We start from the raw sequence: 50,159 nt of genomic DNA on the forward strand, positions 1-50,159 counted from the left end.
GCGCATGGCTTCGGCCCATTGAGCTGCACCCGCGTGGGCGCCAGTACTAGCGTCTCGCGAGCCTGGCCGCAGGCTCCAGGCGCGGTCGTCCGGATCTCGCAAGGTGCCTCCGGGGCTGGTATTCCCCGGCTCGCCCGCCGCGGTGATTGCGGCCCTCGTGACGGCACCGGGGTTGGACAATGCGATCGACTGCCCACGTCGATCCGGACGCGCAAAAAAAATGCCCCGACACGATCCGTGCCGGGGCAGATTTTGGGAACGCCTCTGCTGCTTGGTGGAGGGGGTAGGATTCGAACCTACGAAGGCTAAGCCAGCAGATTTACAGTCTGCCCTCGTTGACCGCTTGAGTACCCCTCCGCATCCGTCGCGGCGGACGGCTTGTCCGCGTCCGCCAGCGCGAGGCCGCGTATTGTCGTTTCGCCGTCATCTTCCGTCAAGGCTGATGCCGCCGCCTGGTGCCCATCATCGGGGCTGCGGACAGCGGATCGTCCGGCCAGGGGTGCTTGGGGTAGCGTCCGCGCATCTCCCGCGCGACCTCGCGATAGCCGTCCCGCCAGAATGACGCGAGGTCCTGCGTGACCTGCAGCGGCCGGCCGGCCGGCGACAGCAGATGGATGCGAACGGGCACGCGACCGCCATCGACGCACGGCGTCTCGGAGAGCCCGAACACCGCCTGCAGTTTCACCGCCAGGATCGGGGGCTCGCCGTCGCAGCCGTACTGCAGACGCACGCGATGCCCGCTCGGCACCGGAACGGCCTCGGGTGCCAGCGCGTCCAGCTCCCGAAGCTGAGGATGGGACAGTGCCGACCGCAGGACGGTCTCGAGATCGATCGCGGCCAGATGCGAGAAGCGCGACATTCCGGCGAGCCAGGGCATCAGCCAGTGCGCGAGATTGGCCTGGAGGGCGGCATCGTCGACCGCCGGCCAGCCGTCGTCCGGATGCCAGGCGCGCACACTCGCCATGCGGCTCTGCAGACCGCGCGCGCTTTCGGTCCAGGGCAGCGCCCCGATGCCGCGAGCGGCGATCGCCTCCGCGAGCAGTGCGGCACAGCGCTCGGGCGGCACCGACGGCAGCGGCTCGGCGTCGAGCACGATGCGGCCCAGCATCCGCCGGCGCTCGGCGACTACCGCCTCCTGGCGCGGATCCCAGTCGACGTGCTCCGTCTCCCGGATGGCGCCGCATCGCCCCGCTGCGACATCGGCTCCGTCGAGCGGCGCGACCAGCCTCGCACGCCGCGGCTGGCGCGGCTCCCATTCGGGAGCGACCAGCCATTCGGCGTGCGCCGGATCGGCCGACTCGACAACGAGCTCACCGCCGTCGGCGCAGAGGTAGCGGCCGTCGTCTCCGGAGCGACGACGGGCCACGCGCTCCGGGAAGGCCCAGCTTGCGACCAGGCCGAGGTGTGCCGAGCGGTCCGGAGCCGGCTTCGGCGGGGCATCGACGCCCAGAGCGCGCGCCAGATCCGCGACCAGGCGCCGTGCGGCGCCATCCCGTGGCTGCGCGGTCACCGCGGCGGCGCGCTGGGCGAGCGTGCGACCGGTTGCCGCGGTGTCCTCGAGGCACGCGGCAACCCATATGGCATCTGACAGATATCCGGCCGCGCGCGCACGCTGCAGCATGGCGGCAAGACGCGGCGCCAGCGGCAGGCGCGCCATCTCGCGTCCGGCCGCCGTGATCGCACCCGCGTCATCGAGCGCCCCGAGCGAGCGCAGCAGCTGCTCGGCACGCTCCAGGGCGACCGGCGCGGGCGGATCGAGCAGGGACAGCGTGCGCGAGGCACCGCGTCCCCAGCACTCGGCGCGCAGCACGAAGGCCGCGAGATCGGCGCGGAGGATCTCCGGCTGATCCTGCGCCGGGAGACGGGAATGCGCGTCCGCCGACCACAGCCGCCAGCAGCTGCCCGGGCCCAGGCGCCCGGCCCGTCCGGCGCGCTGGTCCGCCGCCGCCCGCGAGATGCGTTCGGTGACGAGGCGGTCGGCACCGGCGCGGGCATCGAAGCGCGTCAGGCGGTGCCAGCCGGAATCGATGACGATGCCCACCCCCTCGACGGTGAGGCTGGTCTGCGCGATGGGCGTGGCCAGAATGATCTTGCGGTCCGGTGCCGGCGCCAGCGCCGCGTCCTGCTCGGCGGGCTGGAGGCTTCCGTGCAGCAGGTGCACGCGCGCCGCGGCGCCCTGCTCCAGGCGAGCCGCGACGGCGCGCATCTCGCGCATGCCGGGCAGGAACACGAGGGCGTCGCCGTCAGCTTCGCCCATGGCGTCGCGCACGGCATCCGCAACGCCGGCGGCGAACGCCGCGACGTCGTCCGTGGGTCGCGCGGCCAGCGGGCGGTGATGCACGCCGACCGGGTACTGGCGTCCCTCCGCGCGCACGATCTCCGCGTCTCCCAGCAGCGCAGCCACCGGCGCCGCATCGATGGTCGCCGACATCACCAGGACGCGCAGGTCGGGCCGCAGCGTCTCGCGCACCTCCATCAGCAGACCGAGCGCCAGATCCGCATCGAGGCTCCGCTCGTGGAACTCGTCGAGGATCACGGTGTGGGTACCGGGCAGCTCCGGATCGGCTTCCAGCATGCGCAGAAGCACGCCTTCGGTCACGACCAGCACCCGGGTCTCTTTGCTGCTGCGCCGGTCCCAGCGCACGCGATAGCCGACGCGCGCACCGACCTCGTCGCCGATCAGTGCAGCCATCCGCCGCGCCGCTGCGCGCGCGGCCACCTGGCGCGGGGTGACCACGATGATGCGCTGGCCGGCCGCGATCCTCTCGGCCAGCAGGAGCGGCACGAGGGTGGTCTTGCCGCTGCCGGGCGGCGCCGTCAGCACCGCACTGCCGCGCGCGAGTGCGAGCAGGAGCGCATCGCCGACGGCGGCGACCGGCAGATCGGTGTCCGGCGCACGGATGCTCATCGAGCGCGCGCCCGGTCGCGCTTGCGCATAATCGCGCCTGAGATCACCGCTGCGGAGGGTTCGGGAATGCTGCTCGCTGCCATCATCCTGTTGTCTGCGAACCTGGTACTGCTGGTGTGGCTGGCGATTCGCGGTCAGCGCACGGCACGGATCCTGTCGCGACTGCGCCGGGACGCCGAGGCGCTCAAGCCGCTGCACGCCGACCTCAATCCGGAGCTGCGCCAGCAGCTCGGCGAAGCCCGCAGCCGCGTGATCGGGATCGAGATCCTCAATCCCATCGAGGTCGCCGCGAAGGAGTCCTGGATCGCCGGCCGCTTCGGCGCGCTCGCCCCCGGCCTCATTCAGCGCGAAGTCTACCGTCAGACGCGCGAAATCCTGGAAGTGCAGCTGCGCGAGTACGGCATCGAGCCGCGCGTCCGCCTGCTGGGGAGCCGCTGATGCCGGCCTGGGTCGTGCTCGCGGCCACCGCGGCGTGCATGCTGCTCACGGCAGCGTTGCTGCTCCGGCACGTGCGGCTGGGAACGTCGGTCCGCGAGTCCGGCAACGATATCGGCGCCGCCGCGGCGCGCTACGGGGAAGCGCAGCGCATGCTCCGCCAGCGCCACCGCATCCAGGATGCGCAGCGCCTGGCGGAGGGCGCCGTGGAAGGCACCACGCGCACCGTCGAGGACATCCACCGCGGCATTGCCAGCATTCCCTTCGAGGTGCTCGACGGCATCCCCGCCACCCGCGACACCGCGCGCATCGTGCGCGAGATTCACGATCTCACCTCCACCACCGTGTACACCAGTATCCGCGCCGTCAATCGCCTTGTCGGCAGCGGCATGCGCCAGGGGCTGCGCCTCGACGCCGAGGCGCCAAAGAAGGACCGCGATTCCCATGACCAGTAACGCCCTCGACGATCTCGTCCGGCTTCTCGATCTCGAGAACCTCGAAGTCAACATCTTCCGCGGCGAATCCCGCGACCTCGGCGGCCGCAGCGTCTACGGCGGCCAGGTGGTCGGACAGGCGCTGGTGGCGGCCGCGCGCACCACCAGCGACGCCATGCCCCACTCGCTGCACGCCTACTTCCTCCGCCCCGGCGAGATGACGCAGTCGATCGTCTACGACGTCGACCGCGTGCGCGACGGTCGCACCTTCGCGGCGCGCCGCGTGCAGGCCATCCAGAACGGCAAGCCGATCCTGTCGATGATCGCGAGCTTCCAGCGCCCCGAGCCGGGGCTCTCGCATCAGCAGACCATGCCCGACGTACCGGCACCGGAGACGCTCGACGACCAGGACGCGCTGCGCGACCGCTGGCTGGCGCTGCACCCGGACGCGCCCGAACGCGCCCGCCGCGCGCTGCTGCGCCAGACCGCCATCGAGTTCCGTCCGGTATCGCCGACCGACCCCTTCACTCCGGAACCGCACGCGCCCGCGCAGCACATCTGGTTCCGCGCCAGCGGCACACTGCCCGACGACGCCATGCTGCACCGCTGCGTGCTGGCCTACGCGTCCGACTTCAGCCTGCTGTCGACCGCGCTGCTGCCGCACGCGCGCAGCTATCTGTCGCAGGACATGGTGGTCGCTTCCATCGATCACGCCGTCTGGTTCCATCGCGACTTCCGGGCCGACGACTGGCTGCTCTACAGCATGGACGCGCCGACCGCGCAGGGGAGCCGCGGCCTGTCGCGCGGCCAGATCTGGACGCGCTCCGGGGAGCTGGTGGCGAGCGTCGCCCAGGAGAGCCTGATGCGCGACATCAGTGACACCTGAGCGCTGCCGACCGCCGAACGGGCACGCGATACCGCCCATCCGCACAGGCCCCACAACGGTCGCGCGAACGCGCAGCATCACCTTCACCGGTCTAACTCTCCCTCCTCCCTGACCGGTGTGTGCTGCGACCGGCGCGCGTCCTGTTCCCGCAGGCCGCGCGCCGATTTTTTTGCTTGGCGGTATGCTGCCGGCGCCCCTCGCCAGGAGACCCGCCGTGCCCATCCCCTCGCTCACCCGCTTCGGCTACTTCGCAGGCGCCTTCATGGTGCTGCTGGTGGTCGGCGTCATGGTCCTGGCGCCGGATACGGCCACACGCTTCGCACTCCAGCTCGAACGCCGCATGGCCGGCCTGGAGATGCATACCACGCATATCGAGGGATTCGAGATCCCCTACCTCGCCGGCGGTGAAGGCCCCACCCTGCTGCTGCTGCACGGCTTCTCCGCCAACAAGGACAACTTCACCCGCGTAGCCAAGCATCTGACGCCGCACTTCCGCGTGGTGGTACCGGATCTGCCCGGATTCGGCGACGCGAGCGCACCGGATGACGCCGGCTACGGACTGCCCGCGCAGCGCCGGCGCATCGAGGCCATCATCGATGCCATCGGCCTGTCCGGCCCGCTCCACGTGGGCGGCAGTTCCATGGGCGGTTACCTGGCGATGGCGCTGGCCCTGGAGAACCCCGATCGCGTCGCATCGCTGTGGCTGCTCGCGCCGTTCGGTCTGGAAGGCGCCGAACAGTCCGAGCTGCGCACGCACTACGTCGAGACCGGCGAGATCGGCCTGCTCGCGGAGACGCCCGCAGAGTTCGACGCGGTGATGGAGCTCGTCTTCCACGAACGCCCCTACCTGCCCTGGTTCGTGCGCGACACGCTCGCGAAGCGCGCTGCCGCGCGGTACGAGCGCTACCGGGCCATCTTCCTGGACGTGCAGGAGGCCGAGCCGCTCAACGCACGCGTGGCCGATATCGACGTGCCCACGCTGCTGGTCTGGGGCGAGGAGGACCGTGCGCTGCACCCGTCCGGTGCTCGGGTCTACGTCGAGGCCAACCCCGACGCCACCGACCTGCAGATGATGCCGGCGATGGGACACCTTCCGATGATGGAAGCGCCCGAAGCGACGGCAGAGCGGCTGCTCGCGTTCCACGCCAGGCACTTCGGCGACTGATCAACCCTGGCCGGGCCGGCCGGCGGTGCGGCGCCGTTTCAGGGCTGCGGACGAGCCGCAGCCCATCCGGTCAACCGGTTGAAGTCGACACCTGCTGGGTCAGCTGCCGGGCCAGCAGACGCACCCGGTGCCGCTGCTGACGGAGCGACTGCGCGAGATTGCGCTCCATCGCGGTCACGCGATGCGAGATCTCGGTATGCGCCCAGCGGTCGGCGAGGTCGCGACGCGCATTCTCGATGCGCTGCTGCTGAACGCGTGCCCATTCCCCGAGTGTATCCGCGAAGGCCGCACGCTCGTGCTCCAGCATGTGCAGGAGATGCGCGACGCGGCCCGCGTGCGACGGCTCGCCGCTCAAGCCCTCGGCGGCGCGCTCGAGCTGGGTTTCGAGCAGCGCGCGCTGGATCTTGAACTCGGGCACGCGCTTGAGATCGGAAGCCAGCCCCACGCGCGCCGCACCCGCGATCAGCCACTTGGTGGGATCGAACTGCCACCAGCGGATGCCGTTGCGGTAGTCCCACTGAAACAGGTGATGGAAGTTGTGGTAGCCCTCGCCGAAGGTGAGCAGCGCGATCACCCCGTTGTCGCGCGCGGTGTTGCTGCGCGTGAACGGACGGCGGCCCCAGGTGTGGGCCAGCGAGTTGATGAAGAAGGTGATCTGGTGCACCAGCACCAGGCGCAGCGCGCCGACGATGAGCAGACCGCCGGCGATGTCGCCGTGCAGCGCGCCGACCAGGCCCGGGATCAGCAGGTTCATGCCGACCGCGATGGCCAGGTAGTGGCGGTGCTGGAAGGCGACCAGCGGATCCTCCTGCAGATCGCGCGCCACGCTCATGTCGATGTCGCCGCTCGGATAGTCGCGCAGCATCCAGCCCATGTGGGCATACCAGAAGCCGCGCTTGATCGAGTACGGATCGGACTCGGTGTCATCGACGTGCCGATGATGCACGCGGTGCATCGACGCCCAGACCAGGATGCTGTTCTGCAGCGCCATGCCCCCGAACAGCATCAGCAGCCAGCGCATGGGACCGCGCGCCCGGTAGCTGCGATGCGCCCAGTAGCGGTGATAGCCGGCCGTGATCGAGATTCCCGTCACCCAGAACAGCGCAACGGCCCAGAGATAGAGCCAGGGCGACGGCCCGGTGGCGATGATGTACGCCGGCGCCGCGACCAGCCCCAGCGGCAGGGTCAGCGCGAACATGATGACGGCGGGCCAGTTCAGGGGCGCCTTGGGCGCGCGCTCGGCAGTAGACGGCATGCGGAATGACACGGTTGGTTGGCCGGAATGCCCGCATGATACGGCACGGTTGGTTCCGCCGCGAGGGGATGCGACCGGCGGCGCGCCGTAACCGCCGATCGCGTCCCGGACCGACCGCCGGAGTCGGTCGCTAGACATGTGTTGACTTATTGACACTTCGTCAACAAACTGGCGGCATGCGACCCAGTGAGCAGCGCCGAGCCGAAGAGAAGCAGCGACGTCGGGAAGAGATCCTCGACGCCGCCGAGCACGTGTTCCAGGAACGCGGTTTCGACGCAGCGACCATGGACGACGTCGCGGCGCAGGCGCGCGTCTCCCGGGCGCTGGTCTACGTCTACTATCGCGACAAGCGCGCACTGCACCTGGCCATCTGCATCCGGGCACTGCGCCGCCTGCGCGCGCTGTTCGAGGAAGCCGCCGCGACCGAGCAGCGCGGACGCGATCAACTGGTCGCCATCGGCCGCATCTACATGCGCTTCGCCGAGACCCACCCCTGCTACTTCAACGCGCTGTCGCGCTATGAAGCGACCGAGGCCGAGGTCCAGACCGAGACCGACGAGACCTTCGCCGCCACCATGAGTGCCGGCCGCGACGTGCATCTGGTCACCGTCCGCGCCATCGAGCAGGGCATGCGCGACGGCAGCCTCCGATCCGACATCACGAACCCCATGCTGATGGCGATGACGATGTGGGGCTTCACCCACGGCGTGCTGCAGATCGCCCAGCACAAGGCCTTTCTTTTCGAGCAGGAGGGCATTCCGGTGGAAACCTTCGTCGACAACGCCGCGGCGCTCGCAGCCCGCGCGCTGGAGCCGTGACCGTGTCCGGCACGCGCGCTGCCCGCCGTCGCTCCCCCTCTCTGATTGCCTGCGCCCTGATCGCGCTGGCACCGTACGCCGCCGCCCAACCGGCGGACGACCAGCGGCTCGACGCCTATGTGCGCGAGGCGCTGCGCAGCAATCCGGTCATGGATGCCGGCATGCAGGCGCTGCTCGCGAGCGACCTCGAGGCCCGCGCGACCCGCGCCCGGCGTCTGCCCGCGCTCGGCCTCGAGGCACGCTACACGCGCGCCACAGGCGGCCGCACCATCGACTTCCCGGCCGGCCAGCTCTTCAACCCGATCCACGAAACCCTCAACCGGTTGCTGGAGGAGCGCGGCGAGCCGGCGATGTTCCCTACCGACCTCCGCGACATCGAGGAACCCCTGCTGCGCCCGCGCGAGCAGGAGACCAAGCTGACCCTGCGCGCCCCGCTCTATGCGCCGGAGATCGGCGCCGCCATCGCCGCCCGTGCCGCCGCCACCGATGCCGCCCGCGCCGGCCTGGAAGTGACCGCCCGCACGCTGGTGCGCGAAGTGAAGCGCGCCTACTTCGGCGCCGCGCGCGCCGACGCCGCCGAGGGCATCCTCGAGGCCAGCCGCGACCTGCTCGCCGAGGATCTGCGCATCGCGAAGGTCATGGAACGCGAGGGCACCGCCACCCATGACCGCGTGCTGCGCGCCCGTGCCGAGATGCTGGCCGTCGAGCAGCGCCTCGACGCCGCGCGCGCCGGTACCCGGCAGGCGCGGCGACAGCTCGCCCGGCTGCTGGGCCGCGACGACGCCGCCGGACTGGTCCTGCCCGAGGCCGAGCCCGACGGCACCCCTGCTCCCGCGCCCGCCGACCCGGGCCCCGACGCGGAGGCGGACACCGTCTCGTCGCGTCCCGAGCTCGCCCGCCTGGACGCCGCCATCGCCGGTGCGGAAGCGCAGGTCGATGCCGGTCAGGCGCGCCGGCTGCCCGAGCTGTCGCTGGCCGCCGACTACGGCATCCAGGGCGCGGACTACGCCGTGGACAGCAGCGACGACAGCTTCGGGACCGTCTCGCTGGTGCTGCGCTGGAACCTGTTCGACTTCGGCGCGCGCCGCGTCAGCCGGGACGCCGCCGCCGCCGAAGCGGCGCGACTGCGCGCACAGCGCGACGATCTGGAACGCGAGCTCCGGCTGGCGCTGCAGGCGGCCAACGAGGATCTGGACGTCGCCGCACGCGCGGTGCGTACTGCGCGCGCCCGCGTCGAGGCTGCCGAGGCCGCCTTCGCCATAGCCGAGCGCAAGCGCGCCGAGGCCAGCCTCTCGCAGGTCGCCTTCATCGACGCCCAGCGCGCTCTCACCGAGGCGCGCCTCAACGCCGTCATCACCCGCTTCGACCTGCGCGACCGGATCGCCGAGGTCGAATTCGTCGCCGCTGCCTACCCGCTGCCGGCCCTGCCGCTTTCCGCCAAGGAGTCTTCCGATGAGGATGCCCCGGACCTTTCCCGCTGACCGCTCCCGGGCGCTCGCCGTCGTCGTGCTCGGCGCCGCGCTGGCGGCGTGCGGCACCGCCGAGCAGGACACGCGCGAGGCAGCGCCGCGCGCGGTGCGGGTGGCGGCGCCCGAAGCCGCGCCCGCCAGTCCGGATATCGCGGTAGTGGGTCGCCTCGAGCTGCGCGACGAGCAGCAGCTCGCCTTCCGCGTCGGCGGCATCGTCGATGCGGTCAACGCCGACGCCGGCGACCGCATCGAGAAGGGCCAGGTCCTCGCCCGCCTCGACACCACCGAGGTCGATGCCGGCGTCGAGCAGGCGCGCGCCAGCGCGGACAAGGCGCGGCGCGACCTCGAGCGCGGCGAGCGCCTGCACGCCGACAACGTCATCACCCAGCAGCAGCTCGACGACCTCGAGACCGCCTTCGACGTCGCCCGTGCCCGGCTCGAGACCGCGCGCTTCAATCAGCGCCACGCCATCATCCGCGCACCGGCCGACGGCGTCGTGCTGCGCCGCATGGTCGAGCCCAACGAGACCGTCGCCGGCGGCCAGCCGGTGCTGGCGGTGGGCGATGCCGGCAGCGGCTTCGTGCTGGCCGCGGCGGTGCCGGACCGCGACGCGCTGCGGCTGGCGCTGGCCGACCCGGCGCGCATCACCGTCGACGCCATGCCGGACGCGCCCATCCGCGGCGCGGTCAGCCGCATCGGCCGCCAGGCCGATCCGCGCACCGGCACCTTCGAGGTCGACGTGGCCCTCGAGGAAGCCCCGGAGCGCCTCGCCAGCGGCCTGCTGGCGCGCGCCCGCATCACCACCGCCGACAGCGGCGAGACCGCGCGCACCGGCATTCCGCTGGAGGCGCTGGTCGAGGGCGACTCCGAGGCCGCGCTCATCTTCCTGCTTGCCGACGACAACGCCCGCGTGCAGGCCCGCGAAGTGACCGTGCGCTGGTTCGACGACGAGCGGGCGGTGCTGGGCGAGCCCCTGTCCGAGCAGGCCCGCGTGGTGACCACCGGCGCCGGCTTCCTGCGCGACGGCGAAGCCGTGCGGATCATCGAGTAGGACCGCACCGCCATGCGCCTCACTGAATTCGCGGTCCGCAATCCGGCCTTCATGCTGGTGGCCTTCGGGCTGCTCACCGCCATCGGCCTGACCAGCTGGCAGCAGATTCCGCGCACCGAGGACCCGGTCTTCGACATATCGGCCTACCGCGTCATCGCGGTGTATACGGGCGCCGACGCCCTGGAGGTCGAGCGCCAGCTGGTCGAACCCATCGAGGATGCGATCAACACCCTCGATGACGTCAAGGTGATCGCCGGCTCGGCGGACGATTCGCTGGGGGCGGTGCGCGTCGAGTTCGTCGTGGGCATCGACACCGATCGCACCTTCGATGCCATCAACCGCGAGATCGACCTGCTGCGCCCCGACTTCCCCGACGGCGTGCAGAGCGTCGAGGTGGAGCGCATCAATCCCGGCCTGGTCAACATCGTGCAGCTCGGCCTGGTATCGGAACAGGCCTCCTGGCAGCTGCTGGAGGATACCGCGGAGGACCTCAAGGACCGCATCGAGACCGTGGACGCGGTCAAGGAGGTCGAGATCCAGGGCCTGCCCGCCCGCGAACTGCGCGTCGAACTCGACCTCGGCCGGCTGGGCGAGACCGGTATCGCGGCAATGCAGGTCTACCAGGCCGTCGCCGGCCGCACCGGCAACGTGCCCGGCGGCTCGGTCGATGTCGGTCAGCGCCGCTTCAATCTGCGCAGCACCGGCGACATCGAGCGCCTCGATCAGCTTCGCGACACGGTGGTGGTGGCCGACGGCGCGCGCGTGGTGCGGGTGGGCGATGTCGCGCGCGTGTCGTGGGACTACGGCCCCGAGCGGCACACCGCCCGCCTCGACGGCAAGCGCGCGGTCTGGGTGGTGGCCAACCAGCGCGAGAAGCGCAACGCGATCGACACGCGCGCGGCCATCTGGGAGGTACTGGACGCCTTCGAGAGCGAGCTGCCGCGCAACATCGAGCTGGTGCGCGCCTTCGACCAGTCGCGCAACGTCGCGGCCCGCCTGGGCCGGCTGATGACCGACTTCCTGATCGCGCTGATCGCGGTGTCCTTCACCCTGCTGCCGCTGGGCATGCGCTCGGCGGGGCTGGTGATGGTGTCGATCCCGCTGTCGCTGGCAATGGGCCTGTCGGCGCTGCACTTCACCGGATTCACGCTCAACCAGCTGTCCATCGCCGGCTTCGTGGTGGCGCTCGGGCTGCTGGTGGACGACTCCATCGTGGTGACCGAGAACATCGCCCGCTATCTCCGCCTGGGCCACGACCGCACCGAGGCCGCGCTGCTCGCGACGCGCCAGATCACGCTCGCCATCCTGGGCGCCACCGGCACGCTGCTGTTCGCCTTCGTGCCGCTGCTGGCGCTGCCCGGGGAGGCCGGCAACTTCATCCGCGGCCTGCCGCTGGCGGTGGTGTTCACCGTGGCCGCGTCGCTGCTGGTGGCGCTGACGATCATCCCCTTTCTGGCGAGTCGCGTGCTGCCGCGCACCGCCGAGGGCGAGGGCAACGCGGTACTGCGCACGGTGATGCGCTTCATCCACGGCGTCTACCGCCCCATGCTCAAGCTGGCGCTGCGCTTTCGCTGGACGACGATGGTGCTGAGCCTGCTGGCGGTGGTCGCCACCGTGGCAACCGTGCCCGGCATCGTCGGACTGGCCATGTTCCCCAAGGCCGACACGCCACAGGCGCTGGTACAGGTCACCCTGCCCGACGGCGCCAACCGCGACGCGACCGACCGCGTGCTGCGCGAGGTCGAGGCCATCCTGCTGGAGCAGGCGGAAGTCGACCACGTCATGGCCAACCTGGGCCGCGGCAATCCGCAGATCTACTACAACATCTTCCAGCGCGAGTACGCCCCCAACTTCGCCGAGATCTTCCTGCAGATCGAGCAGTTCGACGGCGCGCTCACGCCGCGCTTCTACGAACGCATGCGGACCCGCTTCGACGACATCGCCGGCGCCGACATCGTGCTGCGCGAGTTCGAGAACGGCCCGCCCACGGAGGCCCCGATCGCGCTGCGCGTGCTCGGGCGCGACCTCGACGAGCTGCGCCGGCTGGCCGCGCAGATCGAGGACGTCATGCGCGACACGCCCGGCGTGCGCGATATCGTCAACGGTCAGCGCCGGCAGCGCATCGACCTCAAGCTGGACGTCGACGAGCAGCGCATCGGCCAGCTCGGTGTGGATCCGCTGGCGCTCGACACCACCGTGCGCATCGCGCTGTCGGGGCTGCCCGCAGGCGAAGTGTTCAACGACCGCGGGGACGACTATCCGGTGGTGGTGCGCGCGCCGCTCGCCGGCAGCGCGGCGCGGCTCGACGCGCTGGACGGGCTGCACGTCGCCGCCGACAACGGCGCCCAGGTGCCGCTCGGCCAGCTCGCGGACGTCCGTCTGGCGGCGGCGCCGGCGCGCATCGAACGCGAGCAGCGCAGCCGCGCCGCGATGGTCACGGCGTTCACCGAGCCCGGATACAACACCGAAGCCCTGACCTGGGACATCGTCGAGCGCGTGCGCGCGCTCGACTGGCCGCCCGGCTACGAACTGGACATCGCGGGCGAGGTCGAGAGCCGCGAGGAGGCCTTCGGCGGGCTCGGTACCGCCATCATCATCGCGGTCTTCGGCGTGCTGGCGGTGCTGGTGCTCGAATTCGGCAGCTTCCGCAGCATGCTCATCGTCGCCGGCGTGGTGCCGCTCGGCGTGATGGGCGGCCTGCTGGCGCTGCTGCTGACCAACAACCCGGTCGGCTTCACGTCGATGATCGGCTTCATTGCGCTCATCGGCATCGAGATCAAGAACTCGATCCTCCTGGTCGATTTCACCAATCTCCTGCGACGCCAGGGCAAGCCGCTGATGGAGGCCGTCATCGAGGCCGGCGAGATCCGCTTCCTGCCCATCCTGCTGACCACCGCCACCGCGGTGGCCGGGCTGCTCGCACTGGCGCTGGCCGACTCGGCGCTGTACTCGCCACTGGCCTGGGTGATCATCGGCGGGCTGGTGAGCTCGACGCTGATCGGTCGCCTGGTGACACCGGTGATGTACACGCTGCTGCCGCCGGCCATCACGCCGCACACGGGCGACGACGACCTGCCGACCCATGCCTGATCCCGACGCCTGCCCGCTGTGCGGGCGGGCATCCCCGGCGCCCCATCACGCCGCCGCAGGCACCCGCTTCCATCGCTGCGCGGGGTGTGCCCTGATATTCCGCGATCCGGCGCAGTGGCCCGATCGCGACGCCGAAGCCGCGCACTATCGCCTGCACCGGAACGACCCGCACGACCCGGGCTACCGGCGCTTCCTGCAGCCGCTCTTCGATGCCCTCGCGCCGCGCCTGCCGGCGGGCGCGGAAGGACTCGACTTCGGCTGCGGGCCGGGCCCGGCCCTGGCGGCGATGTTGCGCGAAGCCGGGCATCGCGTGCAGGTCTACGATCCGCTGTTCGCCGATGCACCGGACACCCTGAGACGCCGCTACGACTTCGTCACCGCGAGCGAGGTCATCGAGCATCTGCATCGCCCGGCCGAGACGCTGGCGATGCTCGGCGATCTGCTCGGCGCTGGCGGGATTCTGGGCGTCATGACCGGCGCACCACCGGCCGACCCGGAAGCCTTCGCGCGCTGGCACTACCTGCGCGACCCCACCCATGTCGCCTTCTACGGACCCGACACGCTGCGATGGATCGCGCAGCGCCACGGATGGACGCTGTCGCTGCCGGCGCGCCACGTCGCGCTGTTCACGGTGCCGGCGCCTGCGCTAGCCTGAGGTCCGGCCCGCTTCCGGGATCACGCATGCTCGGCGCCATCGCCGGCGACATCATCGGCTCGGTGTACGAGAACGTGCCGGCCGCGCGCGCGGACTTCCCCCTGTTCGGACCGCGGAGCACCCCGACCGACGACAGCGTCCTGAGCGTGGCGGTGGCGGAGGCGGCGCTCAGCGGTGGCGACTACCGCGACGCGCTGCGCCGCTGGGCGCGGCGCTACCCCGACGCGGGCTACGGGGCCGGCTTCGCGCGCTGGGTGCAGGCCGACGACCCGCCGGACGGCGACAGCTTCGGCAACGGCGCGGCCATGCGCGTGTCGCCGATCGGCTGGCTGTTCGACGACGAGGACGCCGTGCTCGACGCCGCCCGCGCCAGCGCCCGGCCCAGCCACGGCCACCCGGACGCGCTGAACGCCGCGCAGGCAGTGGCGCTGGCGGTGTTCCTGGCGCGGCGCGCCATTGCGCGCGACGATCTGCGACTGCGCCTGGGGCTGTCCTTCGGCTACGACCTCGACCGCGACTACGAGGCAGTGCGCGCCGCGCACCGCCCCGACACCAGCGCGCGCGGCTCCGTGCCCGAGGCCCTGATCGCCTTCCTGACATCGTGCGACTTCGAGGATGCCGTGCGCCGTGCCGTGCGCCTGGGCGGCGACGCCGACACCCAGGCCTGCATCGCGGGTGCCATCGCCGAGGCCTACTACGGCGGCGTGCCGACACCGATCGCGACCGCCGCCCGTGAACGCCTGCCCGACGACATGGCGGCGGTTCTCGATCGCTTCTCCGCCCACCGACGCCCGACGCCATGAATGCACACACCCTGCACGACCACGCCCGCCACTTCGGCTGGAACCGCGACAACGCGCCGGCGCTGACGGTCGCGCCCGGTGACCGCATCGCGGTGCCCTGCGCCGACGCCTCGGGCGGACAGATCACGCGCGATTCCGACGTCACCGCGATATCGGCGCTCAAGCCGGAACGCGCCAATCCGCTGTCGGGGCCGATCCACGTCGACGGTGCCGAGCCCGGCGACGCACTGGCGGTCCGCATCGAATCGCTGGCGCCGAGCGGCTGGGGCTGGACCGCGAACATCCCCGGCTTCGGACTGCTCGCCGACGACTTCCCGGATCCGCACCTGATCATCTCGCGCCACGACGAGACCCGGGTGGACTTCCTCGGCGGCATCCGTCTGCCGGTGCGCCCCTTCATCGGCACCATCGGCGTGGCCCCGGCCGAGGCCGGCACGCATCCGGTGATTCCGCCGTACCGCACCGGCGGCAACATGGACTGCAGGGATCTGGTGGCAGGCGCGACGCTGTGGCTGCCGGTGGCAGTGCCCGGCGCACTGCTGTCGCTGGGCGATACCCACGTCGCGCAGGGCGACGGCGAGGTCTGCGGCACCGCCATCGAGGCGGCCATGGATGTCGCGCTGCGCATCGAGCTCCACAAGGGGGCTGCGCCGGCGAGCCCGATGCTCGAGGTCCCGCCCGGCCCGCTGCGAAGCGAGCACGACGCCGGCTTCGTCGTCACCACCGGCATCGGCCCCGATCTCATGGAGGCCGCGCGCGAGGCGGTGCGCCGGCTCATCGAGCAGATCACGCGGCGCTGCCGCCTCGACCCGGCGGACGCCTACTGCCTGGCCAGCGTGGCGGCCGATCTGCGCATCAGCGAGATCGTGGACGCGCCCAACTGGATGGTGTCCGCCTACCTGCCGAAGGCGATCATCGACTGAAGCGGAAGCGCGTCATCGCGCTGCAACGTCGGCGTAAGACGCGCACAACTGCCATGTAACAGCGTGCCTTTAGCGTGGCTCGGACCCACAAGAGCAACGTTCCGAGAGGCACCGTCATGAAGCGACTTCGCTCCGCGGCATCGCGCGACACGCGCGAGCAGAACGATTCCCCCTCCCTGCGCAGCATGCTGCAGGCGCGGCTTTCGCGTCGCGACGCGCTGCGCGGCAGCTTCGGCGTCACCGCCGGCAGCGCACTGGTCGGCGCCGGACTGGCCGGCTGCAGTGACGACAACGGCGGTTCCTCGGGCGGCGGCAACCAGCCTCCCGAGCTGCGGTTCCAGTCGGTGCAGGGTGTAGCCGGCTCCGGCATCGACACCATCGCTCTGCCCGAGGGCTATACCTACGATGCGCTGATTCCGTGGGGCACCCCCATCCTCGGCGACTTCCCGGCATTCCGGCCCGACGGATCGAACACCGCTGCCGAGCAGGCGCAGCAGAGCGGTGAGTGGCATGACGGCATGCACTTCTTCCCGATCGACGGCTCGGATACCAACGGGCTGCTGTGCGTCAATCACGAGAGCCTGAGCTTCGACTTCTTCCACGGCTATCGCGTCGAGGATGGGAGCGCCGTCACCAACCGCGAGACCGACGGCAACGGCCTGCCCACCAATGCCGACCAGGTCCGCAAGGAGATCAACGGTCACGGCGTATCGGTGGTCGAGCTGCAGCGCATGGCCGGCGAATGGCGGGTCTCGGACAACGGCCGCAACCGTCGCATCACCGCCGCCACGCCGATGCGCTTCTCCGGCCCGGCCGCCGGCTCAGCGCTGCTGCAGACCGCCTACAGCCCCGACGGCACGCAGGGCCGCGGCACCATCAATAACTGCGGCCGCGGCTTCACGCCCTGGGGCACCTACCTGACCTGCGAGGAGAACTTCCGCGGTTACGTCACCACGCAGGAGGATCCGGTGCCCCAGGAGAAGAGCCGCTACCTGATCAATGCCGGCGGCTTCGGCTACCTCTGGCACGGCGTCGCGGGAGACGCCAGCGAGGATAACGGCGAGTTCGCGCGCTGGGATACGACACCGACCGGCGGCAGCGCCGCCGACGATTACCGCAACGAGGCCAACCACTTCGGCTGGATCGTGGAGATCGATCCCTTCGATCCCGCCAGCACCCCGGTCAAGCGCACCGCCCTCGGCCGCGTCGCCCACGAGGGCTGCGAGCCGGGGCGCATCACGCCCGGACAGCCCATCGCCTTCTACACCGGCGACGACGACGAGAACGAGTATCTCTACAAGTTCGTCACCGCCGATGCCTGGGATCCCGACAGCCCCGATCCGGACATGCTCGACAATGGCACGCTCTATGTCGCCAGGCTCGACGCGAGCGGCAGCGGCGAGTGGATCGCGCTGGACATCGCGAACAACGACACCCTCGCGCAGAACTTCGACTCGCAGGCCGAGGTACTGGTCTACGCGCGCATTGCCGGCGACCTGATCGGCGCCACCCCCATGGACCGCCCCGAGTGGTCGACCACCGATCCCGACACCGGCGAGATCTATCTCACGCTCACCAACAACGACGAGAAGGACGCTTCGTCGGACTCGCCCAACGCCGCCAACCCGCGCGACCCCAACCTCTGGGGGCACATCCTGCGCGTGCGGGAGGACGGCGACGATCCTGCCGCGACCGGCTTCACCTGGGACATATTCGCCTTCGGCGCGCCGGCAGACGCGGACCCCGACACCGTCAACCGCTCGGGTCTCACCGCCGACAATCAGTTCGCCGGCCCGGACGGCCTGTTCTTCGACCCGCGCGGCGTTCTGTGGATCCAGACCGACAACGGCGGCAACGCCGTGGCCGACGCCACCAACGATCAGCTGCTGGCCGTGGTGCCGGGTGGACTGCGCGGCGACCGCACCCTGACAGCCGACAATCAGTCGGCGCTGCGCCGCATGCTCGTAGGCCCCGGAGACTGCGAGGTCACCGGCATCGTGCTGTCACCCGACGCACGCACCCTGTTCGTCAATATCCAGCATCCCGGCGACGCATTCCCGCCCACCAACGGCTTTCCGGCGGGCGGCGCATCCGGACCGGACAACCTGCCGCGTTCGACCACCGTCGCCATCCGGCGCGAGGACGGCGGCGAGATCGCGCTCTAGCGGCCGCGGTACATCGTGGTGAAAGACCTTGGCCCCGCTCCGGCGGGGCCATTTTTCATCCCGCGAACGCAACGCTGGCCGCAATCAGCATCTGCGACGCGAAGTAGAGCGGCAGGCCCCACACTCGGTTCACGAAGCCGGCGGCGACGAAGCGATCGCGCGCCACCGAGACGTCCGAGAGCGCGAATCCGATGGCACCGACCGCGATGAGCCAGTGCGCACCGGCCGCCACCGCACTGCACGCCACCACCACCATCACGCCGATGACACCGAAGTAGGTCAGCACCGGCAGGCGGAAGTCGTTCTGCACGTGCGGCATCAGCCAGCCGGCAACGGCCAGCAGCACCATCGCCATCACAACCGCCGCGATCAGTGCGGCGGTGCCGTCGAGCGGCAGCGCCGAGAATGCGACCACATAGGCGACATGCCCGAGCAGGAAGGCGTTCATGCCGGCAAGGAAGGCCTTCTCGTTGTCGCGCGGCATGAGCAGCACGTCACCGGCCGCACCCAGTACCAGCCCGAGCAGGATCCAGCGTCCGTAGGTGCTGTCGAGCGCGCCCCAGTGAAGCGCGGCGCCCACGAAGACGGCGGCCGCGAGCGGCTTGCCGATCCATTCCAGCCAGCGCCGCCCGGTGAGATCCGCCACCAGCACCAGCGCGACGCCTGCGGCACAGACCAGCGAGAACAACATTGTCGACATGACGGCGGCCCCGGTCGCCCTGAACGTGCGTCGCATCCTAGAGGCCCGCGCGCACAGGCGCCACCGGCGATGCCCCCGCGCCGGCCCTCGCCTTTACGCGCGGGCCGCTGGAGCCGATAATGCTATGCATTCTCAACCACGATGCCTCCCGAATGGACAAGAAGCCGCCCCGCAACGACGCCGAACCCCGCTTCCGCCTGCATCCGGTCTACCGGCTGGGCATGCTGCTCGCCGCCGGCGGCACGGTCACCGGCGCGCTCGCCACCGATGCGCCGGATCCGGCGCACGCCGGGCATGGCCCCGCCGGCGCGATCCAGCTCGCGCAGATCGGTGCCACCGAGGGTGAAGGGGAAGGCGAGGCCGGGGGCGAAGGTACCGTCATGAACAGCGCTGCGGCCTATCTCGCACAGCTGGCGCTCATCCGCGGCCATCTCGACGTCGGCGTCGACCTCTACCGCGAGGGCCACACCGAAGCCGCGGTGACGCACATGAAGCACCCCGGTCACGAGCTCTACGCAGGCCTCGTGCCGGCCTTCGAGGCTCGCGGCGTCGACGGCTTCGCCGATGCGCTGGAAACCCTCGCGACCACGGTCGAGGAAGGCGGCGAGCGCGAGGCGGTCGAGGCTGCCTACACGGCGGTGCGGGAAGGCATCACTGCGGCCGAGGCCGGCGTCCCGGCCGAGGAGCGCAACGACGCCATCATGCAGTTCCGGGTGATCGTTCGCCTGATGCGCACCGCCGCGGCCGAGTACGCCATCGCGGTGGTCGACGGCCGGATGGAGAACGCCCACGAATACCAGGATGCGCTCGGCTTCGTGCGCGTCGCCCGCCGGATGGTGGACCGCCTCGCCGACGACAGCGAACAGACCGCCCGCGGCGGCGTCAACGACGCCATCGCGGTGGCCCGCACCCAGCTCGACGAGATCCGCGATCTGTGGGTCGGGCTGGTCCCGCCCGATACGCTCGACCGCGAACCGGCCCGCCTCTACGGCGCCACCGCCCGCGTCGAGCTCGCCGCCACGGCCATCGACTAGTCGCCGGCACCATGCTCGCCGTCGCCGGGGTGCTCGACGCGCCCACGGTTTCCGCCATCCGGGAACAGCTCGATGGCGATGCCGTGATCGTCGATGGCGGCGACACCGCGCACGGCATGGCGCGGCGCGCTAAGCGCAACGAGCAGCTGGCGCCGTCGCGCACGGCGACCGGCATCGCGAAGCTCGTCGAGGAACGGTTGCGCACCCATCCGGTGATTGCCGCCTATGCGCGGCCGAGCGCCTTCGCGCGCATCCAGGTCAACCGCTACGCCGAGGGCATGCAGTACGGCTGGCACGTCGACGATGCCCACATTGGCGGCATGCGCACCGATCTGTCGTTCACCTGTTTCCTGTCCGGACCCGACGACTACGACGGCGGCGAGCTGGTGGTGGCGGAGAGCGCCGGCGAGCGCCGCATCAAGCTGCCGGCGGGCGACTGCTTCGTCTACCCCGCCGATACCGTGCACCGCGTCGACACCGTGACGCGCGGCGAGCGCTGGGCCGTCGTGGGCTGGATCCGCAGCCAGGTGCGCGATGGCGCGCAGCGGGAGCTGCTGTACGAATGCGACCAGCTGGTCGCGGCGATGCATGCGCCCGACAGCGACCGCGACGCGCTGATGCTGGCGCTGGTGCGCATCCGTGGCCGTCTCCAGCGCATGTGGTCCGAAGACTGATCGCGGACACGACCGCGACCGTTCACCGCGACTGAAGCCGGACGCGAAAAACGCTGGCTTGTCCGCGCGCAGCGCGCCCGCATCTAATGACGCAGGCCCACGCGGGAGATTCGCCATGCCCCAGATCGCGCGCCGCATCCTGCGGCACATCCCCGGTCAACCGACCTCCGACGGTGCCGGCGTGCAGCTTCGCCGGAGCATCGGCGGCAGTCCCGCCCTGCGTCTCGACCCCTTCCTGATGCTCGACGAATTCAGCTCGAGCAATCCCGACGACTACGTGGCCGGCTTTCCGCCGCACCCGCACCGCGGTTTCGAGACCGTCACCTACATGCTGGACGGCCGCATGCAGCACCGCGACCACCTCGGCAACACCGGCGATCTCGGGCCCGGCGGCGTGCAGTGGATGACCGCCGGGCGCGGCGTCATCCACTCCGAGATGCCGCAGCAGCGCGAAGGCCGCATGCGCGGCTTCCAGCTCTGGATCAACCTGCCGGCGGCCGAGAAGATGCAGCCTGCCTCCTATCGCGACATCGCACCCGATGCGGTTCCGGAGACCGCGCTGGACGGTGGCGTGCGCGTGCGCGGCATTGCGGGCGCGGTGACGATCGGCGACAGAGCGTTGCGCGGCGCCGTCAACGCCGAGCACGAGCGCAGCACCGACCCGCTCTACCTCGACCTGATCCTCGACCCCGGCGCCGCCGCGGAGTTGCCGATCGCCAGCGGGCACAACGCCTTCGTGTATCTCTACGAAGGCGGCGCGGAGATCGACGGCGATGCCGTGCCGCTGCAGGGGGCGACCGTGCTGACCGACGGCGACGTGCTGACCGTGAAGGCGGGCGACGACGGTGCGCGGCTGCTGGCGATCGCGGGGAAGCCGATCGGCGAGGCCGTTGTGCAGTATGGGCCATTCGTGATGAACACCCGCGAAGAGATCGAGCAGGCCCTCGATGACTTCCGGCGCGATGCGCTCACCGCGTGAACGCGACGATGCGCCGCCCTCACGATACCACCGCCGGCAAGCCTGGCCGCAGTCACTAAGCTCGGTCTTCCGGACCTCGCCAAGTGACCCTGCCGGGGCCTTCCCTGGCCCCGGCGCACGCTGTCCCCACACGCAGGCGCTTCCGGTAGACGGGGGGCACGGGCCCCGCTCATTCCCTGCCCTCTAGAGAGGACGCGGATCCGATCAGGGCGCAGCGCCAGCCAGACGCGTGAAGACCCGCCTGGCGTTGCCGGCCAGGAAGGCCGCGCGCTGTTCGTCATCGAGCCCGAGCTGATCGAGGCCGGCGAGACAGCGCGCGGGCGACAGCATCGGCCAGTTCGAGCCGAACATCGCACGCCCCGCCCCCGGTCCCTTCATCCACTGCACGAAGGCCGGCGGCAGACGCGCCAGCGCGTAGGCGGAGGTGTCGACGTGGAAGTTGGGGAACTTGATGCTCATGGTCATAAGCTCGTCCAGCCACGGGAAGCCGACGTGACCGCCGACTACCGTGAGCTCGGGGAAATCGAGCATGACGTCCTCGAGATACGGGATCAGGCGCCCGGTCTCGGAGCGGCGCAGCGGCCCGGTGTGCCCGATCTGCGTGCAGAACGGCACTCCGGCGTCGATGCAGGCCGCGTAGACCGGGTAGTAGCGGCGATCGTTGGGCGGCAGGTCCCAGAGCCACGGCACCATGCGGACGCCGACGAAGCGTTCGTCCTGCAGGCAGTCCCGCAATTCGCGGACCGCACGCATGGGATCGGTCAGATCCGCGGAGGCAAGTCCCCGGAAGCGCGCCGGGGCCGCGTCCATCTGGGCCCGAACCTCGTCATTGCTGATCAGCGCGCCTGCCGGCCCGTACCAGGCGGACAGTAGCGCCATCGATACGCCGGCCGCGTCCATTTCGGCGACCGTCTCCGCCGGGGTCTGCGCCAGCGAAGCCTCCGACTGCCCCGTCCAGCGCAGAAGCGGCGCCAGCCAGGGCTGCTGCGCCATGCGCGGCGTGGTGATCTGGGCCCACACATCGATCGCTTCCATGACGCGCCTCCATATGCTTCACTAGTGAAGTTATTGTGGCTCCGGTCGTGAAGCAATGTCCAGCGCATCCCCGAACAGCGCCGATCCCGCCGACCTGCGGATCTACCACCGTGTGCAGCTGGCAGCGCATCGCCTGCAGAAATCCGCCGACCGGGCGCTGATCGGGGCGGCCGGCATCACCGCCGCCCAGGCCGCAGTGCTCACGCTCGTGGAGGCCGCGCCCGGAGCGACGCAGCGCGCCCTCGCCCGGCGCCTGGGATTCAACGAGTCGGCGATCACCGCCGCGGTCGGGCGTCTGGAGACATCGGGCGCACTGACGCGACAGCGCGCCCCCGATGATGGCCGGGCCCGGGTGCTGACACTGACCGCGTCCGGGCGCGACGCGCTGGAACGCGCGCGGGCCGCCTTCGGGGACATCAATGCGCGCATCGGTGAATCGCTCGATGACGCGGCGCTCCACCAGCTCGCCGACGCGCTCGACCGGCTGACCGCGGCATTCGCGCCGCCGACCGGGGACTGACCCCGGCCCGGGTGCGCGCGACCGGGCTAGCGCTCCCAGCGCTCGCGGATCGCGGAGCGCACTGCCTCGCGCTCCTCCGGGGTCATGTCGTCCCAGTTCTCGCGCGCGGCATCGCGGCGCATGTCCTTGCGTTCGCGCGCCGCCTCGACGACCGCAGCCTTTTCGTCGTCGCTCATGCCCTCCCAGTGCTCGCGCATGGCGTCGTGCCGCTCGGCGCGGCGTTCGGCGGCCTTCTCGCGCACGGAAGCCTTTTCTTCGTCGCTGAGCTGGTCCCAGCGATCGCGGGCCGAATCGACGCGCTCGTCCCGCTTGTCGCGCCAGGCATCCTTGCGCGCCTTCTGCTCCTCGGGGCTGAGCGACTCCCACTTGTCGCGGGCGGCCTCCCGCCGCTCCTCGCGCCGTTCCTTGAACGCTTCGGCGTTGTTCGACTGCGCCAGCAGCACCGGTGCCTGGGCGGTTCCGGCGCTCCCGCCCGCAACCGCCACAACCGGCGCCGCGAAAACGGCGGCTGCAAGGGAAAGGATCATTCTTTTCATCGTGCGTGTCTCCCGGCGGAACCGATCACGAGCGTCCGGCAGCCGACATGAATTCATCCTGAACCGGGAGCGGGTGCGGCCGGTGCGGGCCGCTCGGCGGGCATGCTCTCGATGTGCACGGTCTGGGTCGGGAAGGCGAAGCCGACCCCCGCCGCGCGGAGGGCACGGACGATGCCGAGACTGATCTGCTGGTGCAGATCCATGTAGCGCACGTAGTCCGGGTCCAGCACCCAATAGACCACCTCGAAATCCAGCGACGACGCTCCGAAGTTGCAGAAATGGGCGCGGTCGAAGCGCACGTCCTGCTGCGCGATGATGATCTCGCGCACGCGCTCGGGGATGCGTTCGAGCTCGTCGGCGTCGGTGCTGTAGAGCACGCCGAAGCGGAACAGCACGCGACGCTCCTGCATGCGCTGATAGTTGCGCAGGCGCGACTTGAGCAGGTCGGAGTTGGCGAATACCAGCTGCTCGCCGCCGAGGCTGCGGATGCGGGTGGTCTTGAGGCCGATGTGCTCGATGTTGCCCATGAAGGTGTCGACGATGACGAAATCGCCGAGCACGAAGGGCTTGTCGACGACGATGGACAACGACGCGAAGAGATCGCCCAGGATGTTCTGCACCGCCAGCGCCACCGCGATGCCGCCGACACCGAGCCCGGCCACCAGCGCCGTCACGTTGACGCCGAGGTTGTCCAGCGCCAGCAGCAGCAGCATGGTCCAGAGAATGACCAGGGCCATGAACTTGACCGCGCCCAGCGTGGTGGCGGTGGCGGGGTCGGCCTCGAGCGCGCGCTTCTTCGAGCGGCCGATCCAGAATTCGATCATGGCGCCGCCCCACAGCCCGAGCTGACAGAAGCCGGCGATCACCGCAATGCCCCGCAGCACGGGCGTGGTCGTCTCGGGCAGCGTCAGATAGTGCGAACCGATATAGAGCGAGACCAGCAGCACGAGCCCCTGCTGCGTGCGACCCACGGCCATGACCACCGAATCATCGAACGGCGTCGCGGTGCGCTGGGCGATCGCCGCCAGACGCGCCTTCGAGAGCCACTTGAGGGCACCGACGAAGACATTGATCGCCAGCGCGATCACGAGCGCGGCCAGCCAGTCGCGCAGCGGATTGTCCAGCAGGAGGGAGTCGAGCGAGGCGAACTGTTCCATCGGCGATGCGGTCGGGCGGGTCCGGTGTGGCGCACAGCTTATCCCGACAATGCCCTGCGCTTCCTCACCCGGAGCGGCCCGGGCTCGCGGTAGAGTGCGCGCTGATTCCGCCGCACGGACCGGCCATGGCCGAACCCAGCTTCTACTGGCACGACTACGAAACCTTCGGCAGCAACCCCCGGCGCGACCGCCCGGCACAGTTCGCCGGCATGCGCACCACGCTGGACCTCGAGCCGGAGGGCGAGCCACTGGTGCTCTACTGCCGGCCTCTGGACGATCTGCTGCCGCACCCCGAAGCCTGTCTCATCACCGGCGTCACGCCGCAGGTCGCGGAGGCCGAGGGCGTGCCCGAGCCCGAGTTCATCGCACGCATCGAGCGCGAGCTGGGTGCACCGGGCACCTGCGGAGTCGGCTACAACAGTCTGCGCTTCGACGACGAGGTCACCCGCCACACCCTGTGGCGCAACTTCCGCGATCCCTATGCGCGCGAGTGGCGCCAGGGGTGCTCGCGATGGGACCTCATCGACACCGTGCGCCTGGTGCACGCGCTGCGCCCCGAGGGCATCGAGTGGCCGCGCCGCGACGATGGCGCGACCAGCTTCCGCCTCGAGGATCTGGCCGAGGCCAACGGGCTGGAGAAGCAGCGCGCACACGATGCCCTGTCGGACGTGCACACCACCATCGCCCTCGCCCGCCTGCTCCGCGACCGCAAGCCGAAGCTGTTCGCCTATGTCCTCGACAACCGCGACAAGCGCTCGGCGCGCGCCATGCTCGACCCCGACGCGCCGGCGATGGTGCTGCACGTCTCGCAGCGATTCCCGGCCGCAACCGGCTGCATCAGCCCCATCCTTCCGATCGCGCCGCATCCATTCAACAACAACGCGGTGATCTGCTTCGACCTGCGTCACGACCCGCGCGATCTGCTCGAGCTGCCGCCGGACGAGCTCTTCGATCGGCTCTTCACGCCCGCCGAGGATCTGCCCGACGACGTCGAGCGCCTGCCACTCAAGAACGTCCATCTCAACCGCTGCCCGGTACTGGCGCCGGTGAGCACGCTCAAGGGGGTCGACACCGGTCGTCTGCAACTCGACATGCAGCGCTGCGAGAAGCATGCAGGGCAACTCGTCGCGGCCATCGACGACGTGCGCGAGACCGCGGTCGCGCTGTTCTCCGAACAGGACTTCGCGCCCAGCGCCGACCCCGAGCAGGGACTCTACGACGGTTTCGTCGACAACGGCGACCGGCAGCGCTGCGAGGAGATCCGCCATCTCGACGGCAGCGGCCTGGCTGCGCTGGGTGCGCCATTCGCGGACGAGCGGCTCAATGCGCTGCTGATGCGCTATCGCGCCCGCCACTTCCCCGACTCGCTCGACGATGAGGAACGCGCCGAGTGGCAGCGCTGGCGGGAGGGACGATTGCGCTTCGCGCCCGATGGCGGGCTCTCGCTCGACGACTACGACGCGCTGCTGGCGCAGCTTCGCGGCATGCACTCGACGCCGGAAGCGACAGGCATCCTCGACCAGCTTGCGGAGTGGGGACAGCGCCTGCGCGCCGATATCGACTGAGCCGGCACCGCGCTCGTTCTACGCCTTTTGAAGCATGGCGCTGCCGCGACGCACCGCGCACACTGTCGCCGCGCGCCGATACGCGCGCGCCATCGTTGGCCCGCGAGGAGACGACCATGACCGACGGCGAATACCGCAGACAGCACCGGACTTCCATCGACAACCCCACCGCCTTCTGGGCCGAACAGGCGGAGGCACTGCACTGGGACCGACGCTGGGACAGCATCCTGACCCATGACGACCCGGACGGCGCGCCGCACTGGTTCGCGGGCGGCCGGCTCAACACCTGCCACAACGCGGTCGACCGCCATGTCGAGGCGGGCCGGGGCGACACGCTGGCGCTGATCCACGACAGCCCGGTCACCGACTCGGTGACGCGCTATACCTTCCGCGAGCTGCGCGACGCCACCGCCGCGCTGGCCGGCGCGCTGCGCGCACACGGCGTCGGAACCGGTGACCGGGTGGTCATCTACATGCCGATGGTGGCCGAGGCCGCCATCGCCATGCTGGCCTGCGCGCGCATCGGTGCCGTGCACTCGGTGGTGTTCGGCGGTTTCGCCGCCCCCGAGCTCGCCAAGCGCATCGACGATGCCCGGCCGAAGCTGATCCTGTCGGCCTCCTGCGGCATCGAGGGCAGCCGCGTCATCGCCTACAAGCCGCTGCTCGACGCGGCGCTGGAAGGCGCCAGCCACAAGCCCGAGGCCTGCATCGTCCTGCAGCGCCCGCAATGCGCGGCCGCGCTCACCGCGGGCCGCGACCACGACTGGCGCGAGGCCGTCTCCGCGGCCGAGCCCGCCGAATGCGTGCCGGTGGCCGCGACCGACCCGCTGTACGTGCTCTATACCTCCGGCACCACGGGCAGACCGAAGGGCGTCGTGCGCGACAACGGCGGCCACGCGGTGGCGCTGCACTACTCGATGCGCGCGGTCTACGACATGGGGCCGGGCGAGGTGTTCTGGGCGGCCTCCGACGTCGGCTGGGTGGTGGGCCATTCGTACATCGTCTACGCCCCGCTGCTCGCCGGCTGCACGACGGTGATGTACGAGGGCAAGCCGGTGGGCACGCCGGACGCCGGCGCGTTCTGGCGGGTCGCGGCCGATCACGGCGTCAAGGCCCTGTTCACGGCCCCCACCGCCTTCCGCGCCATCAAGAAGGAAGACCCGAAGGGCGAGCATCTGGCGCGCTACGACCTGTCCGCCTTCGAGGCCCTGTACCTCGCCGGCGAGCGCTGCGACCCGGACACCATCACCTGGGCCGGTGATCTACTGAAGGTGCCGGTGATCGACCACTGGTGGCAGACCGAGACCGGCTGGCCCATCGCCGGCATCTGCCGCGGGCTCGACGCGGGCCTGGACGTGCGCATCGGCTCCGCCGGCCTGCCGGTGCCCGGCTACGACATCGCCGTGGTCGACGACGACGGCCGGCCCCTGGAGCGCGACGCCATCGGCAACATCGTGGTACGCCAGCCGCTGCCTCCCGGCACGCTGCCCACGCTGTGGCGCGACGAGGACGGTTTCCGCGAGCACTACCTGGCGCGCTTCCCGGGCTACTACCTGACCGGCGACGCCGGCAGGATCGACGCCGACGGCTATGTCTGGGTGATGTCGCGCATCGACGACATCATCAACGTCGCCGGCCACCGGCTGTCCACCGGCGCCATGGAGGAAGTGCTCGCGGGCCACCCGGACGTCGCCGAATGCGCGGTCATCGCGGTGGCCGATGCCACCAAGGGCCAGCTGCCGGTGGGCATGGTCGTGCTCAAGGCCGGTGTCGAGCGCGACCATGACACCATCGTCGAGGAGCTGATCGCGCGTGTGCGCAGCGAGATCGGCGCGGTGGCGGCGTTCAAGCGCGCCTTCGTGGTCGCGCGGCTGCCCAAGACACGCTCCGGCAAGGTGCTGCGCAAGACCATGCGCGCCATCGCCAACGGCGAGTCGCCGGCGGTGCCGGCGACCATCGACGACCCCGCCATCCTCGACGAGATCGCCGGCGCCCTGGGCGCCACCGAGACCGGCTGACGCCGGATCAGACGGTCTCGTCGAAGAGCTCGCGCCCGATCAGCATGCGGCGGATCTCGGAGGTGCCGGCGCCGATCTCGTAGAGCTTGGCGTCGCGCCACAGCCGGCCGGTGGCGTACTCGTTGATGTAACCGTTGCCGCCCAGCGCCTGGATGGCCTGCCCGGCGGCCCAGGTGGCCTTCTCGGCCGCGTACAGGATGGCGCCGGCGGCGTCCTTGCGCGTGGTCTCTCCACGATCGCAGGCGCGCGCCACCGCGTACACGTAGCTGCGGCAGACCGAGCTGCCCACGTACATGTCGGCGAGCTTGGCCTGCATGAGCTGGAAGGTGCCGATGGGCTGATCGAACTGGCGCCGCTCGTGGGTGTACGGCACGACGATGTCGAGCGCCGCCTGCATGAGCCCGAGCGGACCGCCGGAGAGCACGACGCGCTCGTAGTCGAGCCCCGACATCAGCACGTTGACCCCCTTGCCGACCGCACCCAGCACGTTCTCCTCGGGCACCTCGCAGTCGTCGAACACCAGCTCGCAGGTGTTCGAGCCGCGCATGCCGAGCTTGTCGAGCTTCTGGGCGGTGGAGAAGCCCTTGAAGCCCTTCTCGATGATGAAGGCGGTGATGCCGCGCGGCCCGGCATCCGGATCGGTCTTGGCGTAGACGATCAGGGTGTCGGCATCGGGACCGTTGGTGATCCACATCTTGCTGCCGTTGAGCACGTAGCGGTCGCCCTTCTTCTCGGCGCGCAGGCGCATCGACACCACATCCGAGCCGGCCCCCGGCTCGCTCATGGCAAGCGCGCCGACGTGCTCGCCGCTGACCAGCTTCGGCAGATACTTCGCCTTCTGCTCGGGGCTGCCGTTCTTGTCGAGCTGATTGACGCACAGATTGGAATGCGCGCCGTAGGACAGGCCGATGCTGCCCGACACACGCGAGATCTCCTCCATGGCGATCACGTGCGCGAGATAGCCCAGATTCATCCCGCCGTACTCGGGGTCGGCGGTCATGCCCAGCACGCCCAGCTCGCCGAGCTTGGGCCACAGCGCATTGGGGAAGGCATTGTCGGCGTCGGCCCGGGCGGCCAGCGGCGCGATCTCGCGCTCCGCGAACGCGGCAACCGCATCGCGCAGCGCTTCGATATCCTCTCCGAGGTCGTGATTGAGATGCTTCATGGTCATCGGGGGTCTCCTCGCGTTGGCCGCGCAAGTCTAGTCAGCCGCGGCATAATTGTGAAGTTACGTTCATTTCATGCGGGAATCTGCCGCGAACATGGCCTACCGCCGCTCCGCGCGCATGCAGGCGCGCCTCGACGACAACCGCCAGCGGATCCGCGACGCGGCCCGACGCATCATTGCCGGCGGCGGCTTCCGGCATGCCCAGATGGCCGCGGTGGCGGAAGCCGCCGGCCTGTCCACCGGCTCGCTGTACCGCTACTTCCCGTCCAAGGCCGAGCTGTTCATCGATGTGCTGGGCGCTGCGGCGGATCACGAGATCCGCATACTGGAATCCATCGGCAGCGCCGGTGGCTCGGTCCAGGATCGCCTGCAGGCCGCGGTGCGCAGCTATGCCGGTCGCGCGCTCGAAGGCCCCCACCTCGCCCACGCCTTCATGGTCGAGCCGGTGGAACCCGAGCTCGACAGCGCGCGGCAGTACCATCGCAAGCGTGTCGCTGCGGCCTATCGCGCCATCCTCGACGAAGGCGTCGCGGGCGGCGTGTTCCCCGAGCAGGACACCGGCCTGGCCGCCGCCTGCCTGGTCGGCGCCATGACCGAGGCGCTGAGCGGCCCCACCGCGGAAGCACCCGCCACGGCCGACGAGCGCCGCCGGCTGGTGGAAAGCATCTGCCGGTTCTGCCTGCGCGCGGTCAGCGCCAACCGCACGCCCGCCGACGACGCTGCCTGAGATGGAGCGCGGCGAACGCTTCTACTACATCCACCGCAAGCTGAAGGCGGGAAGCTGCCTGCCTCTCCGGCATTTCCTCGACACGCTGGAGATCTCGCGCGCCACCTTCAAGCGCGACATCGAGTACCTGCGCGACCGCTACGGCGCACCCATCGTCTACGATCGCGATCGCGGCGGCTACCGGTACGATCGCGAACAACCCGAGGGCAACCGCTTCGAACTGCCCGGACTGTGGTTCTCGCCCGAGGAGCTGCACGGCCTGCTGACCCTCGATGCGCTGCTCGCCGACATGGGCGACGGCCTGTTGGGGGAGCCCTTGTCGCGCATGCGCGACCGTCTCGCGGAGCTGCTCGGCGATCAGGGACCGGCCCTGGAACAGCTGCGACAACGCGTGCGCGTATTCCCCACCGGCGTGCGCCGGCGCCTGTCGACGTGCTTCCCCACGGTGGCCCACGCCGTCATGGCACGCCGCCGTCTGACCATCCGCTACTGGACGCGGTCGCGCGACACCGTCACCGATCGCCAGGTCTCGCCGCAGCGGCTCATCCACTATCGCGGCAACTGGTATCTGGATGCCTGGTGCCACCTGCGGCAGGACCTGCGCAACTTCTCGGTCGACGCCATCGTGCAGGCCGAGCTGGACGACGACGAGGCCGTGGACATCGCCGCCGACGCGCTGGAACGGAGCCTGGGCGCGGCCTACGGCATCTTCTCCGGGGCCCCCGACCGCTGGGCCGTCCTGCGCTTCTCGACCGAACGCTCGCGCTGGATCCGCGACGAGATCTGGCACCCTGACCAGCGCACCGAACTCGGCGCGGACGGCCGCTGCACGCTGCGCGTGCCCTACCACCACGACGAGGAACTGGTGATGGAGATCCTGCGGCACGGACGCGAGGTCGAGGTGCTCGAGCCCGAGGAACTCCGGCGGCACGTGCGTGAATCCATGACCCGTTGAGGACCCGTCGAGCAGCAGGCTCACGCCATGAGCCACCAGCGCGGGATGCTGTGCGCACATCCGCAACGGGCCAACCGCCATGTCCGCACACGCCGCCTCCACCTCGCGCCGCAGCCGTCGCCCCCGCACTACCGCCGGCACCACCGCGCAACCGCGAGCGCATCGCGCACCTTCCAGGCCCGGCAGCGCCGCGTCCACGCGCACCACGACGCGCGCACGAACCGACGCGGATGCCAGGCCGGCGGCATGGCAGATCGCCCTCGGCCTGCTGGCCCTCCTCTGCAGCGGCATTGATCTGGGGTGAGCCCGACCGAAGCGCCAGTGGCGCTTCGCAGCGGGCGAACGCCCGGACAGGGATGTCCGGGCCGGGGCACTTAGCGAGGCAGGAGCCGAGCTTAGTGACCGCGGCGATCTCCGCACGACATCCGCGATCCCCACCGCTCACAGCCATGCGGCCCCCTCCGGCCCGACCGAAGCGCCAGTGGCGCTTCGCAGCGGGCGAACGCCCGGACAAGGATGTCCGGGCCGGGTCACTTGGCGAGGCAGGAGCCGAGCTCAGTGACCGCGGCGATCTCCGCACGACATCCAGGCGATCCGCACCGCTCACAGCCATGCAGAGCCCTCCGGCCCGACCGAAGCGCCAGTGGCGCTTCGCAGCGGGCGAACGCCCGGACAGGGATGCCCGGGCCGGGTCACTTTGGCGAGGCAGGAGCCGAGCCTGGTGACCGCGGCGATCCTGCTCGATGCCCGGCAAGAAGCTCCGATGCCGAGTAGAATCGCGCGCTCCACACAGCCGGACATTCCTGTATCCGCGCTGCGTGCGAGGCTAGTAGAATGTCGCCCCTCGGAGGGGTACCGAAGCGGGTGGAGCAGGACCGAAATGCCAGTGGCATTTCGCAGCCTGGTCCACGGGCCTCGCCGGAGGCGTGGGCCAGGACCATGACGGCGCCTGCCCCACGCAGCGTCACTCGCTAGTAGAATGTCGCCCCTCGGAGGGGTACCGAAGCGGTCATAACGGCACCGACTCGAAATCGGTTGGGGGCTCACGCCCCACGTGGGTTCGAATCCCACCCCCTCCGCCAGTTTTGCGAAAGCGCCAATACCGCGCAGCCTTCGCTGCCCGAAGCGAAGTGCTCCAGATTCGAACCCACGAGAACAATGCCGGGTTCGACCCTCCGCCGAAGGCGGATGGCGCGAGCGCAGCGAGCCCGAAGGGCGGCCCTTTCTTGTGCCCGGCGCCGGGCATCCCGATAGCGTGCGGTCTCCACAACCGTCCGTCGTCCCGTTTCGACGTCCCCCGATTCCGGGAATGCCGCGAGGCCGGCGCTTGCGCTAGGCTGCGGGCATGCTTCGCCGCCCTCGAATCCGCCCGTCCCGTCCGGGCGCCGTCCTGCTGCTGAGACTCGGGATGTGGCTACTGGTAGCGGCGCTGCTGGTCACCGGCAGCTGGCGCTCTCCGGCACTGGAGCAGATCCGCCGCAGCGGCGTGCTGCGCGCGGCGATGGTCAACGACCCGACCAGCTACTACCTCGGTCCCGCGGGCTACACCGGCTTCGACTACGACCTGGTACGCGACTTCGCGGCGCATCTGGGCGTCGAGCTGAAGATCGTTCTGGTGGATTCGCCGGACGCCGCGCACGACGAGGTGCGCTCGGGCAATGCGCACATCGCCGCCATCGCGTCGCCGGTCACGGACAACCGGCTGCGCGATCTACGCTTCTCGCGGCCGCTGCGCTACCGGACCCCGCAGCTGGTCGGGCGCACGGGCAACGCCATCCCGGACGATCTGGGCGCGCTCGAGGACACCATCGTCGTGGCCGAGGGCACCGCCTACGTCGAGTGGCTGCAGGAGCTGGAAGCGCAGTACCCGGACCTGCAGTGGCACGCGCGCGCCGGCACCGAAGTGGAGGCCCTGCTCAGCGAGGTCGCCGACCGCGACCTGGCGCTTACCGTGGCGGGCTCTGACCTGGTGGCGATCACCCAGCGCTACTATCCGCGCCTGGTGGTCAGGCGCGACCTCGGGCCGGCGCGCCCTCTCGCCTGGGCGGTGTCCGCGACGCACGGCGAGGCCCTGAACCGCGCGCTGGCGCACTTCCTGCGGCTGCTCGGCACCGAGGAGATGGCGCGGCTGCGCGACCGCTATTTCGGGCACATCGACCGACTCAACTACGTCGATGCCGTGGCCCTGGCCACGCACTTCGAGACACGCCTGCCCCGCTACCGGGAGCACTTCGAGCGGGCCGGCGAATCGACCGGCGTGGACTGGCGCCTGCTCGCAGCGGTCGGCTATCAGGAGTCGCACTGGGACAACAAGGCGGTGAGCCCGACCGGTGTCCGCGGGATCATGCAGATCACCGAGCAGACCGCCGAGTTCCTGGACATCTCGGACCGCACCGATCCGGACGAAGCCATCGATGGCGCGGCGCGCTACCTGCGCTCCCTGCACGGGCGGCTGCCGGACAGCATTCCCGAGCCGGACCGCAGCTGGTTCATGCTCGCGGCCTACAACATCGGGCTGGGGCACGTGCTGGACGCACGGCGTCTCACCGCATCGATGGGCGACAACCCCGATCGCTGGGTGGATGTGCGGCAGCACCTGCCGCTCCTCACCCAGCCGCGACACTACCGGCAGCTGCGCTACGGGTACGCGCGCGGCCCCGAGGCGGTCCAGTACGTCGGCAATGTGCGCACCTACTTCGACATGCTGGTCTGGCTCACCGGCCGGGACGAGACCCCGGAGCCGGTGTCGCCCCAGCCACGCGAGATGCGGCCACCGCGCAGCCAGGATCCGCTGTCCATCGAGCAGCCGCTGCTCTGATGGGGTCCGCCGCTACCCCGGGATGCGGAGGCGTTCGACGATGCGGCCGTTCTCGATGTGCTCGTGGATGATGTCGTCGATGTCATCCTCGTCGAGGTAGCGGTACCACACCCCTTCCGGATAGACGACCAGCACCGGGCCCTGCTCGCAGCGGTCCAGGCAACCGGCCAGATTGATGCGCACGTCGCCCATGCTGTTGCGGCCCAGCGCCTTGATGCGCTCCTTGGCGTAGGCGCGCACGCGCTCGGCACCGCGCGCCGCGCAGCAGGGCCGGGCCGCGCCCGCCTCCCGCCGGTTGCAGCAGAAGAACAGGTGGTGGCGGTAGTAGGGCGTCGGAATGTCGGCCATCAGTCGCCGAATGCGTAGCTGAGGTTGACGGCGGTGTACGAGTCGGTCCGCTCGGTGTCCTCGGCGACCTCGGTGTTGTGCCGCACCGTGTAGCTGAGCGCGGCGAAGAGATTGCCGATGATGGACAGACGCAGCTCGGACAGACTCTCGATCGCGGTGTTCGAGGCACCGCTCTCGGCCGACAGCGTCTGCTTGAACACGCTGGTCCCGGAGAGCTTCCAGGTGTAGTCGGTGGCGAAGCGGCCGACCGCTTCCGACTCGGACAGATCCTCGGTGCTGGCGCCGTCCTCGGGCTCCTGGAATTCCGTCTGCCGCAGACCGCCGCCGAGCTCGACGTTCCAGGCATGCGCCTCGGTCTTGAGAAGTCTGCGGCCGTAGCCGACGGTCTCGGACATGCGCTCGCGCACACCGGCGAAGAGGTCCTTCTCGAACTCGACGGCGGCGAATGCGAAGTCGTGGCTGGTGAAGTTGAAGTCCACCTTGTAGCCCGCCGTGTAGCGCTCGGCGGTGGTCTCGCCCTCATCGCGCGTGTGCAGGGCCTCGCCCTTCAGATTGTGCTTGAAGCGGCCCGCTTCCAGTCCGAGGCTCATGCGGAGGTTGCCCGCCCGGCTGCTGCTGTTGCCGCTCGACGATACGAAGCCGGCACCGAGCTCGCCGGTCCAGGGGCCGGGATCGTCGGCGACTTCCTCGGCAACCGGAACATCGCCGCCATCGACCGCAACCGCCTCGGGCACGCCGGCGGCCAGCGCCTCGACGGTCGCCGCGGGCGATGGCGCTTCGCGCTCGCCGAGGTCGGTGGCGTCCCAGCCCGGAGCCTCCATCTGCGCGAAGGCCGACGGCGCCGCGATCGGCAAGAGAGTGACGAGAACGGCGGCTGCGCGCGAGGCCGTTGTCGAGCGCATGGGCGGAATCCTGCGTGGCTGGGGGCAGCGCGGGAGTGTAACAATGCCCCCGTCGCCATGCCCCTCCAGACCCGACAGCAACTCGTCGCCCGCATCGGCGCCGACGCCGATCAGTGCGTGAAGTGCGGCCTCTGCCTGCCGCACTGCCCGACCTATGCCGTCGACGGCAGCGAGGCCGAATCGCCGCGCGGCCGCATCGCACTGCTGCAGCGTCTCGCGGACGGCGACCGCCAGCCCGACGACAGCGTGACGCGGCACCTCGATCAATGCCTGAGCTGCCGTGCGTGCGAACGCGTGTGCCCGGCACACGTGCCGTACGGGCGCCTCTTCGATGCCGGCCAGGCGCTTCTCGCCGAGCACGCGCCGGCACGCGGTCGGCGCCGGCGGCGGAGTGCCTGGCTGCTGCACCGTCCCGTCCTCCGGCGCGTCCTGCTGCGCGCCCTGTTCGTCGCGCAGCGCGCGGGCATCACCAGGGTGCTGGGCGGCCTGCTGGCCGGCACCCGGCCCGGCCGCTGGCTGCATGCGCTTCCGAGACTGCCGTGGCCGCGCGAGGCCCGCGATCGCGCCATCGCGACCGAGGGCGTCGACGTGGCGCTGTTCGCGGGCTGCCTCGGCGACAGTGTCGACCGCCCTGCCCTGAACGCCCTTCGCGGCGTCCTCGAGACCGCCGGTTACCGCTGCGCGGTTCCGCGCGGACAGACCTGCTGCGGCGCCCTCGAGCAGCACGGCGGCGCAGCCGATGCGGCGGCACGCGCGATCACCGTCAACGCGAGCGCGATGGCGACTGCCGCGCCGGCACACATCGTGGGCATCGCCAGCGGGTGCACGGCATGGCTGCAGGATGCGGAGAAGGAGGATCCGGCGCGGCCGTTCGCCGGCAGGCTGAGCGCACCATGGCCGCTGCTCCTGGAGCGCGCGGCGGCGCTCCCGTTCCGGTCGTCTTCCGAGCGGATCGCCGTGTGGCTGCCGTGCACCCAGCGCAACGTCGTTCGCGACGAGGCCGACATGCTCCGCGTGCTGCGCTCGGTACCGGGCGCCACGATCGACGTCCTGCCGAGCCCCGATGGCTGCTGCGGCGCTTCGGGCCTGCATTTCCTGGAGGCGCCCGAACGCGCCGACCGGCTGGCGGCCCCCATCGTCGCGGCCATTCGCGACCGTGCGCCGGACCGGGTCCTGTGCGCCAACGTGGGATGCCGGCTGCATCTCGGGGCCGCGCTGCGTGCCGCCGGCGCGGAGGTGCCGGTGGTGCATCCGGCCGAGTGGCTGGCGAGCCGCCTCGGGATGCACTGAGGCGCGGCGTCAGCCCTCGCCGCCCTGCGTCAGGCGCACCTCCAGCTGCAGCAGGATGCGCTCGGCAAGCTCGTCCTGCAGGTAGGTCTTGAGACGCTCCTCCTCCGATTCCTTGGGAAGGATCTGCTCGCTCGGAAAGCTGAGCGCGCGCCGCGCCGACAGCGTCTGGGGTGCGATCAGCACGCCTTCGTCATCCGACAGCGAGAAGGTGACCTCGACGAAGATCTCGAACTCGATGGCCCGCCCGCGCGTGTTCACCGACAGCACGTTCGACTCCTCGCGCAGGTCGGTGATGGTGAGCACCGCATTGGCGTCGCCGCGGTCGCCGGTCACCACCGCGCCGCGTCGGCGCAGCCGCGTGCGCAGCGATGTCTCCACCGGGGGCTCGTCGACGCTGTAGGGCTGCTGGCTGTCGAGGTAGACGCGCTGCAGCGGCTCGGGCAGCGGCCGGCTGCCCTGCAGGCGGAAGCCGCAGCCCGCCAGCGCGGCGGGCAGCAGACTCGCGAGCAGGAGCCGGCGACTGGCCATGTCCGTCCTCAGACCACGAGATTGACGAGCCGGCCCGGCACGACGATGCGCTTGCGCAACGGCTGCTCGCCCACGAAGCGGGCGACGGCCTCGTCCGCCAGCGCGGCCGCGATGATGTCGTCCTGCGAGGCCTCGGCCGCGACCGTGACACGGCCGCGCAGCTTGCCGTTGACCTGCACCACCAGCGTCACTTCGTCGGCGGTCAGCGCTTCCGGATCGGCCTGCGGCCATGGCGCCGCGATCACCGGCGTCTCGTGACCGAGCGCCTCCCACAGGGCGTGCGCGATATGCGGCGTGATGGGGGCCAGCACGCGCACCAGGGCTTCCAGCAGCTCGCGCACGGCAGCGCGCATGGTCGGACGCGACTGGTCGGCGCGGCCGACCGCGTTGAGCAGCTCCATGCAGGCGGCGATGGCGGTATTGAATACCTGGCGGCGATTGACGTCGTCGTCGATCTTGCGCAGCGCCTCGTGCAGCTGGCGGCGCAGCGCGCGCGCGTCTCCGTCGTCGCCGGCGTCTTCCGCCGGCGCACCGAGGGCGAGGTGCTCGTGCACCTGGCGCCAGAGCCGCCGCAGGAAGCGGCTGGCGCCCTCGAGCCCGGCATCGCTCCACTCCAGCGACTGGTCCGGCGGCGCGGCGAACATCATGAACAGGCGAACGGCGTCGGCGCCGTGGGCATCGATCATGGCCTGCGGGTCGACGCCGTTGTTCTTCGACTTCGACATCTTCTCGATGGCACCGATGGTCACCGGCTGCCCGTCCGCCTTCGCGACCGCGCCGGCGGGCGCGCCCTGTGCGTCGCGCGTGATGTCGACCTCCGCCGGATTGAACCAGCGCTTGCGGCCGTCGTCGCCTTCGCGCAGGAAGGTCGGCGCCACCACCATGCCCTGGGTCAGCAGGCGGGTGAAGGGCTCGTCGCAGTCGAGCAGGCCCTGGTCGCGCATCGCCTTGGTGAAGAAGCGCGCGTACAGCAGATGCAGCACCGCGTGCTCGACACCACCGACGTACTGATCGACCGGCAGCCAGCGGCGCGCGCCCTCGTCGACCATGGCGTCGTGGCTGTGCGCGCTGGCGAAGCGGGCGTAGTACCAGGACGAGTCGATGAAGGTATCGAAGGTATCGGTCTCGCGCCGCGCCGCTGCGCCGCACTTCGGGCAGGCGCACTGCACGAAGGCGTCGTTGCGCGCCAGCGGATTGCCGGAGCCGTCGGGCATGAGGTCCTCGGGCAGCCGCACCGGCAGCTCGGACTCCGGAACCGGTACCGCGCCGCACGCCTCGCAGTAGATGACCGGGATCGGGCATCCCCAGTAGCGCTGTCGCGAGATGCCCCAGTCCCGCAGCCGGTAGTTGGTGCGCACGCGACCGATGCCGTCGGCGCGCAGCTGCTCGGCCATGGCGTCGAAGGCCTGCGCGAAGTCCATGCCGGTATAGCGGCCCGATGCATGGACGATGCCCTTCTCGGTGAAGGCGGCCTCGCTCACATCGGCGGGTCCGCTGGCGTCCGGCCCGATCACCGGCCGGACCGGAAGATCGTAGGCGCGCGCGAAGGCGAAGTCGCGCTCGTCGTGCGCCGGCACCGACATCACCGCACCCGCGCCGTAGCGCATGAGCACGAAGTTGGCGACCCAGACCGGCACGGTCTCGCCGGTGAGCGGGTGCACGGCATCGATGCCCAGCGGCATGCCGCGCTTCTCGGTGGTCTCCAGCGTGGCCTCGGAGACGCCGCTGCGCCGGATCTCCTCGATGAAAGCCGCCAGATCGCCATTGCCGGCGGCCGCCTCGCGCGCCAGCGGATGCTGCGGGGCCACCGCCATGTAGGTGACGCCGTGGAGCGTGTCGGGGCGCGTGGTGTACACGGTCAGGCGATCGTCGCGACCGGCGAGCGCGAAATCGATCTCGATGCCGTAGGAGCGGCCGATCCAGTTCGCCTGCATGGTGCGGACCGCCTCCGGCCAGCCCTCGAGCTTGTCGAGATCGTCCACCAGCTGGTCGGCGTAGTCGGTGATGCGGATGAACCACTGCGGGATCTCGCGCTGCTCGACCAGCGCGCCGGAACGCCAGCCGCGTCCCTCGATGACCTGCTCGTTGGCGAGCACGGTCTGATCGACCGGATCCCAGTTCACGACGGCACTGCGCCGCTCGACCAGCCCGGCCTCGAGCAGCTTGAGGAAGAACCACTGCTGCCAGCGGTAGTACTCGGGATCGCAGGTCGCGAACTCGCGCGACCAGTCGTAGGCGAAGCCGAGGCGCTTGAGCTGCGCGCGCATCGCCGCGATGTTGTCGCGGGTCCAGGCACCCGGTGCCACGCCCTTGTCCATGGCGGCGTTCTCGGCGGGCAGGCCGAAGGCGTCCCATCCCATCGGCTGCAGCACGCGATCGCCCTGCATGCGCCGGACACGCGCGATGGCATCGCCGATGGTGTAGTTGCGCACGTGCCCCATGTGCAGCTTGCCGCTGGGGTACGGGAACATCGACAGGCAGTAGAAATGGCGCGCATCGCCGGCGGTGACACCGCCGGGCTCGGCCGCGAAGCTGTCGTGCGCCTGCCAGTACGCCTGCGCGGCCTGTTCGACCGCGGCCGCATCGTATTCGTGCTGCATGCCCTTGTTGGCGATCCGGGGAAGGGAAAGCGCGCATGGTAGCGCGCGCGCACAAAAAAGACCCGGCCGGAGCCGGGTCGAATACGCAGGGATGCGATCGCCGCCTTGCTAGCGCAGACCGAGGTCGCGCAGGCCGGCCGGACTGAAGTCCGCCGGCGTCCGCTCGATGGGCTTGTAGACGGTCTCCTTGTCGTTGCGCAGCGACAGCGCGATGTAGCGGCCGGACTGCAGGTCGTGCTTGACCTCCATGCCGGGGGCCAGGAAGGGAATGTCGTAGTAGGCGTACTTGTGATCCTCGTCCACGCGCCAGAGCTGATCGCGGTTGTCGTACTTGTCGGTGACCGCGATGCCCCAGCTGTCCTCGTCGAGATAGAACATGCGGCGCTTGTAGATGTGCGACGTGCCTTCCTTGAGGTTGGCCTCCACCACCCAGACGCGGTGCAGCTCGTAGCGCAGCGGCTCCGGATTGACGTGGTTCGGACGCACCATCTCCTCCACCGACAGCGTCGGCCCGTTGGCCTCGTAGCTGTTGTAGGGGATGTACATCTCCTTCTTGCCGTGCAGCGTCCACTCGTAGCGGTCGGTGGCACCGTTGTACATGCCGAAGTCGTCGTTGGTGCGCAGCGCGTCCGCCGCCGTCCCCGGGTTGTCGTAGGCCACGTTGGGCGCCAGCCGCACGCGACGCTGCCCCGGGTTGTAGGTCCAGGCGCGACGCGGCTGCTTGACCTGGTTGGCGTACTCGTAGACCAGCAGCGCGCTGCCGGCCAGGCGCGGAGGTTCGCGGATGACCTGCAGGAAGTAGAACAGCAGGTTGTCCTCGCGCTCGCTGGGCGACTTGTCCTGGTTGCTGTAGACGAAGTCGTACTCGTAGTCGAAGTCGACCAGGGTGTAGTCGCCGCCCTGCGTGACCGCCGCCTGCTCCCAGGTGGTGGCGTAGGTGTCGCCGCGGTAGTGCGTCAGGTGATTCCAGATCGCCTCGAGGCCGGACTGCGGAATGGGGAACGGCACGCCGCCGGTGGTGCCCTCGAAGCCGTTGCCGCCCTCGACCAGCTCCACCTTGGTGGCGTTGGTCTTCGTCTCCTCGTAGATGCCTTCCGGATAGGCCGCGGAGCGGCGCGTCGGATAGACGTGCATCTTCCAGGTCGGGTAGCGCTTGAGCAGCGCGATCTGGCCGGCGCTCAGGTTCTCCTCGTACTTTTCGTAGTTCTTGCCGGTGATGGTGAAGAGGCGCTCGTCGTCGGCATAGGGATCGGGGTAGTGCCCGCCCTTCTCGAAGTCGGGGTGCACCTCGGTGAGGCCGCCATCCCACGCCGGGATGGTGCCCGCCTCGTTGCCGGCGCGCTCGGCGCCGATGGGAGTCAGGTCCTGACCGAGTCGCTGGGCCTCCTCTTCCGAAACGGCGCCGAAGGCGGTCGCCGTCACGGAGCCCAGCAGCAGCGCGGTCAGTGTTTGCTTGATGGTCATCATGTGCGTCTTCCCGTGCTGGTGGTGATCAGAAGGAGTAGGAAACGCTCGCGCTCACGAAATCGCGATCGATGTTCCCGTTCGCGTGCGTGGCCCAGGTCTGCGGCTGCCCGTCGGCGGCAGGCGCGGGATCCTCGCCCCGGAAGACCTCACCACCGAAGTAGCTGGTGTAGCTGATGTCGACGCCCCAGTCCTGGAGGTAGTTGAATCCGAGACCCACGGTGACCGCCATCTGCTCCTCGGTGAAGTTGGGGCCGACGCCGTTGACGTCGTGGGAGAACGCGAGCCGCGGCGAGGCGGTGACGGCACCCACGAGGTTGTCGTAGTCGAAGCGGCCCAGGATGCGGTAGCCCCAGGACGTGCTGGTGGCGAAGCCGCCGGGCTGGGTCGATCCGCCGGACAGCGCGGTGCCGGGGAAGCCGGGCGTCTGCTCGCCGCCACCCGGCGCCGGCAGCGACACGCCGGGCCCGTTGAAGATGAAGCCGTCGGGCAGGTCGAGATAGTTGACGCCGACCTCGCCGAGCATGACGAACTGGCTGGCGCCGAAGGTGGGCCCGAAGCTCTGCGTCGCGGTCATCTGCCACTGATGCGCGTCGACGCGCTCGTAGCCCTGCACGATCTCGCCGTTCTGCACGTACCCGCCACGCGTGTCGGCGAGGTTGTTGGCGATGTTCGCGGCATCCGGCCCCGCCAGTGGCGAAGCGTCCAGTGCCTGCAGGAACACGTCGATGGCCGCGAGCTGCAGCGGAAGGTTCGGGCGGTAGGAGTACTCGCCCTGCAGGGCGACACCGAACGGGCCGAGGGTGTTGAAGCTCAGGCCGAACAGATCGACATTCTCCGGATACTCGATGATGTAGGTGCCGGTCTGCGCGCCCAGCGGCGCGCGGTCGCCAGCCGCGTTGGCGTAGGCAACGGGAGCACCCTTGCGCGTCGAGAAGATCGGCAGGCGGCTGTCGTAGTTCAGGTAATAGATGCCGAACTCGGTGCTGTTGAGCGCGGGCGCGAAGTAGCGGAAGGCAATGCCGTACTGCTGATCGCCCTCGGGTCGGTCGACGTACTCGCGATCGAACCAGAGCTGCGCCTCGCCGTCGCCCGATGCGACCGGTATGGGCGCGCGGTTGTCGTCCGCCCGGCGCCCCAGTCCCAGGAAGGCCTTGTCGCCGTCTATGGGGGCGAAATCGTTGGTCGAGAAGTAGGCGTAGCGCGGGTCGATCTCGATCTCGTCGAAGTCGGCGATGTAGAGCGCCTCCATGCTCAGGTTGCGCGTGAGCGTGTAGCTGACGTGCGCCATCGGCGACGGGATCAGCGCATCGCGCAGACGCGAGCCGGGCGAGCGCAGCGCCGACACGTCGATCGCGTTGATGACGTTGATGCCGTTCTGGATGAAGGTGGATTCGCCCCAGCTCACCACTTGGCGGCCGACGCGGATGCGCAGGCTGCGGTCGAAGACGCGGAATCGGCCCTGGACGAAGAGGTCCAGGAGGTCGTTGACGCGCCCCTCGCGCGACTCGCCCTTCGGACCCAGCGGGCTGGAGCTGCCGCGCGCCTTGAAGTCGTAAGCGAAGCGGAAGCGGGTGAAGAACGCGAAGTTCTCCCAGTTGGCGACCAGCTCGTGGGATGACGCCGCGACGGCGGAGGTCACGTCGCCGGCGTCCCAGACGAGGTTGCCGTCGTCGCCGTTGACCGAGCGGGCCGTGCCGCGCTCGCCCTCGTAGAAGTTCGCTATGCCGTAGTTCTTAGGATCCGGATCCTGGGTCCGGACGGTCGCGCCCAGGGACAATCGGGTATCGAAGCTGCCGGTGATGTCACCGAACTCGTAGCTGATGGCATGGGCCTGGAAGCTGCCCGCAAAGCCCAGCAGCACCAACCAGCGCAACTGGCGGATGGATATGGCCACGGCGTGTCTCCTCGTCTCGCAGGTATGTCGTTGTTCGAGGCCGCATCTTCGTGCGTCCCGGAAGCAACATACTCCTGTGTGATCGGGGGGAAAAGCCCGTCAGTGACAATGCTGCACGGCACCATCGCGACGGCACCGCAGTGGCGTGCAGGTCAGGCCATGCCGAGCCGATAACCGGTAGCTTTCAGCTGACCGGCCTCGCGCTCGAGATCCGCGCGCGTGAGCGGGTTGTTCTCCAGCCAGAGGCCGGGCAGCTCGAGATTGAGCGCGTTGCGCGAGGCGCGCAGCCGGAAGTCGGGCACCACGCCCGGCTTGCGGGAGCGGTTGAGCAGATAGGCCATGCGCAGCAGGATCGCGAGCCGCTTCACGGGCTGCGCCCAGACGGTGGGCACGCCGTCGAGCACGTTCGACGACAGCTTGCCGCGGTGCAGGCGCACGAGCACCGACACCAGCTTCTGCTCGGTCTGCGAGAAGCCCTGGATGTCGCTGTTGCGCAGGATGTACTCGCCGTGCTTGTGATACGACGCGTGCGAGATGGAGAGTCCGACCTCGTGCAGCAACGCGGCCCATTCCAGCAGGCGGGCGTGCTGCGGCTGGGTCAGCTCCCAGCTCTCGGCGACCTGGTCGAGGGCGTGGCGCGCAGTCTCGACGACGTCGCGGGCGTGCGCCTCGTCGACGGCATACCGGCGCGCCGTCGCCAGCACGCTCTCGCTGCGGATGGCGTCGCCGCCGTTGCGCTCGCAGAGGTCGTAGATGAGTCCCTCGCGCAGCGCCCGCTCCGAGGTGCGCATGCGCTCGATGCCGAGGCTGTCGAAGATGCCGGCAAGCGCCGCGACACCGCCGGCGAATACCGGCCTGCGATCGTCGCGCAACCCGTCGAAGCGGATGGCGCTGATCCGGCCGGTATCGATGAGCAGCTCGACGAGCTTGTCGAGCCCGTCGCGCGTGATCGCGTCGTCGCTCCAGCCCCGGGCCATGAGGACCCGCCAGATCCCGCGCACGGTGCCGGACGAGCCGATCACCATGTCCCAGCCGGCCTCGCGGTAGGAGCGTTCCAGATACTCGAGCTCGACGCGAGCGGCGAGACGCGCCGCATTGAAGCGCTTGCGCGTGATCTGGCCATCGTCGAAGAAGCGCTGGGTATGCACCACGCAGCCCAGCGCCACGCTCTCCAGCAGCTGCGGGCCACGCTGATCGCCGATCACCAGCTCGGTGCTGCCGCCGCCGATGTCGACGACGAGACTGCGCTGCATGTCCGCCTCGAGCCCGCGCGTCACGCCCTCGTAGACCAGTCGGGCTTCCTCGGCGCCCGAGATCACCTCGATGTCGTGGCCCAGCGCGGCCTCGGCGGTCTCGATGAACGCCGCTCCCTGATACATCTCCCGCAGCGTGTTGGTGCCCACCACGCGGACCCGGTTCTCGGGCAGATGCTGGATGCGCTCCCCGAACCGCCCCAGACAGGCCAGCGCGCGCGAGCGGGCATCGGCCGACAGCCGCTGGTCGGCGTCCAGCCCGGCGGCCAGCCGAACCGGTTCGCGCAGACGATCCATCACCTGCATCAGCCCGTCCTCGCCGACACGCGCCACGAGCAGATGGAAGCTGTTGGATCCGAGGTCGACCGCGGCGAAGTCGCGGGTCGATCCACCGGAGGCCGCGGCCGCGCTATCGGCGGCGCTGGAAGTACGCATGCGCGTTCCGGCATCGGTCATGCCGGCACCATAGCAAAAGCCCGGCACGCCGCCGTCGTGTTGACCTCCTCGGGCGGTTCGGCGATCATTGCGCCCCATTTTTGGCACCCCCGGACGCCCCTGCAGGGCATCCTCTGTCGGAGTCTTTTTTGAGATGAGAGGTCTGAGCGCACTGGCCGTCGCCATCGCCGCCCTGGTCAGCTCGGTTGCAGCGGCTTCCGGTGACCCCGAGCATGGCGCCGTGCTGTCGAACACTTGCATGGGCTGCCACGGCATCCCCGGGTACAACAACGTGTACCCGACCTACAGCGTGCCCAAGCTCGGCGGCCAGAACGCGGAGTATCTCGTCTCGGCCCTGAAGGCGTACCGCGCCGGCGATCGCCAGCATCCCACGATGCGGGCCCAGGCCGGCCCGATGACGGACCAGGAAATCGCCGATATCGCCGCCTTCTTCTCCCAGGCGCCGAAGCGCTGAAGCAGCCAGGTATTTCGACCCCATGCGCAAGACCCTAGCCCTTCTCCTGCTCTGCGCCGCAGCCGGTGCCAGCGCCGAGGATCGCTCGCTCCAGGAGCTGGTCGCCACCTGCGCGGCCTGCCACGGCGAAAGCGGCAACAAGACCATCCAGCCGAGCTATCCGCTGCTCGCGGGCCAGCACGCCGACTACCTGGCGGCGGCGCTGGAGCAGTACCGTTCCGGCGCCCGCAAGAACGCCGTCATGAACGGCCAGGCGGCCAACCTGAGCGACCGCGAGATCAAGGCGCTGGCGCGCTACTACTCGCGGCAGGAATCGGTGGTCTACACGCCGGCCTACTCCGCCGAGACCGCCGGCACGCCCTGATCGTCCAGCGCCTGCACTAGCGCGGCATTGAACCGCTCGGGCGCCTCGATGTGCGGAAGGTGCCCCAGTTCGGGAAACGGGACGAGCACCGCGTCCGGAATGCGCTCTGCCGCGCGAGAACCCAGTTCGGGGTAGCGCCCCAGGGTTTCGCGTACCGCCTCCGGCACCAGGTCCTTGCCGAGCGCCGTGCGATCGCGCTGGCCGATCAGCAGGGTCGTCGGCACGGCGATGTTCTCCAGCTCGTGCACCACCGGTTGCGTGTAGACCATGTCGTAGGTCAGCGCCTGCGCCCAGGCGACACGCGCGACATCGTCCCCGCCGTACATCCCGGCCAGCATCCTGGCCCAGCGCGCGTAGGCCGGCTTCCATTCACCGAAGTAGTAGCTCGAGCGCTGATAGGCCTTGATGGCAGCGTAGTCCTTGCCGAGTTCGCGCTCGTACCACGCCGGCACACCGCGATACGGCACGCCCTTCGCCTTCCAGTCCTCGAGACCGATCGGATTCACCAGCACCAGTTGCTGCGTGCGCTCCGGGTACATCAGCGCGAAGCGCATGGCCAGCATGCCGCCCATCGAATGGCCCACCACCGCCACCCGGTCGACGGCGAGCGCGTCGAGCAGTACCCGCGTATTGGCCGCGAGCTGATGGAAGCTGTAGGCATAGGCTGCGGGCTTGCCGGACTTGCAGAAGCCGACCTGATCCGGAACGACCACCCGCATGCCGCGTGCGATCAGCGCCGCCGCGGTGTCCTCCCAGTAGGCGCCGCAGAAGTTCTTGCCGTGGAGAAGCAGCGCCACCGGTGCATCGCCTCCGCCCTGCGGACGGATATCCATGTAGGCCATCGCGACGTCACCGTGCGGACCGTCGAGCGCGATCCGCTCGACGGGATGCGGATAGTCGAAGGCCCCGAGATCCGCCCCCAGCACGGGCGCCTGCTCGCGCTCGGCCGCGGCGGCGCCGGTCAGCACGAGGCACAGCAGTCCGAATGCGCGGCACCGGAGGCCGGGGGAACGGCATTTCATGTCGCTAACCTTTATCATTTGTATTCATGGTATCGAACCGCAGCGCGAGCGTGCACCGTAGAGCCTTCGCCCCGAGCGGCGTGGTGGAAGCGACCCTGCGCAGCATCGCGGCCCTGCCCCTGGCCTACATGGGTGCCACCGGCCTCACGGTCGCCGCCACCACGCTGCTGCGTCTCGCCGGTGTGGCGCGCGCCGAGGCGGTGGGCTGGCCGCTGTTCGCCTCTCTCCCCGTCTGGCTCGTGCTGGCGCTCTACGCCTTCGCCGCACAGCCGCTGTGGCGGGGCTGGCTGGCGTCCGCGCTGTGCGCTGCAACGGGTGCGCTCGCCGTCATCGCCACCGATGTCGGGGGCAGCCTGTGACGCGCTCGCTCCGGCAATCGATGAACCTGCTGCACACCTGGGCCGGCATCCTCTTCGGCGGCCTCGTGTTCCTGATCTTCTTCATGGGCACCATCTCGGTATTCGACGACGAGCTCGACCGCTGGATGATGCCGCAGACCCGGGCGGCGGCGACCGGCGACGTCGGCTACGACGCCGCGCTCGCCACCGTTCTCGGCGATCTGGAGGTCGAGGACGAACCGGTGTTCCTGTACCCGCCGAGCCCGCGCCGACCGGTCTACGCGGCTCACTACCACGGCCCCGGCGATACCCACCTTCAGCGCTTCGTGGACCCCGGCACCGGCGAGATGCTGCCCCCGCCGGGCACGCTCGGTGCCGGCGGGTTCTTCTACCCGATGCACTACGGCCTGCATCTCGACAAGGCGGGCATGCCGATGCTCGGGTACTGGATCGTCGGGCTCGCCGCCATGGTGGTGCTGGCGATGTCCGTGTCCGGCGTCATCGTGCACCGGCGCATCCTGCGCGATCTGTTCAGCTTCCGCGCCGAACGCGCCCGCGGCCGCGCACTGCTCGATCTGCACAACATCGGCGGCGTCATGGCCCTGCCGTTCCTGTTCGTCATGACGCTGTCGGGCCTGATCATCTTCGCCCACATGCACATGCCGGCGGGCGTGCTGGCGGCCTACCCCGATGCGGATACCTTCTTCCACGACGCGTTCCCGCACCCGGACCGGGAGCCCGCCGGCCGCCCCGGGGCGCTGGCCTCGGTCGATGCCATGGTGGCCGAGGCCGACCGCATCTGGGGCGGCGGCCGGCCGCTGGGCATCGGTGTCATCCACCCGGGCGACGCCGACGCCTATGTGGCGATGTACCGGTACACCGGCGACACCATCGGCTACGACTACGAACAGCTCACCTTCGACGGCGCATCCGGCGCGCTCATGCATCACCAGCGCGTCGGTCCGGCGATGACGGTCTACCGGTTCCTGACCGGCCTGCACATCGCGATGTTCGACCACTGGTCCGTGCTCTGGCTGTACTTCCTGATGGGGCTGTGCTGCTGCGCCGTCATCGCCACCGGCTTCCTGGTCTGGCTCGACAAGCGCGCGCAGCGCGCCGGTCGCCTCGGTTACCGGATCGTGCAGGCAGTGGGCGGCGCATCGACCGCCGGCCTCGCACTGGCGACGGTCGCGATGCTCGCCGCCAACCGCCTGCTGCCCGACATGCCGGGACGCGCGGATACCGAGATCGCGGTCTTCCTCGGCGCCTGGGGCTGCAGCCTGCTCGCCGGACTTCTCCGCCCCGGGATGCCGCACCTGCGCCTGCAGCTCGGCGCGCTTGCGGCGGGACTCTGCGCCCTGCCGCTGCTCAATGCGCTGACCACCGGCGACCATCTGCTGCGCACGGTGTCGCGCGGCGACTGGGCCACCGCCGGATGCGACCTCGCGTTCATCACCTTCGGGCTGCTGAGCGCGGGCGCCTGGCGCGCGCTGTTGCCGCGTCACGGAACGACGGCGGTGACGCGCGCCGACGCCATCCGGGGCAGCGCGGCGTGATCCCGGCCCTGGTGCTCATGCTCGTCGGCACGGCGGTGCTGGCGTCCGCCCAGCGCAGCGAGCGGCGCCGCATCGGGTACCCGGCGCTGACGTCCGCAGCGACGCACGCGCGGCGTGCCACCGGGCTGGTGGCGCTCGCCGCGGCACTGGCCGCCGCGACCATGGCGCTCGGCCCGGCCTTCGCCCTGTTGTTCTGGCTGCTGGGCACCGGGATCTGCGGCATGACGGTCGCCGTCGCCCACGGTCTGCGCGTGCGACGCACCGGCGGCATGGCCCGCCTCCGCCACTGAGCCGACCGGACCGCGCCGGCGCTTCCGCGCGCGGCCGACGCTACCAGCGCCCGCCGAGCAGCACCTGCAGGCCGTCGACGCGCAGATCGGCGCCGTCGCCATCGGCTTCGGAGAAGCGGTAGTCGCGCAGCTGCCAGCCCACGCCGATGCGCAGATGCTGTCGCGGCGAGGGATGCATCCAGAGCACGCCGCGCAGATCGAACACGCGGTCGCTGTCGTGCGCGACATAGTGCCCGCGCCCCTCGAAGCGCAGACGCCCGGCGCCGATGCCGAGTCCGAGATGCGCCATCGGGAAGGTGCGCGACACCGCCTGGCGCTCGCGCGTGATGCCCTGGAGCGGCGCATCCTCGACGTAGAGGACATCGCCACTGACGTGCCGGAGCGCGACGCCGGGCGCCACGCGCAGCCAGCCCAGCCGGAAGGTGCGACGCAGCGCCACCAGGCCGTCGTCCGCACGCACGCGCGTGTCGAGCGTGCCGCGGTTGGCGATCAGCGTCAGGTCGCCGATGGCGAGGTCGCGATCGACCTCCGTGCTGCCGCTCGCGCCGAGCCGCGCATACTCGAACAGGAGTTCGGGCCGCCCCGGAATGCCCAGCGTGACGGTGGCCTCGGCGATGACGTTGTCATCGCTGTCGAGCGCCAGGTCGCGGCCGACCGCCAGCCGCTCGCCGTTGTCGAGCGTACCCTCCAGCTGGGTCCACCAGAACGCGCCGCCGACGTTCAGATCGGCACGCTCGGCGGCGACCGGCGCGGCGCTGACTGTCAGCATCAGCGCCACGGTCGCACGCAGGCGCATCAGCTGCCGCCGGATTCGTCCAGGAAGCTGCGGAGGTAGTTGGCGCGCGTCGGATGGCGGAGCTTGCGGAGCGCCTTGGCCTCGATCTGGCGGATGCGCTCGCGGGTGACATCGAACTGCTTGCCGACCTCTTCCAGCGTGTGGTCGGTGTTCATGTCGATGCCGAAACGCATGCGCAGCACCTTGGCCTCGCGCGGCGTCAGGCTCGACAGAATGCCGTAGGTGGCCTCGCGCAGCGACTCGCCGGTGGTGGAATCGACCGGCGAGATGGCGGCCACGTCCTCGATGAAATCGCCCAGATGCGAATCCTCGTCGTCACCGATCGGCGTTTCCATCGAGATCGGCTCCTTGGCGATCTTCATCACCTTGCGGACCTTGTCCTCGGGCATCTCCATGCGCTCGGCAAGCTCTTCCGGCGTCGGCTCGCGGCCGTACTCCTGCAGCATCTGGCGCGAGATGCGGTTGAGCTTGTTGATCGTCTCGATCATGTGCACCGGGATGCGGATGGTGCGCGCCTGGTCGGCGATCGAGCGCGTGATGGCCTGCCGGATCCACCAGGTGGCGTAGGTCGAGAACTTGAAACCGCGGCGGAACTCGAACTTGTCCACCGCCTTCATGAGGCCGATGTTGCCCTCCTGGATCAGGTCCAGGAACTGCA

General features: G+C 70.2%; 44 protein-coding genes and 2 tRNA genes. 28 read left to right on the forward strand and 18 right to left on the reverse strand.

The window, feature by feature from the left end:
* Nucleotides 1-272: 272 nt before the first annotated feature.
* Nucleotides 273-357 (reverse strand) — tRNA-Tyr (locus KAH28_RS09015).
* Between the two features lie 76 nt (nt 358-433).
* The gene (gene hrpB / locus KAH28_RS09020) at nt 434-2,908 is read right to left on the reverse strand and encodes an ATP-dependent helicase HrpB (protein WP_290575832.1); all 2,475 of its coding nucleotides are present in this window, start codon (nt 2,906-2,908) and stop codon (nt 434-436) included.
* A 66-nt stretch (nt 2,909-2,974) separates the two neighbouring features.
* Here hrpB and KAH28_RS09025 point away from each other — a divergent pair, with 66 nt between their 5' ends.
* The 4 genes from KAH28_RS09025 to KAH28_RS09040 all read left to right on the forward strand — a co-directional run bounded on the left by KAH28_RS09025 (nt 2,975) and on the right by KAH28_RS09040 (nt 5,828).
* Nucleotides 2,975-3,346: a hypothetical protein gene (locus KAH28_RS09025; RefSeq protein ID WP_290575834.1), complete on the forward strand. Its 372-nt coding sequence runs from the start codon at nt 2,975-2,977 to the stop codon at nt 3,344-3,346.
* Nucleotides 3,346-3,798, forward strand: a complete 453-nt coding sequence (locus KAH28_RS09030; protein ID WP_290575836.1) for a hypothetical protein — start codon at nt 3,346-3,348, stop codon at nt 3,796-3,798. The genes KAH28_RS09025 and KAH28_RS09030 overlap by 1 nt, the downstream gene beginning before the upstream one ends.
* Nucleotides 3,788-4,663: an acyl-CoA thioesterase II gene (gene tesB, locus KAH28_RS09035; protein WP_290575837.1), complete on the forward strand. Its 876-nt coding sequence runs from the start codon at nt 3,788-3,790 to the stop codon at nt 4,661-4,663. Before KAH28_RS09030 ends, tesB begins: the two co-directional genes overlap by 11 nt.
* A gap of 214 nt (nt 4,664-4,877) precedes the next feature.
* A complete protein-coding gene (locus KAH28_RS09040; RefSeq protein WP_290575839.1) occupies nt 4,878-5,828 on the forward strand; it encodes an alpha/beta fold hydrolase in 951 nt (316 codons plus the stop codon).
* Between the two features lie 70 nt (nt 5,829-5,898).
* Here the strand turns inward: KAH28_RS09040 and KAH28_RS09045 are convergent, their stop codons facing one another.
* A complete protein-coding gene (locus tag KAH28_RS09045) occupies nt 5,899-7,083 on the reverse strand; it encodes a fatty acid desaturase (RefSeq protein WP_290575841.1) in 1,185 nt (394 codons plus the stop codon).
* Between the two features lie 176 nt (nt 7,084-7,259).
* On the opposite strand from KAH28_RS09045, the gene KAH28_RS09050 reads away from it, so the two are divergent.
* The 8 genes from KAH28_RS09050 (at nt 7,260) to KAH28_RS09085 (ending at nt 18,057) form a co-directional block, all read left to right on the forward strand.
* Nucleotides 7,260-7,901 carry a TetR/AcrR family transcriptional regulator gene (locus KAH28_RS09050; protein WP_290575843.1) on the forward strand — a complete coding sequence of 214 codons (642 nt, stop codon included), beginning with the start codon at nt 7,260-7,262 and terminating at the stop codon, nt 7,899-7,901.
* A 2-nt stretch (nt 7,902-7,903) separates the two neighbouring features.
* Nucleotides 7,904-9,382 carry a TolC family protein gene (locus KAH28_RS09055; protein ID WP_290575845.1) on the forward strand — a complete coding sequence of 493 codons (1,479 nt, stop codon included), beginning with the start codon at nt 7,904-7,906 and terminating at the stop codon, nt 9,380-9,382.
* Nucleotides 9,354-10,421: an efflux RND transporter periplasmic adaptor subunit gene (locus KAH28_RS09060; protein WP_290575847.1), complete on the forward strand. Its 1,068-nt coding sequence runs from the start codon at nt 9,354-9,356 to the stop codon at nt 10,419-10,421. The genes KAH28_RS09055 and KAH28_RS09060 overlap by 29 nt, the downstream gene beginning before the upstream one ends.
* A 12-nt stretch (nt 10,422-10,433) precedes the next feature.
* Entirely contained in the window at nt 10,434-13,511 is a 3,078-nt protein-coding gene (locus KAH28_RS09065) for an efflux RND transporter permease subunit (protein WP_290575849.1), read from the forward strand.
* Nucleotides 13,504-14,166 (forward strand): class I SAM-dependent methyltransferase, encoded by a 663-nt coding sequence (locus tag KAH28_RS09070; protein ID WP_290575851.1) that lies wholly within the window; start codon nt 13,504-13,506, stop codon nt 14,164-14,166. Before KAH28_RS09065 ends, KAH28_RS09070 begins: the two co-directional genes overlap by 8 nt.
* A 26-nt stretch (nt 14,167-14,192) precedes the next feature.
* Nucleotides 14,193-14,969: an ADP-ribosylglycohydrolase family protein gene (locus tag KAH28_RS09075; RefSeq protein WP_290575853.1), complete on the forward strand. Its 777-nt coding sequence runs from the start codon at nt 14,193-14,195 to the stop codon at nt 14,967-14,969.
* Nucleotides 14,966-15,892 (forward strand): acetamidase/formamidase family protein, encoded by a 927-nt coding sequence (locus tag KAH28_RS09080; protein ID WP_290575855.1) that lies wholly within the window; start codon nt 14,966-14,968, stop codon nt 15,890-15,892. The genes KAH28_RS09075 and KAH28_RS09080 overlap by 4 nt, the downstream gene beginning before the upstream one ends.
* A 116-nt stretch (nt 15,893-16,008) precedes the next feature.
* Nucleotides 16,009-18,057, forward strand: a complete 2,049-nt coding sequence (locus tag KAH28_RS09085) for a PhoX family phosphatase (RefSeq protein WP_290575857.1) — start codon at nt 16,009-16,011, stop codon at nt 18,055-18,057.
* A gap of 55 nt (nt 18,058-18,112) precedes the next feature.
* Here the strand turns inward: KAH28_RS09085 and KAH28_RS09090 are convergent, their stop codons facing one another.
* Nucleotides 18,113-18,757: a lysoplasmalogenase gene (locus tag KAH28_RS09090; RefSeq protein ID WP_290575859.1), complete on the reverse strand. Its 645-nt coding sequence runs from the start codon at nt 18,755-18,757 to the stop codon at nt 18,113-18,115.
* Nucleotides 18,758-18,909: 152 nt separating this feature from the next.
* On the opposite strand from KAH28_RS09090, the gene KAH28_RS09095 reads away from it, so the two are divergent.
* From KAH28_RS09095 to KAH28_RS09105, 3 genes are all read left to right on the forward strand, one after another.
* Nucleotides 18,910-19,791: a hypothetical protein gene (locus tag KAH28_RS09095; RefSeq protein ID WP_290575861.1), complete on the forward strand. Its 882-nt coding sequence runs from the start codon at nt 18,910-18,912 to the stop codon at nt 19,789-19,791.
* 11 nt (nt 19,792-19,802) lie between these two features.
* The gene (locus tag KAH28_RS09100) at nt 19,803-20,465 is read left to right on the forward strand and encodes a Fe2+-dependent dioxygenase (protein WP_290575863.1); all 663 of its coding nucleotides are present in this window, start codon (nt 19,803-19,805) and stop codon (nt 20,463-20,465) included.
* 115 nt (nt 20,466-20,580) lie between these two features.
* On the forward strand, nt 20,581-21,444 hold the full coding sequence (locus KAH28_RS09105; protein ID WP_290575865.1) for a pirin family protein: 864 nt from the start codon (nt 20,581-20,583) through the stop codon (nt 21,442-21,444).
* A 204-nt stretch (nt 21,445-21,648) separates the two neighbouring features.
* On the opposite strand, the gene KAH28_RS09110 is transcribed toward KAH28_RS09105, so the two are convergent.
* Entirely contained in the window at nt 21,649-22,479 is an 831-nt protein-coding gene (locus KAH28_RS09110; RefSeq protein WP_290575867.1) for an amidohydrolase family protein, read from the reverse strand.
* A gap of 55 nt (nt 22,480-22,534) precedes the next feature.
* Between KAH28_RS09110 and KAH28_RS09115 the strand changes: the two genes are divergently transcribed.
* Nucleotides 22,535-22,999, forward strand: a complete 465-nt coding sequence (locus KAH28_RS09115; protein WP_290575869.1) for a MarR family transcriptional regulator — start codon at nt 22,535-22,537, stop codon at nt 22,997-22,999.
* A gap of 26 nt (nt 23,000-23,025) precedes the next feature.
* Here the strand turns inward: KAH28_RS09115 and KAH28_RS09120 are convergent, their stop codons facing one another.
* Both KAH28_RS09120 and KAH28_RS09125 read right to left on the reverse strand, forming a co-directional pair.
* Nucleotides 23,026-23,535 (reverse strand): hypothetical protein, encoded by a 510-nt coding sequence (locus KAH28_RS09120; protein ID WP_290575871.1) that lies wholly within the window; start codon nt 23,533-23,535, stop codon nt 23,026-23,028.
* A 53-nt stretch (nt 23,536-23,588) separates the two neighbouring features.
* Nucleotides 23,589-24,692 carry a mechanosensitive ion channel family protein gene (locus KAH28_RS09125; protein ID WP_290575873.1) on the reverse strand — a complete coding sequence of 368 codons (1,104 nt, stop codon included), beginning with the start codon at nt 24,690-24,692 and terminating at the stop codon, nt 23,589-23,591.
* A gap of 125 nt (nt 24,693-24,817) precedes the next feature.
* Between KAH28_RS09125 and sbcB the strand changes: the two genes are divergently transcribed.
* Both sbcB and KAH28_RS09135 read left to right on the forward strand, forming a co-directional pair.
* Entirely contained in the window at nt 24,818-26,257 is a 1,440-nt protein-coding gene (gene sbcB, locus KAH28_RS09130; RefSeq protein WP_290575875.1) for an exodeoxyribonuclease I, read from the forward strand.
* A gap of 116 nt (nt 26,258-26,373) precedes the next feature.
* Entirely contained in the window at nt 26,374-28,275 is a 1,902-nt protein-coding gene (locus KAH28_RS09135) for a propionyl-CoA synthetase (RefSeq protein ID WP_290575877.1), read from the forward strand.
* 7 nt (nt 28,276-28,282) lie between these two features.
* Here KAH28_RS09135 and KAH28_RS09140 read toward each other — a convergent pair whose 3' ends face one another.
* Complete coding sequence (locus KAH28_RS09140; RefSeq protein ID WP_290575878.1) at nt 28,283-29,446, reverse strand: isovaleryl-CoA dehydrogenase; 1,164 nt, start codon at nt 29,444-29,446, stop codon at nt 28,283-28,285.
* 91 nt (nt 29,447-29,537) lie between these two features.
* On the opposite strand from KAH28_RS09140, the gene KAH28_RS09145 reads away from it, so the two are divergent.
* The 4 genes from KAH28_RS09145 (at nt 29,538) to mltF (ending at nt 33,943) form a co-directional block, all read left to right on the forward strand.
* Complete coding sequence (locus tag KAH28_RS09145; protein WP_290575880.1) at nt 29,538-30,170, forward strand: TetR/AcrR family transcriptional regulator; 633 nt, start codon at nt 29,538-29,540, stop codon at nt 30,168-30,170.
* A 1-nt stretch (nt 30,171) separates the two neighbouring features.
* Nucleotides 30,172-31,125: a WYL domain-containing protein gene (locus KAH28_RS09150; protein ID WP_290575882.1), complete on the forward strand. Its 954-nt coding sequence runs from the start codon at nt 30,172-30,174 to the stop codon at nt 31,123-31,125.
* A gap of 991 nt (nt 31,126-32,116) precedes the next feature.
* Nucleotides 32,117-32,207: transfer RNA gene (locus KAH28_RS09155), tRNA-Ser, on the forward strand.
* Between the two features lie 326 nt (nt 32,208-32,533).
* Entirely contained in the window at nt 32,534-33,943 is a 1,410-nt protein-coding gene (mltF, locus tag KAH28_RS09160; protein ID WP_290575884.1) for a membrane-bound lytic murein transglycosylase MltF, read from the forward strand.
* A 12-nt stretch (nt 33,944-33,955) separates the two neighbouring features.
* Here mltF and KAH28_RS09165 read toward each other — a convergent pair whose 3' ends face one another.
* Together KAH28_RS09165 and KAH28_RS09170 are read right to left on the reverse strand one after the other, a co-directional pair.
* Entirely contained in the window at nt 33,956-34,291 is a 336-nt protein-coding gene (locus KAH28_RS09165; RefSeq protein ID WP_290575886.1) for a (2Fe-2S) ferredoxin domain-containing protein, read from the reverse strand.
* Complete coding sequence (locus KAH28_RS09170; RefSeq protein ID WP_290575888.1) at nt 34,291-35,193, reverse strand: YdiY family protein; 903 nt, start codon at nt 35,191-35,193, stop codon at nt 34,291-34,293. Before KAH28_RS09170 ends, KAH28_RS09165 begins: the two co-directional genes overlap by 1 nt.
* Nucleotides 35,194-35,250: 57 nt before the next feature.
* Between KAH28_RS09170 and KAH28_RS09175 the strand changes: the two genes are divergently transcribed.
* Nucleotides 35,251-36,483 (forward strand): (Fe-S)-binding protein, encoded by a 1,233-nt coding sequence (locus KAH28_RS09175; protein WP_290575890.1) that lies wholly within the window; start codon nt 35,251-35,253, stop codon nt 36,481-36,483.
* A 9-nt stretch (nt 36,484-36,492) separates the two neighbouring features.
* Here KAH28_RS09175 and lptE read toward each other — a convergent pair whose 3' ends face one another.
* The 5 genes from lptE to KAH28_RS09200 form a co-directional block, all read right to left on the reverse strand.
* Nucleotides 36,493-37,011, reverse strand: a complete 519-nt coding sequence (gene lptE, locus KAH28_RS09180) for an LPS assembly lipoprotein LptE (RefSeq protein WP_290575892.1) — start codon at nt 37,009-37,011, stop codon at nt 36,493-36,495.
* Nucleotides 37,012-37,019: 8 nt separating this feature from the next.
* Nucleotides 37,020-39,611 (reverse strand): leucine--tRNA ligase, encoded by a 2,592-nt coding sequence (leuS, locus tag KAH28_RS09185; protein ID WP_290575893.1) that lies wholly within the window; start codon nt 39,609-39,611, stop codon nt 37,020-37,022.
* 108 nt (nt 39,612-39,719) lie between these two features.
* Nucleotides 39,720-41,078 (reverse strand): DUF1329 domain-containing protein, encoded by a 1,359-nt coding sequence (locus KAH28_RS09190; protein WP_290575894.1) that lies wholly within the window; start codon nt 41,076-41,078, stop codon nt 39,720-39,722.
* Between the two features lie 25 nt (nt 41,079-41,103).
* Complete coding sequence (locus KAH28_RS09195; protein WP_290575895.1) at nt 41,104-42,972, reverse strand: DUF1302 domain-containing protein; 1,869 nt, start codon at nt 42,970-42,972, stop codon at nt 41,104-41,106.
* 152 nt (nt 42,973-43,124) lie between these two features.
* Nucleotides 43,125-44,660 carry a Ppx/GppA phosphatase family protein gene (locus KAH28_RS09200; protein ID WP_290575896.1) on the reverse strand — a complete coding sequence of 512 codons (1,536 nt, stop codon included), beginning with the start codon at nt 44,658-44,660 and terminating at the stop codon, nt 43,125-43,127.
* 154 nt (nt 44,661-44,814) lie between these two features.
* On the opposite strand from KAH28_RS09200, the gene KAH28_RS09205 reads away from it, so the two are divergent.
* Nucleotides 44,815-45,135, forward strand: a complete 321-nt coding sequence (locus KAH28_RS09205) for a c-type cytochrome (protein WP_290575897.1) — start codon at nt 44,815-44,817, stop codon at nt 45,133-45,135.
* Nucleotides 45,136-45,157: 22 nt separating this feature from the next.
* Complete coding sequence (locus tag KAH28_RS09210; RefSeq protein ID WP_290575899.1) at nt 45,158-45,499, forward strand: cytochrome c; 342 nt, start codon at nt 45,158-45,160, stop codon at nt 45,497-45,499.
* On the opposite strand, the gene KAH28_RS09215 is transcribed toward KAH28_RS09210, so the two are convergent.
* On the reverse strand, nt 45,469-46,521 hold the full coding sequence (locus KAH28_RS09215; protein WP_290575900.1) for an alpha/beta hydrolase: 1,053 nt from the start codon (nt 46,519-46,521) through the stop codon (nt 45,469-45,471). The genes KAH28_RS09210 and KAH28_RS09215 overlap by 31 nt on opposite strands.
* 50 nt (nt 46,522-46,571) lie before the next feature.
* Between KAH28_RS09215 and KAH28_RS09220 the strand changes: the two genes are divergently transcribed.
* From KAH28_RS09220 to KAH28_RS09230, 3 genes are read left to right on the forward strand one after another with little or no spacing between them, the layout of a single operon-like run.
* A complete protein-coding gene (locus KAH28_RS09220) occupies nt 46,572-46,880 on the forward strand; it encodes a hypothetical protein (protein WP_290575901.1) in 309 nt (102 codons plus the stop codon).
* Nucleotides 46,877-48,415 carry a PepSY-associated TM helix domain-containing protein gene (locus KAH28_RS09225; protein WP_290575902.1) on the forward strand — a complete coding sequence of 513 codons (1,539 nt, stop codon included), beginning with the start codon at nt 46,877-46,879 and terminating at the stop codon, nt 48,413-48,415. Before KAH28_RS09220 ends, KAH28_RS09225 begins: the two co-directional genes overlap by 4 nt.
* Complete coding sequence (locus tag KAH28_RS09230; RefSeq protein WP_290575904.1) at nt 48,412-48,705, forward strand: hypothetical protein; 294 nt, start codon at nt 48,412-48,414, stop codon at nt 48,703-48,705. Before KAH28_RS09225 ends, KAH28_RS09230 begins: the two co-directional genes overlap by 4 nt.
* A gap of 40 nt (nt 48,706-48,745) precedes the next feature.
* Here KAH28_RS09230 and KAH28_RS09235 read toward each other — a convergent pair whose 3' ends face one another.
* The gene (locus KAH28_RS09235) at nt 48,746-49,501 is read right to left on the reverse strand and encodes a hypothetical protein (protein ID WP_290575906.1); all 756 of its coding nucleotides are present in this window, start codon (nt 49,499-49,501) and stop codon (nt 48,746-48,748) included.
* On the reverse strand, nt 49,501-50,159 hold a 659-nt coding region (locus tag KAH28_RS09240), incomplete at its 5' end, for a sigma-70 family RNA polymerase sigma factor (protein WP_290575908.1). The genes KAH28_RS09240 and KAH28_RS09235, both read right to left, overlap by 1 nt.

Origin of the sequence: Algiphilus sp., assembly GCF_023145115.1 — a bacterium.
Taxonomy (GTDB): Bacteria; Pseudomonadota; Gammaproteobacteria; order Nevskiales; family Nevskiaceae; genus Algiphilus.

Excerpts from the sequence above, each read along its gene's own strand:
- tesB (WP_290575837.1), top strand. The coding sequence starts at position 3,788 with ATGACCAGTAACGCCCTCGACGATCTCGTCCGGCTTCTCGATCTCGAG.
- KAH28_RS09125 (WP_290575873.1), bottom strand. The coding sequence starts at position 24,692 with ATGGAACAGTTCGCCTCGCTCGACTCCCTCCTGCTGGACAATCCGCTG.
- KAH28_RS09140 (WP_290575878.1), bottom strand. The coding sequence starts at position 29,446 with ATGACCATGAAGCATCTCAATCACGACCTCGGAGAGGATATCGAAGCG.
- KAH28_RS09170 (WP_290575888.1), bottom strand. The coding sequence starts at position 35,193 with ATGCGCTCGACAACGGCCTCGCGCGCAGCCGCCGTTCTCGTCACTCTC.
- KAH28_RS09030 (WP_290575836.1), top strand. The coding sequence starts at position 3,346 with ATGCCGGCCTGGGTCGTGCTCGCGGCCACCGCGGCGTGCATGCTGCTC.
- KAH28_RS09200 (WP_290575896.1), bottom strand. The coding sequence starts at position 44,660 with ATGCGTACTTCCAGCGCCGCCGATAGCGCGGCCGCGGCCTCCGGTGGA.
- KAH28_RS09050 (WP_290575843.1), top strand. The coding sequence starts at position 7,260 with ATGCGACCCAGTGAGCAGCGCCGAGCCGAAGAGAAGCAGCGACGTCGG.
- KAH28_RS09070 (WP_290575851.1), top strand. The coding sequence starts at position 13,504 with ATGCCTGATCCCGACGCCTGCCCGCTGTGCGGGCGGGCATCCCCGGCG.
- KAH28_RS09210 (WP_290575899.1), top strand. The coding sequence starts at position 45,158 with ATGCGCAAGACCCTAGCCCTTCTCCTGCTCTGCGCCGCAGCCGGTGCC.
- KAH28_RS09065 (WP_290575849.1), top strand. The coding sequence starts at position 10,434 with ATGCGCCTCACTGAATTCGCGGTCCGCAATCCGGCCTTCATGCTGGTG.
- KAH28_RS09215 (WP_290575900.1), bottom strand. The coding sequence starts at position 46,521 with ATGAAATGCCGTTCCCCCGGCCTCCGGTGCCGCGCATTCGGACTGCTG.
- KAH28_RS09095 (WP_290575861.1), top strand. The coding sequence starts at position 18,910 with ATGGACAAGAAGCCGCCCCGCAACGACGCCGAACCCCGCTTCCGCCTG.
- KAH28_RS09120 (WP_290575871.1), bottom strand. The coding sequence starts at position 23,535 with ATGAAAAGAATGATCCTTTCCCTTGCAGCCGCCGTTTTCGCGGCGCCG.
- KAH28_RS09075 (WP_290575853.1), top strand. The coding sequence starts at position 14,193 with ATGCTCGGCGCCATCGCCGGCGACATCATCGGCTCGGTGTACGAGAAC.
- KAH28_RS09165 (WP_290575886.1), bottom strand. The coding sequence starts at position 34,291 with ATGGCCGACATTCCGACGCCCTACTACCGCCACCACCTGTTCTTCTGC.
- KAH28_RS09145 (WP_290575880.1), top strand. The coding sequence starts at position 29,538 with ATGGCCTACCGCCGCTCCGCGCGCATGCAGGCGCGCCTCGACGACAAC.
- KAH28_RS09235 (WP_290575906.1), bottom strand. The coding sequence starts at position 49,501 with ATGCGCCTGCGTGCGACCGTGGCGCTGATGCTGACAGTCAGCGCCGCG.
- KAH28_RS09090 (WP_290575859.1), bottom strand. The coding sequence starts at position 18,757 with ATGTCGACAATGTTGTTCTCGCTGGTCTGTGCCGCAGGCGTCGCGCTG.
- KAH28_RS09105 (WP_290575865.1), top strand. The coding sequence starts at position 20,581 with ATGCCCCAGATCGCGCGCCGCATCCTGCGGCACATCCCCGGTCAACCG.
- KAH28_RS09135 (WP_290575877.1), top strand. The coding sequence starts at position 26,374 with ATGACCGACGGCGAATACCGCAGACAGCACCGGACTTCCATCGACAAC.
- KAH28_RS09025 (WP_290575834.1), top strand. The coding sequence starts at position 2,975 with ATGCTGCTCGCTGCCATCATCCTGTTGTCTGCGAACCTGGTACTGCTG.
- KAH28_RS09150 (WP_290575882.1), top strand. The coding sequence starts at position 30,172 with ATGGAGCGCGGCGAACGCTTCTACTACATCCACCGCAAGCTGAAGGCG.
- KAH28_RS09060 (WP_290575847.1), top strand. The coding sequence starts at position 9,354 with ATGAGGATGCCCCGGACCTTTCCCGCTGACCGCTCCCGGGCGCTCGCC.
- KAH28_RS09175 (WP_290575890.1), top strand. The coding sequence starts at position 35,251 with ATGCCCCTCCAGACCCGACAGCAACTCGTCGCCCGCATCGGCGCCGAC.
- KAH28_RS09100 (WP_290575863.1), top strand. The coding sequence starts at position 19,803 with ATGCTCGCCGTCGCCGGGGTGCTCGACGCGCCCACGGTTTCCGCCATC.
- KAH28_RS09115 (WP_290575869.1), top strand. The coding sequence starts at position 22,535 with ATGTCCAGCGCATCCCCGAACAGCGCCGATCCCGCCGACCTGCGGATC.
- KAH28_RS09110 (WP_290575867.1), bottom strand. The coding sequence starts at position 22,479 with ATGGAAGCGATCGATGTGTGGGCCCAGATCACCACGCCGCGCATGGCG.
- KAH28_RS09080 (WP_290575855.1), top strand. The coding sequence starts at position 14,966 with ATGAATGCACACACCCTGCACGACCACGCCCGCCACTTCGGCTGGAAC.
- hrpB (WP_290575832.1), bottom strand. The coding sequence starts at position 2,908 with ATGAGCATCCGTGCGCCGGACACCGATCTGCCGGTCGCCGCCGTCGGC.
- KAH28_RS09205 (WP_290575897.1), top strand. The coding sequence starts at position 44,815 with ATGAGAGGTCTGAGCGCACTGGCCGTCGCCATCGCCGCCCTGGTCAGC.
- KAH28_RS09190 (WP_290575894.1), bottom strand. The coding sequence starts at position 41,078 with ATGATGACCATCAAGCAAACACTGACCGCGCTGCTGCTGGGCTCCGTG.
- lptE (WP_290575892.1), bottom strand. The coding sequence starts at position 37,011 with ATGGCCAGTCGCCGGCTCCTGCTCGCGAGTCTGCTGCCCGCCGCGCTG.
- sbcB (WP_290575875.1), top strand. The coding sequence starts at position 24,818 with ATGGCCGAACCCAGCTTCTACTGGCACGACTACGAAACCTTCGGCAGC.
- mltF (WP_290575884.1), top strand. The coding sequence starts at position 32,534 with ATGTGGCTACTGGTAGCGGCGCTGCTGGTCACCGGCAGCTGGCGCTCT.
- KAH28_RS09085 (WP_290575857.1), top strand. The coding sequence starts at position 16,009 with ATGAAGCGACTTCGCTCCGCGGCATCGCGCGACACGCGCGAGCAGAAC.
- KAH28_RS09045 (WP_290575841.1), bottom strand. The coding sequence starts at position 7,083 with ATGCCGTCTACTGCCGAGCGCGCGCCCAAGGCGCCCCTGAACTGGCCC.
- leuS (WP_290575893.1), bottom strand. The coding sequence starts at position 39,611 with ATGCAGCACGAATACGATGCGGCCGCGGTCGAACAGGCCGCGCAGGCG.